The following is a 56,113-nucleotide window of genomic DNA, read 5'->3' as shown; positions in this document are numbered from 1 at the left end:
ACGGCGACGAACTCGCATTCGAACGGCCCGAATTTCTCCACCTGGCCTTCTTCGACGGTCAGCGTGTAGGGCCTGATCCGGTGCTCCTGCAGCTTTGCCTCAATGAGGGCAAGCGTCAGCTGCGAACCGACCAGCGGGATGTCGTTCCGCAGGCGCAGCAGGTACGGCACGGCGCCGATGTGGTCCTCGTGGCCATGGGTGAGGATCACGGCCACAACGTCGTCCAGCCGGTCCTCGATGTAGGAGAAGTCCGGCAGGATCAGGTCAACGCCGGGCTGGGTTTCCTCGGGAAAGAGGACGCCGCAGTCCACGATCAGCAGTTTGCCGCCGATTTCGAACACGGCCATGTTCCGGCCGATCTCCCCCAGCCCGCCAAGCGGGACGATCCGCAGGGTGCCCTGGGGCAGGCGCGGAGGGGTGACGAGGCCGGTAAGGGCAGTTTGGGTCATAGTGCACTTCTTTCCAGGCGGAAGGGTGCCGGTCTTAGCCTCAGGAGAAGACCAGCCCCGCTTCCGCCAAATCCCCGCGGATGGTTTCGATCTCGGTTTCGTCCGGCTCCACGAGGGGCAAGCGGACAATCGAGTTGGGCAGGACTCCCTGCCATTTAAGAATCTGTTTGGCCGCCACGGCCCCCTGGACGCGGGTCATGGTGGCGCGGACCACGGGCTGCAGCTCGAAGTTGATCTTGCGGGCGGTCCCAAGGTCATTGGCGTTGACGGCGTCGATGAGCTCGCGGAAGCGGCGGGTGGCGACGTGGGTGGTGACCCCGACCAGTCCGACGGCGCCCAGCGCCATCCAGGGAAGGGTCAGCCCGTCATCGCCCGAGTAGAACAGGAGGTCAGTTTCGGCCATGACGCGGGTGGCTGCGGTGAGGTCCGCCTTGGCGTCCTTCACGGCGACGATGTTGGGGTGCTGGGCCAGCCGGATCATGGTGTCGGGCTCGATCGGAATGGAGGACCGGCCGGGGATGTCGTAGAGCATGACGGGGACGTCCACGGCGGAGGCGATGGCCTCGAAGTGCGCGCGGACGCCGGCCTGGCTGGGCTTGTTGTAGTAAGGGGTCACCAGGAGGAGGCCGTCGACGCCGAGGGCGGCTGCCTGCTGGGAAAGGTGCACCGAGTGCGCGGTGTCGTTGGTGCCGGTGCCGGCGATGATGGCCGCGCGGCCGCCCACGGCGTCCTTGACGGCGCGGAACATGCCGAGGTTCTCTTCGTCCGTCAGCGTGGAGGTTTCGCCGGTGGTGCCGGTGACCACCAGGCCGTCGCAGCCGTCGTCGACCAGTTTGCTGGCCAGCGCTGCCGCCTGGTCGTAATCCACTGCGCCGTCCTTGGTGAACGGCGTGACCATGGCGGTCAGGAGGGTACCGAGGGCAGGGATGTGCGCGGAAGAGTCAGCCATGGAAAAAACGTTACCCTGTCCCCGGCTGGTTAGGACAATGCCACGGACGTGACGAGCGTCAAATACCCTGCCGCCCCGGCCGCGGCGCGTCCGCCCCGGCATGGCAATAGCGGCCGACGGCGGACTGGCGCAGGCCCTCTGCCCATGATGCGAGACGCTGCGCCGCCCGCACATAGTGGAACAACTCCGTGGGCGTCAGCGCATCCAGGTCCGTTTCGGCAAGCCGGCGGGCCAGTTCCGCCCCTTCGGGCTGGGCGCTGAGGCTGATGCCCTCCCGCTGCCACGCCACATCCTCGGCCGGCCTGCCCGAAACCAGCTGGCGGAACAGGTAATCCACCACTCCCGGACTCATCGCCCTCAGGGGCCCGCCACCGGAGCGCTTATCCAGGGCCGGCCCGGTGGCGGGGTTGATAGTGCCCGACCGGCCGGCGGACTGCGGATTGTCCGCCGGGAGGTCACCTGGACGCGCCGCCGCCCGCCCGGACCCGTGCTGCTGGCGCCGCTGCCCCCGGGGTGCGGGGCTTCCTGCTGGTCTCATCTCCATAACTGCAATGTTATTCGAACATATATTCGAACACAAGGATGTGCAGAGACCCCTGGGATGGCGCGTGGCTGGCCGGACGGGCCGGCCGTCCCGAAGCCTGCGCCGGGCCGGCCCTGCTGTGACAAGCTGCGCCGGGGGTGCATGTGAGACGATCTGGTCATGACGTCCCGCTCTCCGGCCACCCGGTCCCGCAAGGCCCCTGGAAGCCGGCAACCGGGGCGCCTGCGGGGCATCGACGCCGCGCGGGGCGTGGCCCTGCTGGGCATGATGGCCACGCACCTGCTGCCCACCTTCGAATCAAATGCAGACCTCACGCCGACCTGGATTGGCCTCACCTTCTCCGGCCGGGCCGCCGCCCTCTTCGCGGTGCTGGCCGGCGTGGGGCTCGCCCTCTCCACCGGGAAGGACACGCCGCTCGGGGGCGCCCAACTCTCCGCCGCCCGGCGCGGCGTGGCACTGCGCGCCCTGGTGGTTGCCGCCGTCGGGCTTACCCTGGGCGGCCTGGAAGTGAACGTGGCCATCATCCTGGTCCACTACGCCGTGCTGTTCCTGTGCATCCTCCCTTTCCTGGGGCTCGGGGTGAAGCCGCTGTGTGCGTGGGCCGCCGGATGGATCCTTGCGTCGCCGGTGCTCGCGTACCTCCTGCGGCCTTGGCTGCTGGCCCCCGAGCCGCCGCTGAAACTGGGCCACAACCCCGGCTGGGACGACCTGGGTACGCCGTCGCGGCTGCTCGCGGATGTCTTCTTCACGGGCTACTACCCCGTGTTCCAGTGGCTGTCCTACCTGCTGGTGGGACTCGTGATAGGCCGCCTGGCCCTCGGCAAGGCCGTCATCCCGGTGCTGCTGCTGGCCATCGGAACCGTGGTGGCCGTGGCAGCCAAGGCCCTGGGTACGGCGGCCATGGAAGACTGGGGTGGCCGTGCGGCGCTGGAGCAGGTCCTTAACGCTCCGGGGTACCCGCTGGACAGCGTCCTGCAGGTGAACCTGACCGGCATCCAGCAGGAGGGTTCCTGGTGGTGGCTGGCGTCAGCGGCACCGCACTCGGGAACCCCGCTCGACCTGCTGCATACCTCGGCGGTGGCTGCTGCCGTGATCGGCGCCTGCCTGCTCCGGGAGCGCCTGGCCGAGTGGGTGGACCTGGACCTGCTGCTACCGTTGCGCGGGGCCGGCGCCATGACGCTGACCCTGTACACCGTGCACGTCTGGGTTGTCTCCGGCTTTTACCTGAAGCCCCTTCCCGCCGGCTGGACGGAGGACGGGATGTTCTTTGCCCAGGCGGCCACCGCCGTCACGATCGGCATCGTTTTCGCCCGGCTGCGGTGGCGCGGGCCGCTGGAGTGGGTGGGCCATACGGCGTCCCTGGTGGGCCGGGGAGGCTTCAAGGCCCTCTCCTGACATTCCCTCCGGGCAGTGCGCGGGCGGAATGAAAAGGACCCGCGCCCCCACTGGGGGCACGGGTCCAGGTCAGGCACCGGCTGCTATTGCGGCGTCAGCGTGAAGGTGGCCGCCTTGTCGCCGTAGTCATCATTCAGGACAACCTGGACCGGACCCTTCTTCACGTCGAACGCGATAACGCCCTCGCGGAGATCGCCGGCACCAACTTCATCGGTGGGCAGGGCGCCCATGCCGTCATCAAGGTAGACCAGTTCGCCCTCTTTGCCGTCAGCGTCGAAGACCGTGAAGTTCGAGGGGCTGGAGAAGCTGCTCCCCGTCAGCGTCTCCCAGGAGACCTTGACGGCCAGGAATCCGCCATTCTTGGGCTGAAGGTACGTCATGCCCGGAATTTCCGTGGTGTAGATGGAGTCGAGGACGCCGACATTGACGGTGTTGCCTTCCGAGACGGTGGCCACAAAGGAGTTCGCGCCGGCAGCGGATCCGCTTGGCGGGGCTGCTCCGTTGGACGGCGCCGGAGCAGCCTGTGAGGCCGACGGAACGCCAGGGGCTGCCGGGTTCTTCCGCTGCTCAAGGGCGGCGCCGGCCAGGGCAAGGGACATGAGGGTGAGCAGGATTGCGGTGATGATGCTCACCAGCCAGAGGACGCCGGTGATGATCCAGGCCTTCTTCTTGTTCTCCGGGTAGCCCTCCAGCGGGCGGCCTTCCTTGTCCCGGGTGTTCCCCGTCAGGGTCATGATCAGGTCAACGAGAGCCCAGACACCCAAGCCTCCGGCGGTCAAGAGCTTGGCGACAGCCGAACCGGTCTTGCCCAGGTAGAAGCGGTCCGCGCCGAATGTTCCCAGCAGGAGGGACAGGATCCACGTGGTGATGAACGACTTTCCGGGGCCGCCGGAGGGGAAATAGTTGCCGTGGGGCCCGGGCTGGTATTCCGCCTGCGGACCCGCAGGGTACTGCCCCTGGAAATCGGGCTGTCCACCGTACGTGGAGGGTGCCGGTGGGATGGGTGGGGCGGCCGGGCCATTGTGGGGTGGCTGGGGAAAATTCGGGTGGCTCATTGCTGGTCCTTCTGGTCAGAAGTGGGGTGCGGTGTGGGTGCGGGCAAGCGAGGGCACGGCTGGGCCGGGAGTAACCGGGCGTGCGTCAGGAAGCCTCCGGCCCGCTGCGGAGAAGCGAAGTGGTGGGGTTGCGGTGCCGGCCGCCGGCGGCCGGGGCCCCGCCTCGGGTCCTGAAGAGCCCGGACCGCGGCACAGGCATGGCCAGCCTCATGCTTTCCCCCAAAGCTAAAAAGTGTTTACTAAATAAACCTACCGTGGGCGGCAGCGGACCGCGATGGGCAGAAATGCCCATCGCGGTGGCGCGCGGCCTGCGGCGACGCCCGGTGCCGGGCGGCCGCCGGCCGGTATCAGGAGGCGGCGGTGAAGAGCTTCACGGCGTCACGCATGGACGCCCGGGCACGCTTGCGGTCCCCGGCCGCATCGTAGGCGCAGCTGAGGCGGAACCAGGAACGCCAGTCGTTGGGGGCGGCTTCGGCTTCGGCCCGGTACTTTTCGAACTCCGCATCGGCTGCGGCGCGGACGATCCGGCCGCCGGGCGTGCGTGGGAGTTCATCGACGGGCAGGCCGCCTTCGGCTTCCAGGACTTTGGCCATCTGCTCGGTGCGGGCACCGAAAATGAGCTCGCGGATCAGGGCCCAGGCCCCCACCACGGGCAGCACCAGGTAGGCGGCACCGATGGCCTTGGCTGTCAGGTTGCTGTCCGTCAGGAGCAGGAGCGAACGCTGAAACGAGACCACCAGGTAGAAGACCAGCAGCAGCGTGACCGCGCCCACCCAGATCTTGGTGCGGTTCTTCCGGAAGCCGGCAAGGAGACCGTTCATGGCCTAGAGTCCCAAGTCCAGGTATCCGTCCAGGCCCACCGTCAGTCCCGGGTGCGCCGCAACGTTGCGGACGCCCAGGAGCACGCCGGGCATGAAGGAGGCGCGGTCGAAGGAATCATGGCGAAGGGTCAGCTGCTCCCCCGGACCGCCCAGGAGCACCTCCTGGTGCGCCACCAGGCCGCGGAGCCGGACGCTGTGGACGCGGACGCCGTCCACCTCGCAGCCACGGGCCCCCGCGCGCTCGCTGGTGGTGGCATCCGGGCTGGGCGGAACCTGCGCCGCCGTGCGCTCGGCGGCGATCAGCTGGGCCGTGCGGACAGCTGTGCCGGAAGGGGCGTCCACCTTGTCCGGGTGGTGCAGTTCGATGATCTCCACCGATTCAAAGTACTTGGACGCCTTCGCCGCAAAGGCGGAGGCCAGGACCGAGCCCAAGGCGAAGTTGGGGGCAATGAGGACGCCCGTGTCCGGGTGTTCCGCCAGCAGGGACCCCAGGGCAGACAGGCGTCCTGCGTCCCAGCCTGTGGTGCCCACCACCGCGTGCATGCCGTGCTCGACGGCGAAGCGTACGTTGGCTTCGGTGCTTTCGGGAACCGTCAGGTCCACCACATACCGGGCGCCCGAGGCGGCCAGCTGCTCCAGCGAGTCACCCCGTCCCAGGGCTGCAACGAGCTTCATGTCGGGCGCGGCGTCGACGGCTTTGACGGCCTCGGCGCCCATGCGTCCGTTGGCGCCAAGGACGGCCACCAGCTTGGGAACGGAGTGTTGTTCGGTCATGCCGTTAACCCTACCGGCGGGACGCTCGCGCGCAGGAACCGGGCAGCGTGCGTTACCTCGCAGTCCCGGAGGCGCTCCGGCCAGTGCCGCATCAGCTGCCGGCGCCAACCCATTCCACGGTGCCGTCAGTGAAGAACTGTTCCTTCCAGATCGGTACCTGTTCCTTGATGCGGTCCACCAGTTCGGAGCAGACGGCGAACGCCTGGCCGCGGTGCGCGGCGGACACTGCACATACCAGGGCCGGATCCCCGATCTCCAGCATCCCGATCCGGTGCGCCGCCCAGATCCGGACGGGCTGTCCGGAGCCGGCACCTGCGTCGGCGTCCTGTTCGGCAACCAGGCGCGCGACGACGTCGGCCATCACCTGGTGCGCCGTGGGGTGCGCACTGTAGCTGAGGCGCTCAACGGCCTTGCCGCCGTCGTGGTTGCGCACCACGCCGCTGAAGCTGACCACGGCGCCGGCCGTATCGCTTTCCACCGCGGCAATCGCCTGGTCCACGGAGATGGGCTCGGCGCTCAGGACCGCGCTGACTACTTCGAATGCTTCAGTGCCCATGGCCGCCCTCCAGTTGGTCGCACAGATGCCCGATGACCGGGTCCAGGACGTTCAGGCCGTCCATGACGCCCTTCGGCGAGCCGGGCAGGTTCACGATGAAGGTGCGTCCCGCGGCGCCGGCATACCCCCGGCTCAGGGCGGCAAGGGGGGTTTTGGCGGCGCCGGCGCGACGGATCGCCTCCATGATTCCGGGGATTTCCCGGTCCAGCAGCGGCAGGGTGACCTCGGGTGTCCGGTCATCCGGGCTGAGGCCGGTGCCGCCGCTGGTGATGACGATGGCGGGATGCTGGGTGAGGAGCGCCCGGATGGCGGCGCCCGCGGGATCGCCGTCGGGGACCACCATGGCGGGAAACACGTCAAAGCCGTGTTCGGTGAGCCAGTCGGTGATCACGGGCCCGGTTTCGTCGTCGTAGATGCCGGCGGCTGCCCGGGTGGAGGCAATGACGACGCCGGCTTTGCGGCCCTGGACGTCGCCGTGCCGGTGCGGTTCGGGAACCCGAAGGGTGTTGGGGGTGGTCACAGGGCCCAGTCTCCGCTCTTGCCGCCGCTCTTGGCCAGCACCTTGATGTCCGTGAGGACGGCATGCTTGTCCACGGCCTTGATCATGTCGTAGACGCTCAGCGCGGCTACTGATGCCGCTGTCAGGGCCTCCATCTCCACCCCGGTAACGCCCCGTGTCTTGACGGTGGAGCTGATGGCGACGGCATCGTCACCAAGGTCGAAGTCGACCGTCACCTTGGACAGCGGCAGGGGGTGGCACAGCGGAATCAGGTCCGGGGTCTTCTTGGCCGCCATGATGCCGGCGACGCGCGCAACGGCCAGGGCATCCCCCTTGGGGAGCCCGCCGGTGCCCAGGAGCCGCATGACCTCCGGGGTGGTCCGGACCGTGGCGGTGGCGGTCGCTTCGCGGGTTGTTTCTGCCTTGGCGGAGACATCCACCATCTGGGCGCTGCCGTCCTGGCGCAGGTGCGTCAGCGCGGGGGTCTGTTCTGCGTTCACAGCATCCATACTTCCACCTCGTCGCCGGCGGCGAGTTCCGTTACGCCAACCGGGACGTGGAGCAGGACATTCGACCCGGCGAGCGCGTGCATCAGGTGCGAACCCTCGCCGCCTTCCAATTGCACGGTCCCGTCGGGCTGCAGGCTTCCGCGCCGGACCTGGTGCTTGTGGCCGGGGGACGTCAAGGCCTGGGCCAGGCGGGCGCGCAGCGGCAGCCGGGGCGCCGGTGACCCGAGCAGTTCCGACAGGGCCGGGCGGAGGAACATCTCGAAGGACACCAGGCAGCTGACCGGGTTGCCGGGAAAACCCAGGAAGGGGACGCCGTCGAACAGTCCTATTCCCTGGGGACCGCCCGGCTGCATGGCCACGTGCAGGAACTCGGCGGGCTGGTCCGCCATGGCCTGGCGCACCACCTCATAGGCGCCCTTGCTGACCCCGCCCGTGGTGACGATCAGGTCCACGCCGCGGCCCTCGGTCCGCAGCAGTGCCTGGAGTTCGGCGGGGTTGTCGGTGGAGATGCCCGTGCGGCGGACGGTGAGTCCCGCCTGCTTCATGGCTGCTTCCAGGAGGGTTCCGTTGGAGTCGTAGATCTTGCCCTCGGGCAATGGGCGGCCCGGTTCGACTACCTCGTCCCCAGTGGTGACCAGCAGGACGGAGGTTGCCCGGTATACCTCCACCTCGGCCATACCAAGGGCGGCGAGCAGCCCCAACTGGGCAGGGCCCAGGCAGGTCCCGGCGGCCAGGGCACGCTCCCCCGCAGCGATGTCGCTGCCGGCGGCGCGGACGTAGGTTCCGGGGGCGGTGGCAGGCAGCGTCACCGGGCCGCCTCCGCCCGCCGCGGGGAAGTGGTCAGGCACCGCCTTTTCAATAGGTACGACGGCGTCAGCCCCCGCCGGGATCATGGCACCGGTCATGATGGGCGCCGCGGTCCCGGGCCGCAGGGGCTGCGGGCTTGACCCGGCGGGAACGGGAGGCATGATGCCCAGGTCAGCGCCGCCGTCGGGAATGTCGGTCGAGCGGACGGCGTACCCATCCATCTGGGAGTTCGCGAAAGGGGGAAGGCTGATGGGCGCCAGTAAGCCGTGCACCAGTGACCGGCCGAGCGCGCCGGACAGGGGAAGGACTTCAGCGCGGGACTCTGCCGCCAGCGGGGCCAGGAGGGCCGTGACCGCGGCCAGATGCCCAGCAATGGAGCGGGCGTGGTGGGCCGGGCCGGCTGTGCCGTGGGGGTGGCTGGTCATGGGTACGCCTTTGGTCGCGGCCGTCAGGATTTCACGTCCACTCTAACGGTGTGGAATCCCGTGGCTCCGTCCGGCGCGGGCGGCCGTGAGGTTTCGTCCTGGGGCCTGCCGTCCAGGTCCGTGGCGCGGACCTGCACCTCGTATTGCCCGGGGGCCAGGTTGACGGCCAGCTTCCATTGGTACCAGGTGTCAGTGGAGATGCCCGGGGCCAGGTCGGCTTCCTGCCATTCCCCCCGGTTGATCCGCAGTTCCACCTTTTGGATGCCGGTGTGCTGGGCCCAGGCAACGCCCGCGAGGAGTACGGTTCCTGCGCTGACCGGCTGCCCGCCGCGGGGTACGTCAATGCGCGAGGACGTCTTGATGGGACCGCGTGCGGACCAGCCCCGCGGGGTCCAGTACCCGGCATCGTCGGCAAACCTCGTGACTTTCAGTTCCGTCAGCCACTTGGTGGCCGACACATAGCCGTAGAGGCCGGGGACCACCAGGCGCACCGGGAATCCGTGCTCCAAAGGCAGCGGTTCACCGTTCATGCCCACGGCAAGGAGCGCGTCCCTGCCGTCGTCGGTGAGGGCCTCCAAGGGCGTCCCGGCGGTCCAGCCGTCGGCACTGCGGGAGAGGACCATGTCCGCCTCCTGGTGCGGAACAGCCAGGGCCAGCAGTTCGCGTACCGGCCAGCCGAGCCAGTGGGCGTTGCCGATCAGGTCCCCGCCCACCTCATTGGAAACACAGCAAATGGTGATGTGGCGTTCCACCAGCGGCTTCCCCAGGAGGTCGGCGAAGGACAGCTGGACTTCCCGGGCCACCAGCCCGGTGACTTTCAGGACCCAGCCGTCCGGGTTGACCATGGGAACCGCCAGGGCAGTGTCGATCCGGTAGAAACCAGGGTTTGGGGTGACCAGCGGCGGCATCCCGGGTACGCCCGGCTCTGCGGCCGCCGGAATGGGCGGTGCCGCTGACGCAGGAGCCGGCAGGGAGATCCGGGCCCTGGCCTCGGTGGCGGCGATGGCGGCTCCGCGCCAGAATCCCGCCAGCACTCCCCCTGCGGCGGAGGCTGCCGAGGTGGCGGCCAGAGCCTGGAGGAAGCTGCGGCGGGAACCGGCGGGGGTTCCTCCAGTTCCCGCGTCCCCCGGTTCGGAGGCTTCCCACGACTGCAGCCGCCGGACCAGGAAACGCAACAGCCCGGCGGCGGCCGCCGCGGCCAGGACCGGAAGCACGGGGGCCCAGGGGGCCGCCTGGGGCCGTGTGAGGACCGCAGCCAGTCCCACCAACCCGAAGATCCCCATCACGGCGGCACCGGCAAACCGGCGGTGGCGCTCAAGGACCCCTGCCAAGGCCGCCAGCGCGGCAATGGCCAGCCCCATGCCCGCCAGCAGCGCAGCCTTGTCAGAGGTGCCAAAAAGGGATATGGCCCAGTCCTTGACGCCGGGCGGGACGGCATCGATGACGGCACCGCCCACTGCGGTCAGCGGCGAAAGGGATGGGCTGGCGAACCCCGCCAGCAGTTCCCCGGCCGCGACGCCGCCTGCGGCCGCCGCGATCCCGGCAGCCGCAGCCCACCGTGCCCCGGTGCGCGGGACCGCCTGGTGGACTTCCTGGCGCCGGACTACCCGGTGTTGGACGGGACTTGCCGCACGCTCCCCGGGGCCGGCGCCGTCGTCGTCCGCCCCGTTCTTTTTCGGGGAACTCTTCACAACTTCCAGCATAGGTTCGCCGGCGCTCCCCGGCGCAGGTTCCGTCCGTTGACTCCACGGCGGTCACGGATGTGATGCACGGCGCAACGTGGCGTAGCCTGAAATCATGAGTGTCCAGCTAGGAATGCCGCAGCCGCGGGAGGAGACAGCCCCGGCGCTGCCGGGCGTTCCCGCGCGCCGCCCCGCTGACGCGCCGGCCGGGCTGGCGGACCGGTACGGCCGCCGCGCCACGGACATGCGGCTGTCCCTGACGGACAAGTGCAATCTCCGCTGCACCTACTGCATGCCCGCGGAAGGCCTGGAATGGCTCGCCAAGCAGGCAGTGATGACCGCGGAGGAAATCGTGCGGATCGTGAAGGTCGGCGTGGAGCAGCTGGGGGTCCGGGAGTTGCGGCTGACCGGCGGCGAGCCGCTGGTCAGGCATGACCTTGTGGACATCATCGCGGCCCTGCGGGCCAACCACCCGGACCTGCCGATCTCCATGACCACCAACGGGGTGGGCCTGGCCAAAAAGGCTGCCGCGCTCAAGGATGCAGGGCTGACCCGCATCAACGTGTCGCTGGACTCGCTGCATGAGGAGACGTTCACCAAACTGACCCGGCGCCCGTTCCTTGACCAGGTCCTGGCCGGGGTGGATGCCGCCTGGGCCGCCGGCCTGGGCCCGGTCAAACTCAATGCGGTCCTAATGCGGGGCATCAACGACGCCGAGTCGCCGCAGCTGCTGGCCTGGGCGCTGGAGCGCGGGTACGAGCTGCGGTTCATCGAACAGATGCCGCTCGACGCCGATCACGGCTGGACCCGCCGCAACATGATCACCGCCGCCGAGATTCGCACCCTGCTGTCCCGGGACTACGTCCTCACCCCCGATTCCCGGGCGCGTGACGGCGCTCCCGCGGAGCGGTTTGAGGTACGACGCCGGCAGGAAGGTCCGGCGGACGGCGCCGGCGGCGCTGGGGGTGCCGTCCTGGGAACGGTGGGAATCATCGCCTCCGTCACCGAACCGTTCTGCGCTGACTGCCGGCGGACCAGGATCACTGCCGAGGGCAAAATCATGAGCTGCCTGTTTTCCCGGGAGGAGTTCGACCTGTTGGGCCCGCTGCGCGCCGGTGCCGGCGACGACGAGCTCGCCCAGCGGTGGCAGGACGCCATGTGGATCAAACCAAAGGCCCACGGCATGGACCACGTGGGACTTGACGCTCCGGACTTCGTCCAGCCGGACCGCAGCATGAGCGCCATCGGGGGCTGAGACGGATGCTTGTACGTTATTTTGCTGCCGCGCGCGCTGCTGCCGGCTCCGAAGAAGAGAAATTCCAGCTGCCTGAGGGCGCGACGGTGGCGGACCTGTTGGCAGCCGTGACCGCCGTCGAGCGTTCTACGCCTCCGGCGGGGACGCCGCCGCTCCCCCGCATTCTTTCCCGGAGCAGCTTCCTGCTCAACGAGGTGGCCGTGCGGGACCAGGCAACCATCCTGGGCCCCGACGACGTCGTGGACGTGCTGCCGCCCTTTGCCGGGGGCTAGGCGCTTAGGGCCGCTGGAGCCATGCCGGTTTTGACTGTCGGGGTTTCGCGGTAGGGCTTGATTGTCAGGCCCCCGCTGGATGATGTGGGTATGGGAATCAGCGGTGGCTTTGGGGCGGTGTTGGAGGGCGTTCATACCTCTGTTGCTGCCCTCGATGCTCTTGCTCTTACAGACCGGAACCTCGAACATTCAGCGCTGACTGCTGCGGCTGGAGATATTAACGTGCTGCAGCACCGGTACGAGCTGTGCCTGGAAGGCTTGGAGCTGATGGCCAGGCTGGAAGCGCAGCTCGCCGCGATAAAGTCCCGGCAGGCTGTGCGGGCCGTTGAACTGCAGGAGGCGATGACGCCGCCGGATGCTTCGGTCCGGGACCGCTCTTACGCGCAGATGTCGGCGGTGGAGGAGATCGCCGGGGTCCTGACCGTCAGCTCTGCCGCAGCTGGGGTGTTCGTGGAGCAGTCGCGGCGGATTTGTTCCCTGCCTCTGGTGTTCGAAACCCTGTCCGCCGGACAAATGTCGTGGCAGCACGCCCGGGTTGTCGCGGACGAAACCGAGAGTCTCGATGGGGCTGGTGCTGTTGCGTTGGTTGCGCATTTCTTCGACCCCGACGCACCCCAGCCTGCCCGTGGCGCCGCCGCCGGTGACCTTGTTCCGTCCCGGTTCCGGGGAAAGGTCCGTGGTTGGCGGGAACGCCACCACCCGGAATCGATCGAGAAACGCCATGTAAAGGGGGTGGCTGATCGGCGGATGGAATACACCCCCGACAAGGACGGCATGGCCTGGGTCTCGCTCTACCTCCCAGGGGACACCGCCTGCGCCATCTGGAACCGGACCACCGCGACCGCTCGCGGACTCCAAGGCCCCGACGAACCCCGCACCTTCACCCAACTCCGCCCCGACATCGCAGCATCCCTGCTCCTCGGCACTGGGAACACCACACAGACCGGGGCATTCACGGAGGTCGGGAAGGTGCCCACCCTGCGGGCCGACGTTCTGGTTACCGTTCCGGTGCTCGCCCTCCTCGGCCAGACCGATGAACCCGCCATGCTGGATGGTTTCGGCCCGATCCCGGCGTCGATGGCCCGTAAACTTGTCGCCGACGGGGCGGAATCGTTCTACCGGGTCCTCATCGACCCACGGGACGGGGTACCCCTGGAAATCGGAAGGAAAAGCTACCGGCTCACCGAAACCATCAAACGCTGGATCAGAATGCGGGATGCCAAATGCACCTTCCCCGGCTGCACCAACCGCACCCCGGACAACGACACCGACCACCTACATGCGTGGGAACACGGCGGCACCACAGGAACCAGTAACTTGGCCCAACTCTGCCCCAAACACCATCGACTCAAACACCACAGCCGGTGGAGACCAGACCCGGCCAACAAGAATGAACCACCAGGCTGGACGTCACCAACAGGCAGGCATTACAACCCAGAACATCAGGATGCAGAACCAACCCACTGGCCACTCGCCGCGGGACTCTTGAACGCGTTTCCTTATGTGGATAGTGCATTACTGGACACAGACCCGCAGGAAAAAGTTTCTTGAGCCAGAACCTATCCCCTTTGACGACCCCCTATGGGATGAGTTCTACTCGCGCCCTTTCGTGCTGCCGCCGGACCCATTGAAGGACTGCTGGAAAACGATGCAGCCGTGGCCCTAGTGGACCTCGAGCGCTCCGCCTTCACGGCGTGGGCCCTCGACACCCCGGCGAGCAGTTCAAGCCGATCGAAGTACCTCAGTCCCGGTGGAAGACCGAACGCATGAACGGCCTGTAAGCCGGGCTGCGCCCGTCCGCGGCGGCGTCCGCATGTGCCGGCCTCCCGCCGTCGTCCTTTGCGGGTGACCGCAGCTCGGTGACGTGGGTGAGCACGCCCTCATCAAGCAGGAGGGAGTGGCGTGTCCAGCCTGTGTCGCTGCGGCGTTCGACGCGGAGGACGCCGTTGCGCCAGGTGCAGCGCTCAGCGGTTCCGGGCGGCACGCCGGCACTGTCCACGTAGTACCAGAGCACGTCATGATGCACGGGGTCCACGGTGAAGATGCCGTGGCCTTCGAAATGGCCGCCGTCAGGTTCGGCGTGGCGGTAGCTCTGCACCACGCCCAGGCCCCCGGCCACCTCGCTGTAGGTCACTTCTGCCTCGACACTGCGCTCTGGCCCCCAGGGCCCTGCGGCGATGTGGGTCCGGCCCCGCCAGTGACCCAGCAGGCCGGACAAAGCCGGATGCCCATGCTCCATAGCTGAACCGCCCATCGCCGTCCCTGCCGAAAAGAATCCCCTGCTAATCAGGATGGACTGATACCGGTGGCGCCGCCAGCTTCCCTGTCCCGTGGGGGTCGGGGAATTCCCGTCCGCTACAGCCCGAACGTTTCGGTTTCCTCGAACGGGCCAACCACCGTCACCGTCCGCGGGGCGGCTGCGAGTTCGGCGGCCAGTTCCTGGACCTGCTCTGCGGTGACCGCCTTGATGAGGCGCAGGGTTTCGTCGATGTCCTGGTATTCGCCTGACACCAGTTCGGCCCTGCCCAGCCGGGACATCCGGGAGCCTGTGTCTTCCAGGGCCAGGACGATGCCGCCGCCGAGCTGCCCCACTGCCTTGCGGAGCTCATCGTCGGAGATGCCGTGCTCGGCGAGCTTGTCCAGCTCCACGGCCAGGAGGTCCAGCACCTGCCGCACCTTGGACGGCGTGCAGCCGGCGTACATGCCGAAGTAGCCCGCGTCCGCGTAGGACGAGGCAAAGGAGTAGGTGGAGTACACCAGGCCGCGCTTTTCGCGGACCTCCTGGAACAGCCGGGAGGACATGCCGCCGCCGAGGACCGCATTCAGGACGCTCATGACATAGCGGCGCTCGTCGGTGGCCACGATGGTGGGGCATCCCATGATGATGTTCGCCTGCTCCACCGCCCGCTTGACCACGTGCAGGCCTGCGGTTCCGGTGATCAGGGCGCGCTCGGTGGAGCGCCGCTGCACCGGTGCCGCGTCCGGCTCCAGCGACCACCCGGCGGTCTGGAGGGCATCCACCACGAGTCCGCAGACGATGTCGTGGTCCAGCCCGCCCGCCGCGGTGATGACCAGTTCTTCAGGCTTGTAGTACCTGCGGTAGTGCTCCCATACGGAGTCCCGGGCGACGGCCTTGATGGCTGCCGGGGTGCCGCCGATGGGGCGGCCCAGCGGGTGGCTGCCCAGGACCGCGGCGACAAAGTGCTCGTGGGCGACGTCGGTGGGGTCATCGCTGTCCATGGCGATTTCCTCGAGGATGACGTCGCGTTCCTGCTCCATCTCTTCGGGGTCCAGCACGGCGCCGGTGATCATGTCCGCAATGACGTCGATGGCCATGGGCAGGTCCGAATCGAGGACCCTGGCGAAGTAGCAGGTGCTTTCCTTGGCGGTGGCCGCGTTCGATTCGCCGCCCACCTCGTCAAAGGCTGAGGCGATCTCCAGGGCCGTGCGGCGCCTGGTGCCCTTGAACAGCAGGTGCTCAAGGAAGTGGGTGGAACCGTGCTGGCCGGGGGCCTCGTCACGGGAGCCCACACCCACCCAGAACCCGATCGTGGCTGACCGCTGGCCCGGCATCGCTTCGGTCAGTACCCGCACTCCCCCTGGCAGCACGGAACGCCGGACCTCGGACCCGCCGTCGGAGCCGTGGACCAGGGTATCGCCGGCGTGGTTCTGCTCAAGCGGCAGGGGTACAACAGTCATTGATGCCTTTCGGGACGGGCAGCCGGATCTGGCTGCCATCGTAACAGCGGCGGGACCGGTGGATCATCCACCGGTCCCGCCGCTTCATGCTTGTGCCGGGAAGCCCGGGCTGTTAGACGTCGGCGCCTTCGGCAGGCTCCGTGGCGTGGGCGCGCTCGGAATCGGCCGGGGCCTCTTCCTCGGCAACCACCGGGGCGAGCGAGAGCTTTCCGCGGTCATCGATCTTGGTGATTTCCACCTGGATCTTCTGGCCGACGGAGACCACGTCTTCGACGTTGTCCACGCGCTTGCCGTTGGCCAGCTTGCGGAGCTCGGAGATGTGCAGGAGGCCGTCCTTGCCTGGGGTCAGCGACACGAAGGCACCGAAGGTGGTGGTCTTGACGACCGTACCCAGGTAGCGCTCGCCGATTTCCGGGACCTGCGGGTTCGCGATGGCGTTGATGGCGGAGCGTGCTGCGTCGGCAGACGGACCGTTCGTGGCGCCAATGTAGACGGTGCCGTCGTCCTCGATGGAGATGTCGGCGCCGGTGTCTTCCTGGATCTGGTTGATCATCTTGCCCTTGGGGCCGATGACCTCGCCGATCTTGTCCACGGGGATCTTCACGGCGATGACGCGCGGGGCGAACTCGGAGAGCTCGTCCGGGGTGTCGATGGCCGAGTTGATGACGTCGAGGATGTGCAGGCGGGCTTCGCGGGCCTGCTTCAGGGCGGCAGCCAGGACCGAGGCGGGGATGCCGTCGAGCTTGGTGTCCAGCTGGATGGCCGTGACGAACTCGGAGGTACCGGCAACCTTGAAGTCCATGTCACCGAAGGCGTCTTCGGCGCCGAGGATGTCGGTCAGCGCGGCGTAACGGGTCTGGCCGTCAACCTGGTCGGAGACCAGGCCCATGGCGATGCCGGCGACGGCGGCCTTCAGGGGCACACCGGCGTTCAGCAGGGACAGGGTGGAGGCGCAGACCGAACCCATCGACGTCGACCCGTTGGATCCGAGGGCTTCAGACACCTGGCGGATGGCGTAGGGGAATTCCTCGCGGGACGGCAGGACGGGCACGAGTGCACGTTCGGCCAGAGCGCCGTGGCCGATTTCGCGGCGCTTGGGCGAGCCCACGCGGCCGGTTTCACCGGTGGAGTACGGCGGGAAGTTGTAGTTGTGCATGTAGCGCTTGCGCGTCACCGGCGACAGCGAGTCGATCTGCTGTTCCATCTTGAGCATGTTCAGCGTGGTGACACCCATGATCTGGGTCTCGCCGCGTTCGAAGATGGCGGAGCCGTGGACGCGGGGCAGGACCTCGACCTCGGCGGTGAGCTGGCGGATGTCCGTCAGGCCACGGCCGTCGATGCGGACCTGGTCCTTGAGGATGCGCTGGCGCACAACGTGCTTGGTGACCGAGCGGAATGCTGCGGACAGTTCCTTCTCGCGGCCTTCGAACTGGCTGGCGAGGTTGGCGAGGACCTCGTCCTTGAGTGCGTCGGAGGCGTTGTCGCGTTCCTGCTTGTCGGCGATCTGGAAGACGGCGGCCAGCTTGTCGGCGGCAGCGGATTCGACGGCGGCGTATGCGTCGTCCTCGTAGTCCAGGAAGACCGGGAACTCGACCGTGGGCTTGGCGGCGCGGGCGGCCAGGTCGGCCTGGGCGTCGCACAGGGCCTTGATGAACGGCTTGGCAGCTTCGAGGCCCTCGGCCACGACCTCTTCGGTGGGGGCGGTGGCGCCCTGTTCCTTGATGAGGTTCCAGGAGTTGTCCGTGGCTTCGGCTTCGACCATCATGATGGCGACGTCGTCACCGGCAACGCGGCCGGCAACCACCATGTTGAACACGGAGTTTTCCAGCTGGGAGTGCTTGGGGAAAGCAACCCACTGGGAGCCGTTTTCGTCGTTGACCAGGGCAACGCGGACGCCGCCGATGGGGCCGGAGAACGGCAGGCCGGAGAGCTGGGTGGACATGGAGGAGGCGTTGATGGCCACCACGTCGTAGAGCTCGTCGGGGTTGATGGCCAGGACCGTCACCACGATCTGGACCTCGTTGCGCAGGCCCTTGATGAAGGCGGGGCGCAGCGGGCGGTCCATGAGGCGGCAGGCCAGGATGGCTTCGGTGGAGGGGCGGCCTTCGCGGCGGAAGAACGAGCCCGGGATGCGGCCGGCCGCGTACATGCGCTCTTCGACGTCGACCGTCAGCGGGAAGAAGTCGAAGCCTTCGCGCGGGTGCTTGCCGGCGGTGGTGGCGGACAGCAGCGCGGTGTCGTCGTCGATGTACACCATGGCTGCGCCGGCGGCCTGCTTGGCGAGGCGGCCGGTTTCGAAGCGGATTACACGCTTGCCGAAGCGGCCATTGTCAATGACTGCCTCTGAGAACTGGATTTCGGGACCCTCCAAGAGAGTCACCTCCGTTTCTGGTTCACGGAAGTCCAGCCGCATCAACCCAGCCCAGCATCTGTCTACTGGCCCTGCACCCGGTCATCGATCGAGACCCACGGGCCGCAGGCTTCAGTCAACGAAGCCGTTCCCGGGGATCACTACCGAGGACCGCGAATGCGTGATGCGGTTGATCCTCCTGTTTAGTTTTTCATTTGGAGAAGGCGGCCCGTTCCGGAAGGAAAGGGCCGCCCCAAAGCCAGACTAGCGGCGCAGGCCGAGGCGCTCGATGAGCGAACGGTAGCGGGCGATGTCAGTCTTCTTGAGGTAGCTCAGCATGCGCTTGCGGCGACCAACCATGGCCAGCAGACCGCGCTGGGTGTGGTAGTCGTGCTTGTGCTCCTTCATGTGCTCAGTCAGATCCTTGATCCGCTGGGTCAGGACGGCAACCTGGACCTCCGGTGAACCGGTGTCGCCTTCGGCGGTTGCGTATTCCTTGATGATGGACTGCTTTACAGCGGCGTCAAGTGCCACAATAACTCCTTGGGGATGTGCCGTGAGGGCCCAGGTCAGTAACTCACTGCCGGGTCTGCCGCGTTCGTCCCGCTCCGGTGAACCGGAGGGGGCTGACAACAACAGGAACCAGCCGCCACGGACTGCAGCCGGATCCATCGTCCAGTTTACCGGCCCGGGCCTAACCTTGTCGAAACACGCCCGGCAGGATCGCCGCGGCGCTCAGCCGTGCAGCCTGTCCCGGATTGCCGCCATGCCGTGCAGCACTTCGGCGAAGCTGGTGCTCAGCGGTGACAGCCCCACCCGGATGCCGTGTGGCGAGCGGAAATCCGGGATGACGTCGCCGTCCCACAGGGCCTCGACGGTGGCCTTGGTGAAGTCGGCGTGGTCCACCGTGATGTGCCCGCCCCGCTCCCCCGAATTCCGTGGCGTGGCCAGTTCGGCGCCCAGGGGTGCCAGCCACGTGTCGAAGACCTCGATGGCGAAGGCGGTGAGGTCTTCGGACTTCGAACGGATGGCGGCCATGCCGGCTTCCTCGATGAGGTCCAGGGTTCCCTGCATGGCGATCATGCCGAAAATGGCGGGAGTGCCGCTGAGGAATCCCCGGATCCCCCGGGCCGGTTCATAGCCGGCGGCCATTTCGAAGGCGTCTTTGCGTCCCATCCAGCCCCATATGGGCTGGTTCAGCGACGGCAGGTGCCGGGCGTTGACGTAGGCGAAGGCAGGCGATCCCGGGCCCCCGTTGAGGTACTTGTAGGTGCAGCCCGCCGCGAAGTCGACGTCCGCGCCGTCCAGGTCGATCTCCACCGACCCCGCGGAATGGCACAGGTCCCACACGACCAGGGCGCCGGTGTCGTGCACTGCCGCGGTGATGCCCGGCAGGTCGGCGAGGTGGCCTGAACGGTAGGCGATTTGGCTGAGGAGGACGACGGCGGTGCGCGGCCCGGTGGCCTGGCGCACCTGCTCAAGGGTCACCCCGGCGGCCGGGTCCGGTTCGATCCAGCGGAGGGTCAGGCCTTCCTCGAGGGCGATGCCCTCCACCAGGTAGCGGTCGGTGGGAAAGTTCCCGGTATCCAGCACCAGTTCATTGCGGTCCGGGTCCTGCACGGCGGCGAGGGCAGCCCGGATCAGCTTGTACAGCACGACGGTGGTGGAGTCGGCGATGATGGTCTGCCCCGGCGCCGCACCCAGAACGGCGCGGCCCAGCTGGTCGCCGATGGCCTGCGGCAGCGCGAGCCACTTTTCGTCCCAGCCCCGAATGAGGCGTCCTCCCCACTCATCCCGAACGAAGGCGGCAACGTCATCGGCGGTGCGCTTCAGCGGCCTGCCGAGCGAGTTTCCGTCCAGGTAGGACAGGGGCGTGTCCGTGCCGATGAAGTGGTTCCGGTAGTGCGCCAGGGCGTCCTTCCTGTCCAGCTCTTCGGCGCGCTGCCGGAGCGTCTCTGCTGCCCGGACGGCAGTGTCTTCCTGGTGGATGCTCATTGTCCGATCTCCGTCCTGACGGCGAATAGTTCCGGGAAGAAAGTCAGTTCAAGGGCCTTCTGCAGGAAGGTCACGCCGCTGGATCCGCCGGTGCCGGTCTTCATGCCGATGGTGCGCTGGACCGTGCGCAGATGCCGGAAGCGCCAGAGTTGGAAGTTGTCCTCCAGGTCCACCAGCTCCTCGCAGGCCTCGTAGGCCGCCCAGTTGCCTGCCGCGTTCTCGTAGATGTGCTTGAAAAGCGGTACCAGCTCCGGCACGAACTCGTGGGCCAGGGTCACATCCCGGTCCAGGACTGCCCGCGGGACATCGAACCCCTGCCGGGAGAGGTACGCCAGGAACTCGTCGTAGATGCTGGGGGCGGCAAGCAGTTCCGCCAGCATGGCGTGCGCCTCCGGATCGGACTCGAAGACCGGGAGCATCTTGCGGTTCTTGTTTCCCAGGACGAACTCGACGGCGCGGTACTGGGCGGACTGGAAACCGGAGGAATTACCAAGGAACCCTCGGAACTGGGAGTACTCGGTAGGCGTCAGGGTGGCCAGGACGGACCACTGCTCCGTGAGGGTCTTTTGGATGTGCTTGACCCGGGCGATGCCCTTGAGCGCGGAGCCAAGGTCGTCCTCCCGGAGCCAGGCGGCCGCGCTCCGGAGTTCGTGCAGGACCAGTTTCAACCACAGTTCGGTGGTTTGGTGCTGGATGATGAACAGCAGCTCATCGTGGTGCTCGGGCTGGCTGACGGGCTGCTGCGCGCTGAGCAGGGTGGGAAGCTGCAGGTAGGAGGCGTAGCTCATCCTGGAGCTGAAGTCGCGGACGATCCCCTCATCCAGCGTGCGGGTGTTCTTCTCGACGGACACGTCCTGCCTTTCGATTGCTGCCACCGGGCAGTATTGTCAGTGGCAGCCCAGGAGCTGGTGGGCCTGGGCCACGTCCAGGCGCATCTGTTCCACCAGGGCCTCAGGGCCACGGTAGGCCACCATGCCCCGGAGCCGCTCGACGAATTCGACGATCACTGTCTGGCCGTACAGATCGAAGTCTTCAACGGCCTCCTTGGGCCGGTCAATCACGTGGGCCTCGACCTGGCGGCTGACGCCGTCGAAGGTGGGGTTGGAGCCTACGGAGATGGCAGCCGGCCAGCGCTTGCCGGCCTGGTCCACCAGCCAGCCGGCGTAGATGCCGTCGGCGGGAATCAAGCCCGTGGCGTTGGAGGCGAGGTTGGCCGTGGGGAAGCCGAGCGCCCTGCCGCGGGCGGCGCCGTGCACCACCTCGCCGCGCATTCGGTGCGCCCGGCCCAGGACGGACGCGGCGGTGGTGACGTCGCCGGCCTGCAGGGCTTCGCGCACCCAGGTGGAGGAACAGCGGCGGTCCGTGCCGTCGTCGTCATGCAGCGGGTACCCCTCGGCACCGAATTCGCTGATCACCTGGACCTCGAAGCCGAATTTTTCTCCCAGCGCCTTCATGGTGTCCAGGTCACCGGAGTTGCCGCGGCCGAACCTGGCGTCGTGGCCGATGACCACGTGGCTGGCGTGCAGGCAGTCAACCAAGTACTGCTCCACGAACTCTTCGGCCGTGAGGCTGGCAAGGTCCAGCGAGTACTTGACCACCAGGATGGCGTCCAGGCCCAGCTCACCCAGCGCGTCCAGCTTGTCATCGAGACCCATGATCAGTTCCGGCGCCGCCTCGGGGCGGTGGATTACAGCCGGGTGGGGGTCGAACGTCACGGCCACTGCCTTGGCATGGGACAGGCGGGCCGAGCGGATCAGCTGGGACAGCACCTGCTGGTGGCCGCGGTGAACGCCGTCGAAGTTGCCGAAAGTGACAACGGATGGGCCGAAGTCCGCCGGGACATAGGACGGATCGTTCCAGATGTAAACCATCACCCTCGCCTTAAGCTGCCTGAAAGCATCAACGTTCCCGGACCCTTCCGGCCGCGGAACTCTTCAAGGTTACCCGGATTCACTGCGCAGCTCTGGCGCGCGATGGCCGGCGCCGGTACAGCCACACCAGCCCGAGGATGGGCAGCAGCAGTGGGATGAAGCCGTAGCCGCGTCCGAAAAGCGACCAGACGGTTTCATGCGGGAACTGCACGGAGTCGAGGATGCTCAAGGTGCCCACCACCAGGACGCCGGCCAGTTCAACCAGCACCGCCGCAACCGAGACCTTGAACCACGTGGTTCCGGCCTTGGCCAGGGACACCGTGGCCAAGATGTACACCAGGGCGGCAAAGGCGGAGAGCAGGTAGGCCAGGGGTGCCTCGGAGAACTTGGTGAGGATCTGGTAGCCGGCGCGGGCGGTGGCCGAGATGGCGAACACCCCGTACACCGCGATCAGGAGGCGTCCCGGCCCCGTGTTGCGGGTGTTGCGGGCGGCTTCTCCGGTGGCCGGCTGGGCCTGCTGGTCTTTCATTCCTGCTGCTTCTTCCACTTCAGTACCAGATTTGGTTCATTCGGGCCGCCATCACCAGCGCAGTGACACCGACCGCGGCCAGGACAAAATTGCTCCACCGCGTCCGCTCAAGGATCGACCAGTAAATGGCAGCGGGTGGCAGGAGCATGGCGGTGGCCATGTAGCCCCAGAACTCCCATGCTTCCCCGGCCATGTGTTCGCCGGCGATGACCCGTACGATCGATCCCACCAGGTAGACCACCAGGGCCAATTCCACGGCCACGACGGACAGGATGGTGATGTCGTTGGGTGCCTTCTTCAGGATCCCGGCGCCCAGGCACAGCAGAGTGGACACCAGGCCGACCACCAGGATGATCCAAAAATATGCGTCCATTCGCTATGCCTCCCCAGGCGCGGTGGCGGCTGAACCCGTGCCGGGCGCGAAGACCAGGACCGGTTTGGCGTAACTGCCCGCGTCGGCGAGAAGGGCCACCAGGCTGCCGTCCGGAGCGAACGCCGCGGCCGGGTGCTCCACCGTGGCGGCACCGGACGTACCGGCCGCGATCCGCCGGCCGAACGAGATTTCGGCGGTTTCTTCGGCGGTGAGTTCCCGGTTGGGCATCAGCGCCCTGGCGGCGAGGGACATGTCCAGGACGTTGAGTTCCCCGGCGAGCTGTTCGAGGGTACGTGCCTGGTCCAGGGAGTAGGGACCCACTTGGGTCCGGCGGAGCGCCGTGAGGTGGCCTCCCACGCCAAGGCCGTCTCCGAGGTCCCGGGCAAGGGCGCGGATATACGTCCCGGAAGAGCATTCGACCGTCACATCCAGGTCCACCACCCCTGCTGCTTCGTCCCGCCGGATGCCGTGGACATCGAAGCGGTGGATGGTGACGGGGCGCGCGGCGAGCTTGACGGCCTCGCCGGACCGGACGCGGGCGTAGGCGCGTTCGCCGTTGACTTTGATCGCGCTGACGCTGCTGGGCACCTGCTGGATGTCGCCCGTGAGCGCCGCGACGCCGTCGTCGATCTGTTGGTCGGTGATGCCGGCCGCGCTGGTGGTGGCCGTGACCTCCCCCTCCGCGTCATCCGTCACCGTGGACTGTCCCAGCCGGATGGTGGCGGTGTAGGTCTTGGAGGTGCCCACGATGTAGGTCAGCAGCCGGGTGGCCTTGTTGATGCCGAGCACCAGGACGCCGGTGGCCATGGGATCGAGGGTCCCCGCGTGCCCCACTTTCCGGGTCCCTGCGAGGCGCCGCATCCGGCCAACCACATCATGGCTGGTCCATCCCTGCGGCTTGTCCACTATCACCAGTCCAGAAAGCACGCCTCCCAGTATATGGGCGCAGATTGGGGCGCATGTGCAGGGAACCGGCAGGGAGCGGACGACGGCGGTGCACCGCCAGGGCGGCCACGTCACCGGGCGGGGCGGAGGCAGGGCAGGGGACGGCTAGGATGGCTGGCATGCCTGAGCTAGCCGCCCATGTCCGCGACGTGCCCGTCAACCAGATCCGTGAGATCACGGAGGCCGCGTGGCGCACTCCGGGAGCCGTGGTGCTCAGCATCGGGGAGCCCGGCTTCCCCCTCCCCCGCCACGTCCTGGACGCGGGCATCGCCTGCCTGGACCGGGACGAGACCAACTACACGCCCAACGCCGGTATCCCGGCCCTGCGCGAAGCGTTCGCCGCCAAGTTCCGGGAGGAGCAGGGCGTGGAGGTCGGCGCGGAGCGGGTGTACGTGGTCTCCGGCGCGCAGCAGGGCCTGCACTTCGCTATGAGCCTGCTGCTCTCCCCCGGCGACGAGATCCTGATCCCGAACCCGGGCTATCCCACCTTCGCCATGACCAGCCGGCTACTGAACGCCGTTCCGGTGGGCTATCCCCTGCACCCCGACCACGGCTTCCAGCCCCGGGTCGCCGACGTCGAAGCCCTCATCACCAGCCGCACCCGGGTCCTGGTGCTCAACTCCCCGTCCAACCCGCTGGGCGCCGTGCTCAGTGAAGACCTGGTCCGTGAACTCGTGGAGCTTGCCCGCCGGCATGACATCTGGGTCATCTCGGACGAATGCTACGAGGCATTTACCTACGATGTACCCCACGTCAGCCCGGCACGATTCGACGGCGTCACGGCGGAGGAGGCGCGCGTGTTCACCTCCTTGACACTGTCCAAGACCTACGGCCTGACGGGCCTGCGGATCGGCGCGCTGGTTTGCCCGCCGGGGCTTGAACAGAAGATGGACAACGTCATGGAATCGATCGTGTCCTGCGTGGCGTCCGCCCCGCAGTACGCCGCGCTCGCCGCCCTCACCGGGCCGCAGGACTATGTGCGGCACGCGCACCAGCACTACCGGGAAAACCGGGATGCGGCGTCCGCGGTGCTGGCCGCGAAGGGGATCCGTTACCTGCCGGCCCAGGGGGCGTTCTATCTGTGGGCGGACATGTCCCACGTGACCGGCGGGGACGTGCGGAGCTGGGTCCGGCGGTTCCTGGCCGACTCCGGGGTGGCGCTGGCACCCGGAACTGCCTTTGGGTCGATCGGCGAGGGGTGGGTGCGGATCGCGCTGTGCGGCCGGAAGCAGGACCTGCTGGAAGGACTGTCCCGCCTTCCTGACGACCACAGGTAAAGGGGGTATCAGCGGCGGGTGCCGGCCAGCGCTGTGTCCAGCCAGGTGCGGAGGGCCCCGGCCGGCGCGGCACCGGCCTGCCGGGCTGCGACCTTGCCGTCCACAATCACCATCAGGGTGGGGATGGCCTGCACGTCGAACCGCCGTGACAGGTTGGGCGACGTGTCCACGTCAACCTTCACCAGCTTGATCTTGCCGGGACGTTCACGGGCCAGCTTGTCCAGGACGGGGCTGACCATCCGGCAGGGGCCGCACCAGGCCGCCCAGAAATCGACCAGCACCGGAACTGACGACTGCTCCGCCACGGCAGCGAAGTCAGCGTCGCCTGCGGACACGATCCACGGCAGGTCCGCCTTGCAGTTCCCGCAGCGTGGGTGGCCTGCAGCCTGTGCCGGCACCCGGTTGGTCTTCCCGCACTGGGGGCAGCTGAGGAGCGTGGTTTCCATGCCTAGTATTCCTTCCTGCTGTCAAAGTCCCGCCATGCATGGAAGGGCAGGTCCGACGTCGGGACCTCGCCCCTGGTGACCGGCATCAGTTCCGGCGCGGCGCCGCTGAAGTAATCGTAGAAGAGCGCGTCATCGAACCCTGCTGCCGCGGCCCCGTTCCGGTCCGCGGCGAAGTAGACGTGGCCGATCCTGGCCCACAAAGCGGAGGCCAGGCACATGGGGCACGGCTCGCAGCTGGCATAGAGGACGGAGCCGCTGAGGTCGAAGTCGGCCGTTGCCGCCGCTGCTGCCCGGATGGCCACCACCTCCGCGTGGGCGGTGGGGTCGTTGTCCCGCGTCACCCTGTTGACTCCAGTGTGGACACGCCCATCCGGCGTCACCACCACGGCACCGAAAGGGCCGCCGCCCTGGCCTACATTCTGCACGGCAAGGTCCACGGCCTGCCCGAGATAGCGGCCCGACTCGGCGTGGCTGGATGGGCTGGTACCGGGGTCCGCGGAGGTCATAGCACGATCCTAGCCACCGGGACCCCGTTGGGGGATGAATTGGGGGCCAAGAAGGGGAGCCACCCCTCAGGTCTACTGGCTGGTAGCGGCCTACGCTGGCGCCCGGGGGAAGTATTTTGCCTCTGCCGAGGCTTCCATATCCAGCCCGCAAGGGCCTCGCACCCGGAGTACCCCATGAAACGAAAACTCACTTTTATAGCCTGCGTGGCCGCCGCAACGGTGGTGCAGGCCGCGCCGGCGTTCGCCTCAAGTCCCCACCAGGACTATGAGGTCATGGCCACGGGCCTGTTCTCACCCCTGCACCTGGCGGTAGGCGACGGCGAATCCGTACAGGTAAGCCAGGACTTTTCCGGAATCCTCACGCACGTCGAGAACGATGGAGAACGCCACGACGTCTACACCGCCAAGCAAGGGTGGGAAGTTGCCGGGGCCGAAATCCGCGGCGACAAGACCTATTTCCTGGAAAGTATTGGAGCGGGCCAGGGTGACCCGGCCGCACTGCATGGCTACCTGAAGTCAATAGACGCCGACGGCCACGTGGACACGATCGCCAACTTCGCGGACTACGAGCGGAAGGCTAATCCCGATGCCAAGCAGCATTACGGCCTCGATCCGGATGCCAGCCAGCAGTGCCTCACAGAAGCCGGCGCCCTCCCGGACGCGCCCCCGCCGCAGTACACGGGCACCCTGGACTCTCATCCCTACGCCCTGGCTCTCTGGAAGGACACGGCCTACGTCGCTGATGCGGGCGCGAACGCCATCCTCAAGGTCGATCTGGACTCCGGGAGGATTTCCACCGTGGCCGTCCTTCCGCCCCGTCCCTTGACCCTGACCACGGAGATTGCTGCCACCCTGGGAGCCCCGGACTGCGCCGGCTTCCCGTACGCCTTTGAGCCCGTGCCCACCGACGTCGAAATCGGTCCGGACGGCTGGCTGTACGTGACGTCGCTGCCGGGCGGACCTGAGGACCCGTCGCTCGGTGCACGGGGGGCCGTCTTCAAGATCAACCCGTGGAGCGGCGACGCCGATGTCTGGGCGGACCACATCATGAGCCCCACCGGCCTCGCTGTGAGCGACAAGGGTGACGTCTACGTTGCTTCCCTTTTCGGCGGCGAAATCCTCAAGTTCAACCGCCAAGGCCACGAATCACAGTTCCTGGCCGTCAACCAGCCCGCCGATGTTGAGTTCAGGGACGGGGACGTCTTCGCCACTGTCGATGCGCTGGTCGGCGTTCCAGGCCCGGAGGGGCCCAGCGGTCCCATGCCCGAACCTGGAGGCCGCCTGATCGAGGTGGACGCCCACTAGATCCGGACACGAAAACGGCAGGACCGCACGCGGTCCTGCCGTTTCCATGCTGCGTGGCTGTTGCCGGGTCCTACTTGTTGCTGTCCTCATCAATATCGCCGTCATCGCTGAGGTCGGTGTCTTCCTCGTCGAAGTCGTCTTCGTCGATATCCACCTCACCGGAAGCATCGGACTTGTAGGGGTCGGCGTCACCGGCGTGCTGTGCGTTGGCGGCAAGCGCGGCAACCTCCGCGTCCCGCTTGCGGGCTTCCCGCAAGAGCTCCTCAAGGTTGGAGGCGTTAACCGGAATCTGGTCGGCAACGAATTCGAGCGTGGGGGTGAGCCGCACGGTGATGTTCCGGCCAACCTCCTGCCGAAGCACCCCCTTGGCCTTCTCAAGGCCCTTGGCGGCATCAGCCTGGACGGCCTGGTCACCGAAGACGGTGTAGTAAACGGTGGCGTGCTGCAGATCATTGGTCACGCGGGCATCGGTGACAGTAATGCCCTCAAGCCGGGGATCCTTGACCTTCCGGCCCAGAGCTTCAGCAACAACAACCTTAATCCGCTGCGCCAACTTGGCAGCACGTGCCGGATCAGCCATGTTCAACTCCTATAAGAAAAAAAAATTAGGGACGTACGACGGCGGCAACAGGGGCTGCGATCGGACGTTTTAGATATCTGCCACGCACCAGGGGCCGGGACGCCACGCACTATGGCGAGTGTACGACGGACCTGCGTTGGGTTTTTCCGGCGGCCTGGGAGTGGCATCGGGCCTGCCGAAGCTGGGTGGCCGACGTCGTCAGACGTTGGCCACCCAGCGAAGGGGCGGGGCCGCCGGAAAAATCCAACGGCCCCGCACCTGGCACTGCTGACAGCCCGAAGGCCGGCCAGACTAGACGCGCGGCTTCTCGCGCATCTCGAAGGTCTCGATGATGTCGCCTTCGGTGATGTCGTTGTACGAGCCAAGACCGATACCACATTCGAAGTCCGTGCGGACCTCGGTGGCGTCGTCCTTGAAGCGCTTGAGCGACTCAACGGTGAGGTTGTCACCGATGATCTTGCCGTCGCGGGTGACGCGTGCCTTGGCGTTGCGGCGGATGATGCCCGAGCGGACGATCGAGCCGGCGATGTTTCCGAACTTGGAGGAGCGGAAGACTTCGCGGACCTCGGCGGTGCCGAGCTGGACCTCTTCGTATTCGGGCTTGAGCATGCCCTTGAGCGCTGCTTCGATGTCATCGATTGCTGCGTAGATGACGGAGTAGAAGCGCATGTCCACGCCTTCGCGGTCTGCCAGTTCGGCAACCCGCTCGGCGGGCTTGACGTTGAAGCCGATGATGACGGCGGAGTCGACCGTTGCCAGGTTGACGTCGTTCTGCGTAATGGCACCCACACCGCGGTGGATGACGCGCAGCTGCACGCCTTCGCCGACGTCGATCTTGAGCAGCGCGTCTTCGAGGGCTTCCACGGCACCGGACACGTCACCCTTGAGGATGAGGTTGAGGGTGTCGATCTTGCCTTCGGCGACGGCCTGGTCGAAGTCTTCCAGGCTGATGCGCTTGCGGCGCTTGGCCAGGGCGGCGTTGCGGTCGGCTGCTTCACGCTTCTCGGCGATCTGGCGGGCGGTGCGCTCGTCAGCAGTCACGAAGAAGGTGTCGCCTGCGCGCGGCACGTTGGACAGACCCAGCACCTGGACGGGGCGGGACGGGCCGGCCTCGGTCAGGGCGCTGCCGTCGTCGTCGAACATCGCACGGACGCGGCCGTGGGCCGTGCCTGCCACGATGGTGTCGCCGACGCGCAGGGTACCGGACTGCACCAGGACGGTGGCAACGGCACCGCGGCCCTTGTCCAGGTTGGCTTCGATCGCGATACCGCGGGCGTCCTTGTTCGGGTTGGCGCGCATGTCAAGGGCAGCGTCTGCGGTGAGCAGGACGGCCTCCAGCAGCTCGTCGATGTTGAGGTTCTGGCGGGCAGAGACCTCCACGAACATGGTGTCGCCACCGTACTCCTCGGGAACCAGGCCGTACTCGGTCAGCTGGCCGCGGACCTTGTCCGGGTTGGCGCCTTCCTTGTCGATCTTGTTCACTGCCACGACGATCGGCACGTTGGCCGCCTGGGCGTGGTTGAGGGCCTCAACGGTCTGCGGCATAACGCCGTCGTCCGCTGCTACCACCAGGATGGCGATGTCGGTGACCTTCGCACCACGGGCACGCATGGCGGTGAACGCCTCGTGGCCCGGGGTATCGATGAAGGTGATCTTGCGATCGTTGCCTTCGTGGTTGTGGGTGACCTGGTAGGCACCGATGTGCTGGGTGATGCCGCCGTGTTCGCCCGCCATGACGTCGGACTTGCGGATGGCATCGAGCAGCCGGGTCTTACCGTGGTCGACGTGGCCCATAACGGTGACTACTGGAGGACGTGCTTCCAGTTCCTCGTCGCCTTCGGCTTCGAGTTCGGCGTCAAAGTCGATGTCGAAGCTGGAGAGCAGCTCGCGCTCTTCGTCTTCCGGCGAAACGACCTGGAGCTTGTAGCCCAGTTCCTCGCCGAGCAGGGCGAAGGTGTCTTCGTCCAGCGACTGGGTCGCGGTGGCCATTTCACCAAGGTGGAACAGCACGGTGACCAGTGCGGCGGGGTTTGCCTCGATCTTGTCGGCAAAGTCCGTGATGGACGAGCCACGGCGAAGCCGGATGACGGTGTTGCCGTCGCCGCGGGGTACGCTCACGCCACCCAGCGACGGGGCACTCATCTGCTCAAGTTCCTGGCGCTTGGCGCGCTTGGACTTGCGCTGCTTGCCACGGCCTGCGCCGCCCTTGCCGAAGGCACCCTGGGTGCCGCCGCGGCCGCGGCCGCCCTTGCCGAAGCCACCGCCGGCGGGAGCACCGCCGCCGCCACCGGGACCACCGGTACCGGGAGCGCCACCGGGGCGTCCGGGACCGCGGCCGCCGCCGGGACGGCCTGCACCTGCGGGTGCGGGACGCTCAGTGCGGTTGGGCATCATGCCGGGCGTGGGACGGGGACCGCCGGGGCGCGGTGCACCCGGACGGGGTCCGCCTGCGCCTGCGGCGGGGCGGGGACCACCGGCACCGGCTGCGGGACGCGGCCCACCGGGACGCGGTCCGCCGGCACCGGCTGCGGGACGGGGACCACCGGGACGGTCGCCGTCGCGGCCGCCGCCCGGACGGGGCATGCCCTGGGACGTGGCGAACGGGTTGTTGCCGGGCCGCGGAGCGCGGTCACCGTCTCCGCCGCGGCCACGGGGCATGCCCTGTGAGGTGGCGAAGGGGTTGTTGCCCGGGCGGGGGCCGCCGGGCCGGGGACCGGAACCACCGGGCGTTGAACCACCCGGACGGGCGGAGGGAGCAGGGGTCTCGGCCTTGGGAGCCGGACGTGCGCCGGGCTTGGCGCCGGTGGACGGAGCGGCCGCGGACGGTGCTGCGGGAGCGGCCGGGGCTGCGGGAGCCGGGGCTGCCGGTGCAGCTGCCTTGGCTGCCGGCTGGGCGGGAGCTGCCGGAGCCGGCGCCTCTGCCCTGGGGGCCGGTGCCTTGGGTGCGGCCGGGCCGGGAGCCGGTGCTGAAGGACGGTTACCTGCTGCGGGGGCGGGTGCCTTGGGGGCAGCTGCGGGCGCGGCGGCCGGCGCGGCCGACTTTGCGGCAGCGTCGGGGAAGGCGTTGCGCAGTTTCCGCACAACGGGGGCCTCGATGGTTGACGAGGCGGAGCGAACGAATTCGCCCAGTTCCTGCAGTTTGGTTACTGCATCTTTGGAAGTTATACCGAGCTCTTTGGCGAGCTCATGTACGCGGACCTTGGCCACATTTCTCCTGTCTCGGTCCGCACCGAGCCAGGCACGAACCGTCTACTTCTTACTGCGGACCCCAGCCGCTGTTGATGCGAAGGGGCCCATTGCAGAGCGCAACAAAGTTGTCATCGTTACGCACTCATCGCTGGGAACTCATCGGGTTTCCATCAGATTTCTGACCCGCTTTCAGGTTGGACGGTTGGTGTTGCAGCCACCGGGGCGGCGTCAACGTTCGGGCCTGACGTGATCCGGTGTTCGACGGCGGCGGTCCCGGTCGCGCCCTGGAGGGCACGTCCGAAGGCTCGCCGCTTGATCGCCAGAGCCAGGCACGATGTGCTGGGGTGCAGCCATGCACCCCGGCCAGCCATCCGGCGTCGTTCATCCACCAGGACAGCGGTTGACCCGCTGCCTTCGGCGACGAGCCGGAGCAACTGCGACCGCGGGCCCTTCTTCCGGCATCCGATGCAGGTACGTTGGGGCTGATTCCCGGTGGAAAGCACTTCTGCCACGGTCATCGTCCTGACGTTCTTTCTGCTGGCCGCAGGTTGTCCGCCTCCGCAGTCACGGAAACGAGCACGCCCAAGGCACACGGCTGCCGGCCGTTAGGCGCGGTCTTATCTATTCTAGACCCTTCGGGCCGTTCTGCCCGAAACCGGGTGGCCGCTGCGTTGCATCAGCCACCCGGCCCGGAGGTCATTTATCGCGGTTGCCCGCTGCGTCGGAGACGATGTCGATGCGCCACCCGGTCAACTTGGCCGCCAGGCGGGCGTTCTGGCCCTCCTTGCCGATGGCCAGGGACAGCTGGTAGTCCGGGACCACAACGCGGGCGGAGCGCGTGGCCTCGTCCGTGATGGTGACCGAATTCACGCGCGACGGCGACAGGGCGCTGGCAATGAACGTTGCCGGGTTGTCGCTGAAGTCGACGATGTCGATCTTCTCGTCGTTCAGTTCGGTCATGACGGCTCGGACGCGGGAGCCCATTTCACCGATGCAGGCACCCTTGGCGTTGATCCCCGGGGTGTTGGCCTTGACCGCGATCTTGGTACGGTGCCCGGCTTCGCGGGCCAGCGCCACGATTTCCACCGAATGGTCGGCGATTTCGGGTACTTCGAGTTCGAAGAGCTTCCGGACCAGGCCCGGGTGCGAGCGGGACAGCGTGACGGACGGGCCCTTGGTGCCGCGGTGCACATCGATGACCAGGGCGCGGAGCCGGTTCCCGTGGATGTACTTTTCACCGGGAACCTGCTCGGGCGGCGGCAGGAGCGCCTCCAGCGATCCAAGGTTGACCTGGATCATGTGGGGGTTGTTTCCCTGCTGGATGGTGCCGGATACCAGTTCGCCTTCGCGGCCCTTGAACTCGCCCAGGACGTTGTCGTCCTCAACGTCGCGGAGCCGCTGCAGGATGATCTGGCGCGCGGTGCTGGCTGCGATGCGGCCGAACCCTTCGGGGGTGTGCTCGAATTCGCCGATGGGTGCGCCGTCGTCGTCAATTTCGACAGCCCAGATGGTGACGTGGCCGCTCTTGCGGTCCAGTTCGGCGCGCGCTTTTTCGAAGGCGCCGGGCGACTTGTGATAAGCCACCAGGAGCGCCTGCTCGATGGTGGGGATCAGGAGGTCCAGCGGAATTTCACGCTCACGCTCCAAAAGTCTCAGTGCGCTCATGTCAATATCCATCAGGCCTCCTCGGAAGGTCCATTGTGTTCAGGTTCCAGACCATCCTCCGGGAGGTGGCTGAATTCGATCTCGACTTTTCCGTTGCGGATCCTGTCGAAAGGAAGCGTTACTGGTTCACCCTGGCGGGGCTTCATGCCCTTCTTCACGGGCACCTCGGGAATAAGCGTCACTCCCCCGCCGTCCACGGCCTGGATGCGGCCGGTGACGTTTTCGCCCTGGATGACGTTGACCTTGACCATCCGGCCGCGGGCGCGGTGCCAGTGCCGGGGTTCGGTCAGGGGACGGCCGACGCCGGGCGAGGACACTTCGAGGTCGTAGGGGCGGCCGTCGTCGTTGGGGTCGTTGTCCAGGACATCGGAGAGCACCCTGGAGATATCCGCAATGACGTCAAGGCTGACTCCGCCGGTCTCTTCCTGCGGCAGGTCCACCACCACGTGGACCACGCGGTGGGAGCCGGGGATGATGGCTACATCCTCGAGGTAGAGGCGGTTGGCTTGGACGGCGGGTTCCAGGAGGGCCCGGAGCCTGGCGGCTTCGGGATTGTGGGCCGGTGCGGATCCGCTTCCCGTACCGGCATGGTCTGGTGAAGCTGTGGCTTCTGCATTGCTCACGATGCCGGCCGCCCTCCCTATAGATGATGTGGTGTTTACTAGCGTAGCTATTTTACCGGCCCAGTGGTGCACCCGGGTGCCCCCTCAGCGTGACACCATGGTCTGTTGTGAAAGACCGCCGCCAGGACCCCAAGCACCGCATGCGCCCGTTCCAATATGCCGTCCTTGCCCTCGCCGCCCTGGTTGTCCTGAGCCTCGGGTTCGCCCTGATTCCCGCGGAAAAACCCGCACCTGCCGAGCCGCCGTTTTCGGAGCGGGCCCGCGCAGCGGCCCTCAATTCGGCCCTGGAGATGCGCACCGCCGGACTCGGGCTCGCTGCCGCCGGCGCTGCTGATTCCCCCGCTGTGGGCTCCGTTGTGACCTTGCTGACCATCCAAGCCAGGGCCCTGATGGCCCCCGCGTCCGGGTCACCGTCCGCGCCGACGGAGGCTTCCATACCACCGGCAGCGGCGTCTCCGTCCGCCGACGCCGGTCCGCAAAACACCGCGGAGCTGGTCCGGGCCCTGGCCGGCAGCGGCTCAACCCGCCTGAAGGACGCGGAGACGGCCGACGGCGGCATGGCCCGGCTTCTCGCGGGCACCGGCACCGCGCAGCTCCTCGCCGCCGCCCAGCTGGCTTCCGCGGCGGGGGTTCCCATGCCGCAGGAGACTGCCGGGCCTGGCGCCGACGTGCAGGCAACGCCACAGGCAGCGTCCTCGTGCCCCTCTCCATCCGCGCCGGCTGCCACTGTTCCATCCCCCGCCGCCTTGGCCGCGGCCGTGTCCGCCGAACAGCAGGCCGTCTACGGCTACCAGGCAGCGCTCCCCCGCCTCGCCCCCGCAGACGCCGGCCCGGCGTCGGACTTCCTGGCTGCGCACAAGGAACTGGCTGCGGCGGCGGTGGAACGCCTGCGGCTGGCCTGCGGTCCGGACGTACCGCAACAGCCTGGATACGTCCTTGATCCCGCTTTCCTGGCCGCCCCGGCAGCGGCCCTGGGCAAGCTTGAGGCGGCCACGTTGGCGGCCTATGGCGATCTGGTGGCGGCAGCGCAGGGCCAGGACCGGATGTGGGCCTTGGCAGCCCTTCAGCCAGCCGCAGCCCGCACCCTTCGGTGGGGTGCGGATCCGGGCCCCGTCCCTGGCCTCACCCTGGACGAACGCCAATTGCCGGCCCTTCCCGCCGGTGCCGGCCGCCCCGCTGGAGCCACGCCGGCGGCGTCGCCCGTGGCATCCTGAACCCGTCCGGAACGGCGCATCTTTCCGGCCCTTGGCCCGGGCCCGCAAGGACGGCCTGTTGGAGGGTGGCATTGGGCGGGCCGGGATGGTTTGCTGAAGGGGTGAACGCGGACGAACCGGCCGAAATTCCGGAACCCACGGCAGCCGCCCGGCGCCTGGACCGGCACCTCGAGGCGGAACCGCACGGTGATGACACTGCCCACCGGCTCAACTGGCTGCGCGCCGGCGTCCTCGGCGCCAACGACGGCATCGTCTCGGTTGCCGCCATCGTGGTGGGCGTGGCCGGGGCCACCCCCGAAGTGGCCCCCATCCTCACCGCGGGCGTGGCCGGCGTGGTGGGCGGCGCGGTGTCCATGGCACTGGGCGAGTACGTTTCCGTCAGCAGCCAAAGCGACAGCCAGCGGGCGTTGATCGAGAAGGAACGGCGTGAGCTGGCCGAGGATCCGGAAGCGGAACTTGCGGAGCTGGCCGCCATCTACCAGGAGAAGGGCCTCACCGCCGAAACCGCGGCCAAGGTTGCCAAAGAGCTCACGGCCCACGACGTGCTGGCGGCGCATCTGTCCGCCGAACTCAACATCGACGAAGCCGACATCGTCAGCCCCTGGCATGCCGCCTTCGCCTCGGCCATCGCGTTCACCGTCGGGGCCATCCTGCCCATGCTGGCCATCCTGCTGCCGCCGCCGGACATCCGGGTACCCCTCACGTTCATCTCGGTCCTGGTCGCCCTGGCGTTGACGGGCGCCCTCGGCGCCTGGATCGGCGGCGGGTCGAAGACCCGGGCAGCGGTCCGGGTGGTGGTGGGCGGTGCCCTGGCGCTGGCGGCGACGTTCGTGATCGGCAACCTGCTGGGCGCCTCCGGTGTTGTCTGATCCCGCAGTGCCCCGCCCTGCGGCGCCTGCGGTCCCCGTTCCGCCCGGGCTCGCTGCCCGCTATGCGCGCAGCAGCGCCGGCCGGGACTGGCTGGGCAGCCTTCCGGGGCTGCTGGCCGACCGCCTGGAGCAGTGGCACCTGGAGGTGGACGCGGAGCCCGGCAGCTTCCCGTGGAGCGGCCACGGCGGCCTCGTGGTGCCGGTGCGGCGGGACGACGGATCCCCCGCGGCCCTCAAAATCGCGTTTCCCCATGACGAGGCCCAGGTGGAGCGGCATGCGCTGGCACTCTGGGGCGGCCGCGGTGCCGTCCTCCTGCTGGCCTCGGACGGCGCGTCGTGCGCCATGCTGCTGGAACGCCTTGAGGCCGGCCGGTCGCTTGCCGCCCTGCCGATGGATGAAGCCGTGCCGGTGTGGGGCGGACTGGTGCAGGAATTGGGGCTTGTTCCGGACCACCGCCGGGAATGGCAGGAATTCAGCCACATAGCCGCCCGGGCCGAGCAATGGAGCGACGACCTGCCCGCTGACTGGGACCAGCTGGGCCGCCCTTTTCCCAGGTGGCTGCTGGAGGCGGCCCTGGAGGTGTGCCAGACACGCGGCGCGGTTGGGCGTAGGTCCGCGCACGATGTCCTGGTCCACACGGACCTGCATTTCCTGAACATCCTGGCGCGGCCCGGGACGGCGGTGGCAACTCCGGCCGGCTACGCGGCGATCGACCCCCAGCCCATGATCGGCGAGCCCGGGTTCGCGGTCGCTCCGCTGTTGTGGAACCGCCTCAAAGACCTCCCTGCCGCCCGGCCAGGTCCTGCGCTGGTGGAGCGCTGCCGTGACTTCAGCGCCGCCGCCGGCCTGGACCCGGACGCAGCCCGGGAGTGGGCCATCGCCAGGGAAGTTGACAACGCGCTGTGGTACGCCCGGAACGGTCACCGTGGCGACCTGGCCCGCTCGCTCTGGGTGGCGAGCACCCTCGCCGGGAGCACCCTGGGGGACCTTCCGCATCCACATTCCCTTCCGGACCCCGGTCAGGGCGGATAAGGTCCGGCACCACGGGTGCCTCGCCGGCGGGGCGCGGTTCAGGACTTTACAGCGGGTCCTTCACGGCGGCCAGAGCTAACCGGACGGCGTCCACTGCCGTGGCCACGTCCTCCCCCGCCGTGTGCCAGTTGCTCACCGACACCCTGAGGATGTCACGGTCCCGCCAGCGCGAGCCGGACATCCACACCTTTCCCTCCTCGATGATGCGGGCGGTGACCGCGCGGGTGGTGGCATCGTCGCCGAACGCCAGGCACACCTGGGTGTAGCCGACGTCGTTGAGGACCTCCACCCCGTCCAGGGCCGCCAGCCCCTCCGAGATGGCCCTGGCCGCCGCGGCCAGGCCGGCCACCTGGGCCGCCACACCGCCCCGGCCCAGGCTTTTCAGGGCTGCCCATACCGGTACTCCCCGTGCGCGGCGGGAAAGCTCCGGCACCTTCTCGAAAGGATCCCCGGGGCCTTCGGCATCGTGCACCAAATAGCTCGCGTGCAGTCCCATGGCGACCCGCAGGGCCGACGGGTCCCGGACGATGGCGATGCCGCAGTCGTAGGGGACGTTCAGGGTCTTGTGGGCATCAGTACCCCAGGAGTCCGCCTCCTCAAATCCCTGGGTGAGGTGCCGCAGTTCCGGCGCCGCGGCCGCCCACAGGCCGAAGGCGCCGTCAATGTGGACCCAAGCGCCATGTTTGCGCGCCACGGCGATGGCTTCGCGAAAGGGATCGAAGGCGCCCGAATGCAGGTTGCCGGCCTGGAGGCACACCAGCGCCGGACCGCTCCCGGAGGCAAGGGCGGCATCCAGCGCGGCCGGCACCAGGCGGCCCTGCCCGTCAGCATCGACCTGCGTGGGCTGCCCAAGACCCAGGTACCGCAGTGCGACGTCCACGGTGTCATGCCGCTCCCGGCCCACGAAACAGCGGATCCGGGGGGCGCCTGACAGCCCGTCGCGGTCAAGGTCCCAGCCCGCGCCGGCCAGCAGCCGCCAACGGGCAGCGGCCATCCCGGTGAAGTTGGCCATAGTGGCGCCGGTGACGAAGCCGACGTCGGCCGTCGACGGCAGGCCCAGCAGTTCCAGAAGCCAGTGCCCGGCGCTGTCCTCGATGGCGGCGGTGGCGGGGGTGGCGTAGCGCAGGCACGCGTTCTGGTCCCAGGCGCTGACCAGCCAGTCCGAGGCAAGGGCCGCTGGCAGGGTGCCGCCGATGACCCAGCCGAAGAACCGGCCGGAGGGCATTGCCATCAGCCCGGGTTCGGCGTGCGTGGCCAGGAAGTCGACCACTTCCGCGGCCGGCATGCCCGCTTCGGGCAACGGACCACCGAACACCCCGCCAAGGTCTGACGCGTGCAGCCGCGGTCCCACGGGACGGTGCCGGAGGCTGGCCAGCCAGGCCTGCGAATGCCCTGCTGCGGCCGCCAGGGCCGCGGCATACTCGTCGTCGCCGTGTGCCATAACTGCATGCTACGCCGGGCCGGCGTGTGCCACGAGGACGAGTTTCCGGCCGGGATCAGGCGAAGTTTTCCTGCCAGACGTCGTAGCCGAGTTTGACGATCAATGCCGCGACAACCACCAGGAAGACCACCCGCACAAACTTGCTGCCCTGCTGCACCGCGGTCCTGGCTCCCAGGTACCCGCCGGCCATGTTCGCCGCGCCAAGCAGCAGGCCGATCCCCCACAGGATGGATCCGTGAGGGGCAAAGAACAACAGTGCCCCGGCGTTGGTGGCCATGTTGACGATTTTTGCCTTGGCACTCGCCTCCAGGAAGGCATACCCCATGGCAGACACCAGGGCGATGACCAGGAAGGATCCCGTCCCGGGCCCGATCAGTCCGTCGTAGAAGCCGATCACGGCACCGATGAGGCAGGCGACGACATAGTGGCGGTGGCCTTCGTGCCGGAGCGCCGTCAGCTCACCGACATTTGGTTTCAGGGCGGTGAAAAGCGCGACGGCGACCAGGGCCACCACGATGATGGGCTTGAAGACTCCGGCCGGCAGGGTGGCCGCCAGGCTGGCTCCGCCGAAGCTGCCCGCCAGGGCAATGACGGCCATGGGGACGGCCGTCCGGAGGTCCGGCCGCACCCTGCGGTAGTACGTGGCGGCGCTGGTTGCGGTTCCGAAGATGGAGCCCATCTTGTTGGTGGCAAGCGCATGGACGGGCGCGATGCCGGGAACCAGGAGCAGCGCGGGGAGCTGGATGAGTCCTCCGCCGCCTACTACGGCGTCAACCCAGCCGGCTGCGAATCCAGCCACCACGATCAGGATGATCGTGGTGAGCTGGATCGACTCGAAGCCGGAGATCACTGGTTGCGGACGGCGTTGACCACGTAGTCGACGGCCTTGTCCACCTCGATGTTCTCGGCCTGACCGCTGCGGCGGTCCTTGATCTCCACCACGCCGTCCACCAGGCCGCGGCCCACTGCCAGGATGGTGGGGACGCCCACCAGTTCCGCGTCGCCGAACTTTACGCCTGGCGAGACCTTCGGGCGGTCGTCGTAGATGACAGAAAGGCCTGCTGCTTCGAGGTCTGCCGAGAGCTTCTCCGCTGCCTGGAAGATGTCTTCACCCCTGCCCACGGCCACCACGTGCACGTCGGCAGGAGCCACGGTGCGGGGCCAGACCAGTCCACGGTCGTCGTGGTTGGCTTCAGCCAGGGCAGCCACGGCACGGGTGACACCGACGCCGTAGGAACCCATGGTGACCACAACCTGCTTGCCGTTCTGGTCCAGCACCTTCAGGTCCAGCGCTTCGGCGTACTTGCGGCCCAGCTGGAAGATGTGGCCCATTTCGATGCCGCGGGCGGTTTCGAGGGGGCCGGAGCCGTCCGGAGAGGGATCGCCGGCGCGCACTTCGGTGCACTCGATGACGCCGTCCCAGGTGAAGTCGCGGCCTGCCACGAGGCCGAAGACGTGCTTGCCGGCCTGGTTGGCGCCGGTGATCCAGGCGGTTCCGGTGACCACGCGCGGGTCCACCAGGTAGAGGAGCTTCGTGGCGCTTTCGGAACCGAGGAGTGCCTGGTCAAGGGTCAGGCCCGGGCCAAGGTAGCCCTTGACGATCAGCGGCTGCTTCTTCAGGTCCTCCTCGCCGGCCTGTTCGAGTCCAATCTCGCCCGCGATGGGCAGGAAGGCACCGATGTTCGCTTCGACGCGTTTGAGGTCCACCGCGCGGTCGCCCGGGACGCCGATGACCACCATTTGCCGCTCACCGGTGGGCAGTGTGACGGCGAGGACCACGTTCTTGAGCGTGTCAGCGGCAGTCCAGGCGCCGCCGTCGGCCTCTGCCCGCGGGGCGATCTGGTTGGACGCGGCAACCAGGGTCTCGATGGTGGGGGTGTCCGGGGTGTCCAGGACTTCCGCGGCCGGGGCGTTGGTGAAGTCGATCGGGTCGGGAACCACCGTGGTCACAGCCTCCACGTTGGCCGCGTAGCCGCCCGCGGAGCGGACGAAAGTGTCCTCGCCGATCTCGGTGGGGAACAGGAATTCCTCGCTTCTGGAGCCACCCATCGCGCCGGCGGTGGCGGCCACCGGCACAACGTCGAGCCCCAGGCGTTCGAAGATCTTCAGGTAGGCGGCGCGGTGCGCTGCGTAGCTGGCGTCCAGGCCGGCGTCGTCCACGTCGAAGGAGTAGGAATCCTTCATGATGAACTCGCGGCCGCGGAGGAGTCCCGCGCGGGGGCGCGCCTCGTCGCGGTACTTGTTCTGGATCTGGTAGAGGCTCAGCGGCAGGTCCTTGTAGGACGAGTACAGGTCCTTGACCAGGAGGGTGAACATTTCTTCGTGGGTGGGGGCCAGCAGGTAGTCTGCGCCTTTGCGGTCCTGCAGCCGGAACAGGCCTTCGCCGTACTCGGTCCAGCGGTTGGTTGCCTCATAAGGTTCCCGGGGCAGGAGGGCCGGGAAGTGGACTTCCTGGGCGCCGATAGCGGCCATTTCCTGGCGGATGATTTCCTCGACCTTGCGCAGGACGCTGAGCCCCAGCGGCAGCCAGGTGTAGATGCCGGGAGCGGCGCGGCGGATGTAGCCGGCGCGGACAAGGAGTTTGTGGCTGGCAACCTCGGCATCGACGGGGTCTTCGCGCAGCGTGCGCAGGAAAAGCTGGGACAGTCTTAGGACCACGGGTGGTATCCGTTTCTGGGGAAGTGCTGGGTCAGCAGGGCCGGACAATTCGTCTGGGTACTAATCTACCGGCAGTCAACGAACGGTACGGACTGGCGGGCCTGCTCCCTCCGTGGGCCACGCCGGGAAACAGTAGGGCCACGCCCGGGAATGCAAAGCCCCTGGCCCCCCAATAGGGCTGGTCATCGCATCCGGGCGTGGCCCGACGCCGTTATCGCCTGAGTACTGGTGAGGACTGGTGAGACCGCCCACCCCACTTCCAGCGCAGCTAGATCGAACTTATGTGATCGCGCACACGTTTGACAAGTGTTTTTATTTTTCGGAATCCGCTTGCCTGCAGTTGGCGCACACTTCTTCTTCAGCCACCGGTGGTTACTTGACCAGCGCGCCCGCCGATTCGAGGAGCGCCCCCGCCCGCTGCACGGCGTCGGCCTCGCTCGCGCCGCCGGAAGCCACCGAGGTGAGCACTACACCCTGCTGGACAACCTGCGCCGTGACCGTTGACTGCTTCTGGCCATTCGGCAACGCGGTGTCGGTGCGGTAGGCAATGGTGCCGGGCCGGCTGCCGACTCCCTCCAGCGCCGTGACGGTGACGGCCACCTCCATGCCTGAGGCCGTCATGGTCATGGAGGAGCACTTTGCCAGCTGGTCCTGCTGGCCCTTGAGCCTGGTGAGGAAGCTTTGGTCCAGGCCGGACACCAGGGAGAGCGCAGTGACGGCGCCCGTGGCAGCGTCGGTGCTCATGCCCACGGCCATGGCGGCGCCGTCGACGGACGGGACGGTGCTCGCGGCGGCGAGGTCCTTGCACTCGGCCGGCTTGACGTCGATGGAGGCAAGCAGCGCCTTCGTTTGTTCCAGCGTGGTGGCGATGTCCGCGCTGGGCAGGACGGACAGCCTCCGGTCGGCGGCGTCCCTCACCTGCCCGACGATGGCCGCGAGTTCTCCGGCCGTGTACGCCTTGGCTGTCGGCGTGGGTGTTGGGGTTGGCGTGGCGGTGGTGGCAACAGCGGTGGCGGTGCCGGCAGGCGCCGCAGGCGTGGACCCGGCCGATTTCGGTTCGGATGTTCCACCACAGGCGGACACTACCGTGGCAAGTAGGACAGAAACCGCGAAAGTTCCCAGCACCGACGTCTTCAATTTTCCCCCAATATTCTGCTTGCTCCCGGCGGTCGCCGGCTAGAAGAGAACTGTAGCGAAGGTGCCCACCTGGCGGAAGCCTACGCGTTCATAGGTGGACCGCGCCCTGGTGTTGAATCCGTTAACATAGAGGCTGGTCACGGGGGCCAATTGCTGGGCCCTTTCCACGACCGCGGACATGTAGCCGGCGCTCAGCCCCTGGCCGCGGAAGACCGGGTTCATCCACACGCCCTGGACTTGGGTGACGTGGTCCGTGACCGCCCCAAGCTCTGCCTTGAAAACCACGTCCCCTTTGTCGTTGAGGTGGACCATGGAGTGCCCCTGCCTGATCAGGCCCTCCACGCGGCGGCTGTAGAACTCCCTGCCGCCCAGGTAGGGCGAATAGCCCACCTCTTCCTCGAACATGGCGGCGCACGCCGGCAGGATGCGGTCGAAGTCGGCGAGGTTTCCCAAGGCCAGTCCGGGGTTGGGCTGTACCAATGCCGGCCCTTCAATAACCATCAGGGGCTGGTCGGCACGGACCTCGTGGGCCCGGTGGCCCAGCTCCGCGAGCTGGGCATGGAGTGCGAGCACCGCGTCGGCGGGCCCAAAAGCGGACGCATACCGGCGCCCGGAACTGTTGGCGGCCTCCGCCACCAACGGAGCCAGCTGGGGATCGAGCTGGACCGGAACCAGGTTGGCTCCGGCCCAGCAGGCGCCGGTGAGGACGCCGTCGTCGAAAACCCCAATGACCCCGGCCCCACCGCTGGTGGGCGCCGCGGTCTCCGTGGCGCGCAGGTGCGCCAGGATGAACACGTTGGTAACCGGATCCCGCTGGGCCAGCAATGTCAGCGCGGGGGTGTCCTGGCCGTCAAGGGTACGGACAGAAAGCCCCGCGGGGTCTGCCGCGTCCCTACGAGACGCTAACCACGGGGCTACCTTTGACAGCATCTTCGCCATCGGCCTCCCCCATCTCTTCCGCGATACGCATAGCCTCTTCGATCAGTGTCTCAACAATTGCGCTCTCGGGAACAGTCTTGATGACCTCGCCCTTAACGAAGATCTGCCCCTTGCCGTTGCCTGAGGCGACGCCGAGGTCAGCCTCGCGTGCCTCTCCGGGTCCGTTCACGACGCAGCCCATGACCGCCACGCGCAACGGGATCTCCATTCCCTCCAGCCCGGCGGTGACCTGCTCGGCCAGGGTGTACACGTCCACCTGGGCGCGGCCGCAGGACGGGCAGGACACGATTTCAAGCTTGCGGGGCCGCAGGTTCAGCGACTGGAGGATCTGGTTGCCTACCTTGATTTCCTCCACCGGCGGCGCGGAGAGGGACACCCGGATGGTGTCGCCGATGCCACGGGAGAGAAGTGCCCCGAACGCGGTGGCGGACTTGATGGTGCCCTGGAAGGCAGGCCCGGCTTCGGTGACGCCCAGGTGCAGGGGCCAGTCGCCCTTTTCGGCGAGCATTTCGTAGGCGGCCACCATCACCACGGGGTCGTTGTGCTTCACGGAGATCTTGAAGTCGTGGAAGCCGTGCTCCTCGAAGAGCGAGGCCTCCCAGACCGCCGATTCAACCAGGGCCTCCGGAGTGGCCTTGCCGTACTTCTTGAGGATTCCCGGCTCCAGGGAACCTGCGTTGACCCCGATGCGGATGGAGGTGCCGTGGTCCTTGGCCGCGGCGGCGATCTCCTTGACCTGGTCATCGAACTTGCGGATGTTTCCGGGGTTCACCCGCACTGCCGCGCATCCGGCCTCGATGGCCGCGAAGACGTACTTCGGCTGGAAGTGGATGTCGGCGATGACAGGGATCTGGGATTTCCGGGCGATGATGGGCAGCGCCTCGGCATCGTCGGCGGACGGGCAGGCCACGCGCACAATGTCGCAGCCGGACGCCGTGAGTTCGGCGATTTGCTGCAGGGTGGCGTTGATGTCCGTGGTGGGCGTGGTGGTCATGGACTGCACGCTGATGGGGAAATCAGATCCGACGCCTACCGAGCCGACTTTGATTTGGCGCGTCTTGCGGCGGGGGGCAAGGACGGGCGGCGGTGCTGACGGCATTCCCAGGCTGACCGAGGTCACGTGGACTCCTTGAGTTGAAAGGGTAGAAAAGCGGCTACGCGGCGATCCCGGCCAGCATGCCGGTTACCGGTGACCATTCGGTGATGCGGGTTCCGGCAATAACACCGGCTTCGGCGAAAGGATCCTGCTTGAGGATCGAGTTGAGGGCGGCTTCGTCTGATGCCTTGAAGATCAGCAGGGCACCCGCGCCGTCGCCGTAGGGTCCGCTGGCCACGATGACGCTGTCCTGCGCCAGTCCGCCTGTCCATTCCCGGTGCGCGGGGCGGACCTCGTTGCGGGTTTCGGTGGAATTGGCGGCATAAACGTACTCAACGGCAAAAACTGTCATACCGCTACCCTATCGCCATGGCAGGCCTGGTACCGTCCCAATCCCCAATACCGGAGGACGTGCCGGAGCGGCGCATACGCCTGCTCCGGGGCTGCGGTCAGTGCAGGAAGAGGACTTTGACCGCGGCAGCGGTGCCGGCCGCCCAGAGCATGGAAGTGAGGGTCCCAATAATGAAACGCTCAGCAGCGACCGGCGTCTCCTTCAGTTCGGCAAACCTGCCCAGGCCCTTGATGGCAACGATGTAGGCGATGGCCACGGGCTGGCCGGTAAGGATGGCCAGGCACACCCCCAGCCGCTCCAGGACGCCGATGATGGCCCCGCCGCGCAGGATGCGTTGGCTGGGTGCGGCGGGACCGGCTGCGGGGGCGTTCGACGGCGTACGGCCGGGAGGGGTGGTCAGCTCGTTGTCCACAGCCTGGCCGCCGCCTCCGCTTCCGGCGTCCGGGATAAGGTCCGAGGTGGCGTCAGCCGAGGGGTCCTCCTCCGCCGTTCGGGCTTCCTCCGCGGCCTTGGCGGCATCAGCCTTGTCATCGATGGTCCGGGCGAGCCTGAAGACCAGCGCAGTCACCGGCCAGCCGGCGAAACCCGCCACCACCAAGGCCACTGCCACCCACAGTGCGGTCACCTGTCTCCTTCAGTCCGGTCCACCGGCTCCTGGCCGGCCGGGGCGTCCTTCCGGCCCGGCGCGTCCTGCGGGGACTGGCCGACTTGGGAGTCGGCAAACCCCAGGAGCATGGACGCGGCAGGCCTGGCTGCCCATTCTTCCTGCCACCCGGAGCGGATCACGGTTCGGCTCACCGATTGCTCCGAGATTCCGAGTTCACTCGCCACGTGCTTCTGGCTTCCGTGCCGGCCCTGCCCCTGGCCGGGGGTGCCCACTCGGCGCAGGGCGTCCACTACCCGCCACTGGGCTTCCGTGCGGTCCTGGACGAGCCTGCCGAGCAGCCTGAGCACCGCTTCCGCATTGGCGCATGCCTGCACCCCTTCCCCGGCGGCGCCCCTGGCCGCTTCCCCAGCCATCATGCCGGGCATCACCGACAGCGGCACCTGGGATCCGGCTGCTTTGGCGAGCTCTACCGCCCGGCGGGCGGCAACAAAGGCCGTTCCGGTGCCTTCGCGGGGGCTGGCATGGGGTGCCAGGACAACAGTTCCGACGCCGATTCCGACGTACCAGTGTCCGCCGCGGAGCGCGTGCAGGGCTATCTCCACCACGGCGGCCGCATCCCGGACGACGCCTTGGACCTCATCCCCCACGGAGCGGTCGAAGATGGGCTTGTCCGGTCCCGGCAGTCCAAGGCGTTCCAGCTGGTCGAGCAAGGCCGGCACGCGGTCCTGGTCTCCGGTGCTTCCCCGCTGGTCGATGGTCATGACGAACATGCCTCAACCATAGACGGTTGATACTAGACAATCAATCAAATTTGGCTGATTTCCCGCAGTCAACCGGGAAGAGGCGATCAGCCGAACAGGTTGACCGGCTTGACGATGTCGGCGTAGATCAACAAGGCACTCATGCCCATCAACAGGGCTGCGACCACGTAGGTGACGGGAAGCAGTTTGGCAATGTCGAACGCCCCCGGGTCCGGCCGTCCGCGCAGCTTTGCCACCCTCCGCCGGGCGCCCTCATACAGGGCGCCTGCAACGTGGCCGCCATCCAGCGGCAGGAGCGGGACGAGGTTGAACACGGCGAGTGCGAAGTTCAAACCGGCCAGCAGGCCGACGAGGGTTGCCACCCGGGACTGCATCGGAACAGCCTCCATGGCTGCCACCTCGCCGGCCACCCGGCCGACACCCACCACGCTGATGGGGCCGTTGGGATCGCGCGGCTCTTCGCTGAACGCAGCCTTGGCCACTCCCACTACGCGGGCCGGCAGGTTGAGGACCACTCCGGCCACCTGGCGTATGTTCTCCCCCGCCATGGGCAGGACGGACGACGCCGGCTGCGGCACCAGGGCGGTCTGCGCACCGATGCCAAGGAATCCGACGTCCTGGTACTGGAGGTTGCCGGCGGCGTCGGTGGCCTGGCGGCCATCGCTTCCGATCACCGGCCGGGCCGACAGTACCGGCGTCACAGTGGTGGACACCGTTTGGCCGTCCCGCCGCACGGTGATGGCCACCTCCTTGCCGGCGGACGCACGGATCCACTCCGTCAACTGGTCCCACCGGGTGACGGGCTTCCCGTCGAAGGAGGTAATGGTGTCATTGGGCTTCAGGCCTGCCGCGGCGGCGGGGGTCAGCTGGCAGTCGGCGGAGTCGGGATCTACGGTTTGTCCCGCCGCCACCTGGCATTTGGACACGTCGGAAATGGTGGTGGTGGCCGTCGCAACACCAAAACCCATCAGCAGCACGGCGGTGAGCAGCACGCCCAGGATCATGTTCATGGCCGGGCCGCCCAGCATCACGATGACCTTCTTCCAGACGGGCAGCCGGTAGAAGACCCGGTTTTCGTCGCCCGGCCCCACTTCCTCGTGGGCCATGGATCGTGCCTCGGTGGCCAAAGTCTGGAACATGCCGGTGCTGGAGGGCCGGACTGAGCCGTCCTCCTTGTTGGGCGGGTACATGCCGATCATGGAGACGTAGCCGCCCAGCGGCACGGCCTTCACGCCGTATTCGGTCTCGCCCTTCCGGCGCGACCAGAGGGTCGGCCCGAACCCGATCATGTACTTCGTGACGCGGACCTTGAAGAGCTTTGCGGGGACCAGGTGCCCCACTTCATGGAGCGCGATGGACACGGCGATGCCAAGGGCGACGAAGACGACGCCGAGGATGAAAAGTAGGACAGGGGTCATGGAGGTGCTGCTGCTTCCTAGAGACTGCTGACTGCTAAACGTTCATGGGCGCGGGCGCGTGCCCAGCTCTCAGCATCCAGCACCGAATCCACCGTCAGCCCGGAGGAACCTGAGTGTTCGCTGAGCACGCTGTCCACGGTATCGACGATGTCGGTGAAGCGGATCCGGCCGGCATGGAACGCCGTGACCGCTTCCTCGTTGGCCGCATTGAAGACAGCCGGATAGGTGCTCCCCTGCTTGGCGGCGTCCTTGGCCAGCCCGACGGCGGGGAAGGCTTCGGTGTCCAGCGGTTCGAAAGTCCATGTGGCGGCCTGGGTCCAGTCGCAGGGGCTGGCTGCCTTGGGCACACGGGCGGGCCAGCCGAGCCCGAGCGCGATGGGCAGGCGCATGTCCGGCGGGGAAGCCTGGGCGATGGTGGAGCCGTCCACGAACTGGACCATGGAGTGGACCACGGACTGGGGGTGTACCACAACGTCGATCCGGTCCAGCGGAATATCGAACAACAGGTGGGCCTCGATGACTTCCAGGCCCTTGTTCACCAGCGTGGCGGAGTTGGTGGTGACCATGACTCCCATGTCCCAGGTGGGGTGGGCCAGGGCCTCCTGCGGGGTGACGGCGTGGAGTTCCGCCCGGCTTTTGCCCCGGAACGGTCCCCCCGATGCGGTGAGGATGAGCCTGTCCACCTCCTCGGCTGTGCCGGAGCGCAGGCACTGGGCGATGGCCGAGTGCTCTGAATCCACCGGGACAATCTGGCCTTCATGGGCCGCTGCCTTGACCAGGCTGCCACCCACGATCAGGGATTCCTTGTTGGCAAGGGCCAGCGTGGCTCCGGACTTGAGGGCCGCGAGCGTGGGGGCCAGTCCGATCGATCCGGTGATGCCGTTGAGCACCACATCCGCTTCCATCGCCGCGATGCGGGCGGAGGCGTCCGGGCCTGCCACGATCTCCGGCCGGTACCCCTGCCGGCCGGCCGCAGCAGCTGCCTCGCTGATCAGCGCCGCCAGACGGGCAGGATCCCCGCCGGCGATCCCCACCGCAGCGGCGCCGGTGTGGACCGCCTGCTGCGCCAGGAGCTCCAGGTTGCCGCCCCCGGCACTGAGGGCCACCACCTCGAACAGGTGGGGGGCGCCGTCGACGACGTCAATCGCCTGGGTGCCGATGGAACCGGTGGATCCGAGGAGGACGATTCTGCGTGGCTGCATCCATTAAGTATCCCGCACCCTCCACGGCCTCCGTGCCCCGGCCAGTGGGGGCACGGGAGTACCCACCCGGTCCTGACCTGCTGTTGGACCCTTGACCGGCCGGGGGCCGCGCGTAACGTGGAAGGCGTGGACTGGCTGTCGTGGTTTGATGCGCCGGAGTACCAATTCGCCCGGCAGGTGCTGCAACGGGGTGTCGCGGCGCTCTATTTCGTGGCGTTCCTGTCCACCTCGAACCAGTTTCCTGCCCTGCTCGGCGAGCAGGGGCTGCTGCCGGTGCCGAGGTTCCTGGCCGGGTTCAGCCGTCTGCGGCGCCCAACGCTGTTCCGTTGGCGGTACTCTGACGGGCTCCTGCGCGCTGTATGCGCCGCCGGCCTGGCGGTGTCGGCGCTGCTGGTGGCCGGGGTCCCTCAGCTGGGCCCGCCGTGGGTGCCGCTGCTTGCGTTCCTGGCCCTGTGGCTGCTGTATATGTCCATCGTGAACGTGGGGCAGACCTTTTACGGGTTCGGCTGGGAAATGCTGCTCCTGGAGGCGGGCTTTACCGTTGGCTTCCTGGGTTCCAACCAGACGGAGCCGCCCCGGACCATCCTGATCCTGATCGTGTGGCTGGTGTTCCGGCTGGAGTTCGGCGCAGGGATGATCAAGATCCGCGGCGGCAGGGAGTGGCGCGACCTGACCGCCCTTTACTACCACCACGAAACACAGCCCATGCCGGGGCCGCTGAGCCGGCAGGCGCATCTGCTGCCCAAGCCGCTGCACCGGATGGAGGTGGTGGGCAACCACATCGCCCAGCTGGTTGTGCCGTTCCTGCTGTTCGCACCCCAGCCGGTGGCAGGTGTCGCGGCGGGGGTGGTGGTGGTGACGCAGCTGTGGCTGGTGGCCAGCGGCAACTTCGCCTGGCTGAACTGGATGGCGATCGTGCTGGCGTTCGCTGCGGTCAGCGACCCCGTAGCCCATGCCGTGATGCCCGCCGTCCCCGCGGACTGGAGTGCCGCTGCGGGTGCCCGGCCGGCAACCCCGCTGTGGTGGCTGGCCCTTACCCTGGCGGCGTCGGTCCTGCTGCTGGTGCTGAGCTACTGGCCGCTGCGGAACCTCTTCTCCCGCCGGCAGCTGATGAACGCCAGCTTCAACCGGTGGCAGCTGGTCAATGCGTACGGGGCGTTCGGCACGGTGACCAAACAGCGCATCGAGATCGTGGTGGAGGGCACCCTGGATGAGGACCCCGGCGACGGTTCGGACTGGCGGGAGTACGGCTTCAAGGGCAAGCCGGGGGACGTCCGCCGGATCCCGCGGCAGTGGGCCCCCTATCACCTGCGGCTGGACTGGCTGATGTGGTTCCTGCCGCTGCGGACCGTGCACGAGGAATGGTTCTACGCCTTCCTGCGCAAGCTGCTGGCAGCTGACCGGCAGATGCTGCGGCTGCTGCGGAAGGACCCGTTCGACGGCGCCGCGCCACGCTGGGTGCGCGTGCGCAGCTTCCATTACCGTTTCGCCGGCCGGAGGGAGTTCCGGGAAACGGGGAACCGCTGGGTGCGGACGCTGCTGTCCGAGCCAATCCCGGCCACGGCCCTGCGGCGGCCGGAGGGCCGGCAGCGGTAGCTATGCCTCCACGGCGGAGCGGCGGACGATCTCCTGGGCGTGTTTGAGGATGGGTCCGTCGATCATTTTGCCCTGGTACTTGAAGACTCCGGAGCCCGCCGACGCTGCGGCGTCCAGCAGGGCAGTGGCTGCGGTCACCTCATCGGCCGAGGGCGCATAGGCTTTCCGCACCACGGATGCCTGGCTGGGATGGATGCAGGCCTTGGAGCTGAAGCCGGAGGCAACGGCGTCGGCCGCTTCGGCGGCCAGCCCGTCGAGGTCGGGGATGTTGGTGTACACGGCGTCCACTGCTTCCTTTCCGTGGGCACGCGCTGCCAGGAGCACGGACGAGCGGGCGTGCAGGGCCACGGCCCGGTAGCCGCCGTCGTCCTTCCGGCTGGACGTACCGCCCAGGGAAGCCAGCAGGTCTTCGGCCCCCCACATGAGGCCCACCACGTTGGGGGCCGCGGCGATGGCAGCGGCGTTGAGCACGCCCACGGCCGTTTCGCACAGCGCAATCACCTGGTAGCCCTCCAGCGCCTTGAGCTGGTCGGCCGACTCCGCCTTGGCCAGCATCACGGTGCGGTAGGGCGTGTGCGCCAGGCAGTGCAGGTCTTTTTCGAAGTCCTCGGTGCCGACGGGGTTCACCCTGACGATGGTGCAGCTGGGCTCAAGCTCGGGTTCCACGCCCGTGGTTCCCAGTTGGGCCAGGATGGCGCCGCGCGCCCGCTGCTTGTCCGCCGGAGCCACGGCGTCTTCGAGGTCCAGGATGACGGCATCCGCGCGGGCTGCGGCCTTTTGGTAGCGCTCGGGACGGTCGGCGGGGCAGAAGAGCAGGGCGGGGCCCATCACAAAGGTCATAAGGCTATTCTCCGACGTTTTGGCTGTTCTGCGCGTTTTGATGCGCCTCCCGGGTCCACATCAGGCAGCTGCGGGTGGCCCGTGCCACCACGGCGCCGTCCTGGTTCCGGCCGGTGTGCTCCATGGTCACGATGCCCTGGCCGGGGCGCGAGGCCGAGAGCCTCCTGCCGGTGATGGCCGTCTCCGTGTACAGCGTGTCCCCGTGGTACAGCGGGTGCGGGAAGGAAACGTCCGTCAGTCCGAGCTGGGCGATGATGGTCCCTTGGGTCAGCTGGGTGACGGACTGGCCCACCATGGTGGCCAGGGTGAACATGGAGTTCATCAGCCGCTGCCCAAAGGGCTGGCCGGCGCTCCAGGCGGCGTCAAGGTGCAGCGCCTGGGTGTTCATGGTCAGGGTGCTGAACAGGACGTTGTCGGTTTCCGTCACCGTCCTGCCCGGACGGTGTGCATAGACCAGCCCCTCCTCCAGCTCATCGAAGTACAGCCCGCGCTGTTCGATGACCTGCCGGCCGCCGGCCGCCGCGTGGTTGCCGTAAGTGGGGTTGCTGCCGGTCATACGGTGAGTTCCCGGTCTTCTTCGAACAGGTCCGCGCCGGTGGCGGCCACCACGTCCTCCACCGAGACGTTGGGGGCCAGTTCGCTCAGGACCAGCCGTGATCCGCTGCCCTCACGCACCACGTCGATGACGGCCAGGTCGGTGATGATCCGGTCGACGCAGCCCTTCCCGGTCAGCGGGAGGGAGCATTCCTTCACGATCTTGGGTTTGCCGTTGCGGTCGACGTGTTCCATCATCACGATCACGCGTTTGGCACCGAACACCAGGTCCATGGCGCCGCCCATCCCTTTGACCATCTTTCCCGGGATCATCCAGTTGGCCAGGTCCCCGTTGGCGGCAACTTCCATGGCGCCGAGCACGGCCACGTCAACGTGGCCGCCGCGGATCATGCCGAAGGACGTGGCTGAGTCGAAGAACGCCGCTCCCCTGTTGACGGTCACGGTCTCCTTGCCGGCATTGATCAGGTCGGGGTCGATCGCGTCCTCTGACGGGTAGGGGCCGACGCCCAGGATGCCGTTCTCGGAGTGCAGCACCACCTCCACCCCGTCCGGAATGTAGTTGGGGATCAGGGTGGGCATTCCGATCCCCAGGTTCACGTACTGGCCGTTGCGGAGTTCCTTGGCCACCCGGGCGGCCAGCTCGTTCCGCGTCCAGCCTTTCGTTTCGGCGCCCGCTGTCGAATCACCGGCACCGGAATGCTGTTGGGAACCCGCCCGCCGGTATTCCGGGCGGACGGCTTCGGGCCGCGGGGCGTCGGGGCTGTTGGGATCCATGGTCATGCTCCTGCCTGGTTGAGTGCCACCGTCCGCTTTTCGATCCGTTTTTCCCCGTCCCGGGCCAGGACCACCCGCTGGACGAAGATGCCGGGGGTGTGGATGTGTTCGGGGTCCAGTTCGCCGGGCTCCACGAGTTCCTCCACCTCGGCGATGGTGATGCGCCCTGCCATGGCACACAGCGGGTTGAAGTTCATGGCGGTGGCATGGAAGACCAGGTTGCCGTGCCGGTCGCCCTTCCACGCATGCACCAACCCGAAGTCCGGTGTGAGCGACTCCTCCAGGACATAGTCCACTCCCCCGAAGGAGCGCACTTCCTTCGCTGCTGAGGCGACCGCGATCCCTCCGTGGGCGTCGTACTTCTGCGGCAGGCCGCCGTCGGAAACCTGCGTGCCAACCCCCGCCTTGGTATAGAACGCCGGGATCCCCGCCCCGCCGGCCCGCAGTTTCTCGGCCAGCGTGCCCTGCGGGGTGAGCACCACCTCCAGCTCGCCGGCCAGGTACTGGCGGGCGAACTCCTTGTTCTCGCCGACGTAGGAGCTGATGGTGCGCCGGATGCGGCCATCGCGGAGCAGGATGCCGAGCCCCCAGTCATCCACGCCGCAGTTGTTGCTGACGGTTTCCAGGTCCGTGGTGCCTGCCCGGTGCAGCGCGTCGATCAGGGCCACGGGGATCCCGCAGAGCCCGAATCCGCCCACCGCCAGCGAGGCGCCATCGGGGATGTCCGCTACGGCTTCGTCAGCGCTGGCAACAACCTTGTCAATCATCATTGATCCTTTCAGGCCGGCATACGTCCCTGCGGCGAACGCAGGGGCTACAGCCCCAGTTCGCGGGCGATCAGCATCAGCTGGACCTCCGTGGTGCCCTCCCCCACTTCAAGGATCTTGGAGTCGCGGTAGTGGCGCGCCACGGTGAACTCGTTGATGAAGCCATAGCCGCCGAATACCTGGGTGGCATCCCGCGCATTGTCCATGGCCGCTTCGCCTGCGACCATCTTAGCGATGGCCGCCTGGGTCTTGAACGGCTTGCCGGCGAGCATCCGGGCGGCCGCGTCGTAGTAGGCCAGCCGTGCCGTGTGGGCCCGGGCCTCCATCCGGGCGATCTTGAAGGAGATGGCCTGGTATTTGCCGATTTCGTGGCCGAAGGCCCGTCGCTCGCGGGCGTACCTGACGGACTGGTCAACGCAGCCCTGCGCGGCACCGGTGGCCAGGGCGGCGATGGCAATCCGACCTTCGTCCAGGATGGACAGGAAGTTGGCGTAGCCGCGCCCCTCGGTCCCCAGCAGGTTTTCCTCCGGCACCCGGACGTCCTTCAGGGTGAGGGGGTGGGTGTCCGAGGCGTTCCAGCCCACCTTGTTGTAGGGCTTCTCCGCCTTGAAGCCGGGGGTGTCCGTGGGCACCAGGATGGTGGAGATGTCCTTCTTGATGCTGCCCTCCGGGCGTTCCTGCTGGCCGGTGACGGCGGTGACGGTGACCAGCCGGGTGATGTCGGTTCCGGAGTTGGTGATGAACTCCTTGTTGCCGTTGATCACCCACTGGCCGTCCTCGCGCCTGGCATGGGTCTTGGTGCCGCCGGCGTCTGAGCCGGCTTCCGGCTCGGTGAGTCCGAACCCGGCGAGCGCCTGGCCGGACGCCAGCATGGGCAGCCACTCCTCTTTCTGCGCGTCCGTGCCGAACCGGTACACCGGCATGGCGCCCAGGGACACCCCGGCCTCCAGGGTGATGGCCACGGACTGGTCCACCCGGCCGAGCTGTTCCAGTGCGAGCGCCAGGGCGAAGTAGTCCCCGCCCATTCCGCCGTATTCCTCCGGGAACGGCAGCCCGAACAGGCCCATCTCCGCCATCTGCTTCACCACTTCATAGGGGAAGCTGTGCTCTTCGTCGTGCTTGGCGGACACCGGGGCCACCACGTTGTCCGCGAAGTCGCGGACGGTGTCGCTGAGGTCCTGGTATTCCTCGGTGAGTTCAAAACCGGTCATGGTCAGGCTCCTTCGCCTTGTTCTGCAGCTTCGTCTGTAACGGTGTCCGCGTCGGTGTGTGCGGGTTCCGCATCCGTGGGGTGGATGGTGGCCAGGATTTGATCAGCCCTGACAAGGTCGCCGGTACGGGCGGTGAGATGGACGGTGCCGGCCAGGGGGGCTACCAGGTGGTGTTCCATCTTCATGGCCTCAACGGACACCAGGACCGCCCCCGCCTCCACCGCATCTCCGTCGCTGACGGGCACAGCCACCACTGTTCCGGTCATCGGCGAGCGCACTTCCGGATCGGCGGCGCCTTCTTGGCGCTGGACGGCTGCGAGGACCCGTTCCAGCCGTGCCTCGCGGTTGAGGAGCTCCAGCCGGCAGGACCAGCCGCCGCTGCCGAGGAAAAGCTGCGTGGGCTGTCCGGGGGGTGCGGCCACCCGGTACTCCCGGGCTGCCCCGCCGAGGGTAAGGACTGCGCTGCCGTCTTCCGCCAGGCGCAGCGACGCTGCCTGCCGCGGGCCGCGGTCGACCGCTACCGTTGCGGCCTGTCCCCCGCCGGGGCTGCCGCTGACCAGCACGGTGGCCACCCCGCCGTCGGGCGTTCCCAGACTGATCCGGCGGGGCGCCAGCGCCCCCAGCCGCCAGCCGCTCCGGCCGTGCCAGGGGCCGGACGCTGGTGCGGGGGTGTTCTGCGCCTCCATAGTGAGGCTGTACAGCGCGGCGGCCACCAGCTCGTGATCGCTGAGGCGCCTGAATTCCAGCGCCGGCATCTTCCGTTCGATCAGCCCGGTGTCCAGTCGCCCGGCCCGGACGTCGGCATCGCCCAGCAGGAGCCGCAGGTACTCGACGTTGGTCTCGATGCCCAGGGCCGTGTAGCCCGCCAGTGCCTTGTCCAGGGTTTCCAAGGCTTCCGCACGGTCTCCGCCCCAGGCGATGACTTTGGAAATCATGGGGTCGTAGTTGGCGGAGAGCTCCAGTCCTTCCACCAGCGAGGAATCCACCCGCACCCGGCCGTCCGCACCCGGGGACAATTCGTCCAACTGGAGCACCGTACCGGTGGAGGGAAGGAAGTTCTTCTCCGGCACCTCGGCGTAGACGCGTGCCTCCACAGCGTGGCCGGAAAGCCCGACATCGGCCTGCCGGATGGTGAGGGGCTCACCGGCGGCGATCCGTACCTGCCACTCCACCAGGTCGATGCCCGTCACCATTTCCGTGACGGGGTGCTCCACCTGCAGCCGGGTGTTCATCTCCATGAAGAAGAACTCGTCCGGCGCGTCGTCCGAGACCAGGAACTCCACGGTTCCGGCGCCGGTGTAGTCCACGCTGCGGGCGGCGTTGCAGGCTGCCTCGCCGATCCGGGCACGGACGTCCGCACCGTTGGGCAGGCCCTCCAGCAGGGGCGACGGGGCTTCCTCGATGACCTTCTGGTGCCGCCGCTGCAGCGAGCATTCGCGTTCCCCCAGGTGGATGACGTTGCCGTGGGCGTCCGCCAGTACCTGGACCTCGATATGCCGCGGGGTGGTCACCAGCCGCTCCAGGAACAGGGTGTCATCCCCGAATGCGGCGGCGGCGACCCGGCGGGCCGTGGCCAGGGCGGCGGGCAGGTCAGCCGCCTTCTCCACCACGTGCATGCCTTTGCCGCCGCCGCCGGCGGAGGGCTTGATGAGCAGCGGGTAGCCGACGGCGCCGGCCGCTTCCTCGAGCTCACTGTCCGTCATGCCCGGCCTGGCGATCCCGGGGACTACTGGCACGGAGTGGCCTGCCACGTGGTTCTTGGCGCGGATCTTGTCACCCATGACGTTCAACGCGTCCACGCCCGGACCGATGAAGGCAATGCCGGCCTCCGCGAGCGCACGGGCGAAGTCCGCGTTCTCGCTCAGGAAGCCGTAGCCGGGGTGGACCGCTTCCGCGCCGGACTGCCGGCAGGCTTCCAGGATGGCGTCGACGCTGAGGTAGCTTTCCGTTGCCGCCGCCGGGCCGATGCGCACGGACGTGTCGGCTTCACGGACGTGGCGGGCGCCGGCGTCGGCATCGCTGTAAACGGCCACCGAACGGATTCCCAGGGCGCGCAGTGTGCGGATGACGCGGCAGGCAATTTCCCCCCGGTTGGCCACCAGGACGGTGGTGAAGAGGGGTGCGCCGGGAGTCTCGGCGCTGCCGGCCCCGGCGGCCGCTGTGACTGTGGCGTACCGCTGCGTTGCGGTATTGGTCTGCATGGTCATTGCTGGCTCACATCCGGAAGAGGCCGAAGGAAGTCTCCGGCAAGGGGGTGCGGGAGACGACGTCGAGCGCCAGGCCCAGGACGGTGCGGGT

General features: G+C 67.8%; 56 protein-coding genes (2 of these 56 running past the window's edge). 10 read left to right on the top strand and 46 right to left on the bottom strand.

Features of this window, described 5'->3' with window-relative positions; all coding sequences use genetic code 11:
- The 3 genes in view from ACFVTD_RS07575 to ACFVTD_RS07565 are tightly spaced (at most 58 nt apart) and all read right to left on the bottom strand, a layout consistent with a single transcriptional unit that may run on beyond the window.
- A protein-coding gene (locus tag ACFVTD_RS07575) for a ribonuclease J (RefSeq protein WP_387560376.1) crosses the window boundary here: on the bottom strand, positions 1–449 show its 5' portion. 1,243 nt of this gene lie to the left of the window's left edge; 449 of the gene's 1,692 nt are visible here — the first part of the coding sequence; its start codon is at positions 447–449; its stop codon lies beyond the left edge, outside the window.
- 40 nt (positions 450–489) lie between these two features.
- Positions 490–1,398 (bottom strand): 4-hydroxy-tetrahydrodipicolinate synthase, encoded by a 909-nt coding sequence (gene dapA / locus ACFVTD_RS07570; protein WP_387560373.1) that lies wholly within the window; start codon positions 1,396–1,398, stop codon positions 490–492.
- A gap of 58 nt (positions 1,399–1,456) precedes the next feature.
- Positions 1,457–1,942: a hypothetical protein gene (locus tag ACFVTD_RS07565; protein WP_387560371.1), complete on the bottom strand. Its 486-nt coding sequence runs from the start codon at positions 1,940–1,942 to the stop codon at positions 1,457–1,459.
- 159 nt (positions 1,943–2,101) lie between these two features.
- Between ACFVTD_RS07565 and ACFVTD_RS07560 the strand changes: the two genes are divergently transcribed.
- Positions 2,102–3,337, top strand: a complete 1,236-nt coding sequence (locus ACFVTD_RS07560; RefSeq protein ID WP_387560368.1) for a heparan-alpha-glucosaminide N-acetyltransferase domain-containing protein — start codon at positions 2,102–2,104, stop codon at positions 3,335–3,337.
- 83 nt (positions 3,338–3,420) lie between these two features.
- Here the strand turns inward: ACFVTD_RS07560 and ACFVTD_RS07555 are convergent, their stop codons facing one another.
- The 8 genes from ACFVTD_RS07555 to ACFVTD_RS07520 all read right to left on the bottom strand — a co-directional run bounded on the left by ACFVTD_RS07555 (position 3,421) and on the right by ACFVTD_RS07520 (position 10,321).
- Entirely contained in the window at positions 3,421–4,392 is a 972-nt protein-coding gene (locus tag ACFVTD_RS07555) for a TM2 domain-containing protein (RefSeq protein WP_387560365.1), read from the bottom strand.
- A gap of 347 nt (positions 4,393–4,739) precedes the next feature.
- Positions 4,740–5,213 carry a hypothetical protein gene (locus ACFVTD_RS07550; RefSeq protein ID WP_387560362.1) on the bottom strand — a complete coding sequence of 158 codons (474 nt, stop codon included), beginning with the start codon at positions 5,211–5,213 and terminating at the stop codon, positions 4,740–4,742.
- Between the two features lie 3 nt (positions 5,214–5,216).
- Complete coding sequence (dapB, locus tag ACFVTD_RS07545) at positions 5,217–5,987, bottom strand: 4-hydroxy-tetrahydrodipicolinate reductase (RefSeq protein WP_387560359.1); 771 nt, start codon at positions 5,985–5,987, stop codon at positions 5,217–5,219.
- A gap of 91 nt (positions 5,988–6,078) precedes the next feature.
- Complete coding sequence (locus tag ACFVTD_RS07540) at positions 6,079–6,543, bottom strand: molybdenum cofactor biosynthesis protein MoaE (protein ID WP_387560356.1); 465 nt, start codon at positions 6,541–6,543, stop codon at positions 6,079–6,081.
- On the bottom strand, positions 6,533–7,063 hold the full coding sequence (locus ACFVTD_RS07535; protein WP_387560353.1) for a MogA/MoaB family molybdenum cofactor biosynthesis protein: 531 nt from the start codon (positions 7,061–7,063) through the stop codon (positions 6,533–6,535). Before ACFVTD_RS07535 ends, ACFVTD_RS07540 begins: the two co-directional genes overlap by 11 nt.
- Complete coding sequence (gene moaC, locus ACFVTD_RS07530) at positions 7,060–7,551, bottom strand: cyclic pyranopterin monophosphate synthase MoaC (protein ID WP_387560350.1); 492 nt, start codon at positions 7,549–7,551, stop codon at positions 7,060–7,062. The genes ACFVTD_RS07535 and moaC overlap by 4 nt, the downstream gene beginning before the upstream one ends.
- The gene (glp, locus tag ACFVTD_RS07525) at positions 7,539–8,783 is read right to left on the bottom strand and encodes a gephyrin-like molybdotransferase Glp (protein ID WP_387560347.1); all 1,245 of its coding nucleotides are present in this window, start codon (positions 8,781–8,783) and stop codon (positions 7,539–7,541) included. The genes moaC and glp overlap by 13 nt, the downstream gene beginning before the upstream one ends.
- A gap of 23 nt (positions 8,784–8,806) precedes the next feature.
- Positions 8,807–10,321, bottom strand: a complete 1,515-nt coding sequence (locus ACFVTD_RS07520; protein WP_387560539.1) for a molybdopterin-dependent oxidoreductase — start codon at positions 10,319–10,321, stop codon at positions 8,807–8,809.
- A 259-nt stretch (positions 10,322–10,580) separates the two neighbouring features.
- Between ACFVTD_RS07520 and moaA the strand changes: the two genes are divergently transcribed.
- The 3 genes from moaA to ACFVTD_RS07505 all read left to right on the top strand — a co-directional run bounded on the left by moaA (position 10,581) and on the right by ACFVTD_RS07505 (position 13,543).
- Entirely contained in the window at positions 10,581–11,720 is a 1,140-nt protein-coding gene (moaA, locus tag ACFVTD_RS07515) for a GTP 3',8-cyclase MoaA (protein ID WP_387560344.1), read from the top strand.
- A gap of 5 nt (positions 11,721–11,725) precedes the next feature.
- Positions 11,726–11,992 carry a MoaD/ThiS family protein gene (locus ACFVTD_RS07510; protein ID WP_387560341.1) on the top strand — a complete coding sequence of 89 codons (267 nt, stop codon included), beginning with the start codon at positions 11,726–11,728 and terminating at the stop codon, positions 11,990–11,992.
- Positions 11,993–12,082: 90 nt separating this feature from the next.
- Positions 12,083–13,543, top strand: coding sequence for a DUF222 domain-containing protein (locus ACFVTD_RS07505; RefSeq protein WP_387560338.1), 1,461 nt, complete (start codon positions 12,083–12,085; stop codon positions 13,541–13,543).
- 190 nt (positions 13,544–13,733) lie between these two features.
- On the opposite strand, the gene ACFVTD_RS07500 is transcribed toward ACFVTD_RS07505, so the two are convergent.
- From ACFVTD_RS07500 to truB, 10 genes are all read right to left on the bottom strand, one after another.
- Positions 13,734–14,246, bottom strand: coding sequence for a DUF1579 family protein (locus ACFVTD_RS07500; protein WP_387560335.1), 513 nt, complete (start codon positions 14,244–14,246; stop codon positions 13,734–13,736).
- A gap of 101 nt (positions 14,247–14,347) precedes the next feature.
- Positions 14,348–15,691, bottom strand: coding sequence for a M16 family metallopeptidase (locus tag ACFVTD_RS07495; RefSeq protein ID WP_387560332.1), 1,344 nt, complete (start codon positions 15,689–15,691; stop codon positions 14,348–14,350).
- A 112-nt stretch (positions 15,692–15,803) separates the two neighbouring features.
- Positions 15,804–18,062, bottom strand: a complete 2,259-nt coding sequence (locus ACFVTD_RS07490) for a polyribonucleotide nucleotidyltransferase (protein WP_387560537.1) — start codon at positions 18,060–18,062, stop codon at positions 15,804–15,806.
- A 243-nt stretch (positions 18,063–18,305) separates the two neighbouring features.
- Positions 18,306–18,575, bottom strand: coding sequence for a 30S ribosomal protein S15 (gene rpsO, locus ACFVTD_RS07485; RefSeq protein WP_043452786.1), 270 nt, complete (start codon positions 18,573–18,575; stop codon positions 18,306–18,308).
- 201 nt (positions 18,576–18,776) lie between these two features.
- Complete coding sequence (locus ACFVTD_RS07480) at positions 18,777–20,036, bottom strand: kynureninase (protein ID WP_387560328.1); 1,260 nt, start codon at positions 20,034–20,036, stop codon at positions 18,777–18,779.
- Positions 20,033–20,887, bottom strand: coding sequence for a tryptophan 2,3-dioxygenase (gene kynA, locus ACFVTD_RS07475; RefSeq protein WP_387560535.1), 855 nt, complete (start codon positions 20,885–20,887; stop codon positions 20,033–20,035). The genes ACFVTD_RS07480 and kynA overlap by 4 nt, the downstream gene beginning before the upstream one ends.
- A 36-nt stretch (positions 20,888–20,923) precedes the next feature.
- A complete protein-coding gene (locus tag ACFVTD_RS07470; RefSeq protein WP_387560325.1) occupies positions 20,924–21,907 on the bottom strand; it encodes a bifunctional riboflavin kinase/FAD synthetase in 984 nt (327 codons plus the stop codon).
- Positions 21,908–21,986: 79 nt separating this feature from the next.
- Positions 21,987–22,436, bottom strand: a complete 450-nt coding sequence (locus tag ACFVTD_RS07465; protein WP_387560322.1) for a hypothetical protein — start codon at positions 22,434–22,436, stop codon at positions 21,987–21,989.
- Positions 22,437–22,455: 19 nt separating this feature from the next.
- Positions 22,456–22,809: a hypothetical protein gene (locus ACFVTD_RS07460; protein WP_387560319.1), complete on the bottom strand. Its 354-nt coding sequence runs from the start codon at positions 22,807–22,809 to the stop codon at positions 22,456–22,458.
- A gap of 3 nt (positions 22,810–22,812) precedes the next feature.
- Complete coding sequence (gene truB / locus ACFVTD_RS07455) at positions 22,813–23,736, bottom strand: tRNA pseudouridine(55) synthase TruB (RefSeq protein WP_387560316.1); 924 nt, start codon at positions 23,734–23,736, stop codon at positions 22,813–22,815.
- A gap of 137 nt (positions 23,737–23,873) precedes the next feature.
- On the opposite strand from truB, the gene ACFVTD_RS07450 reads away from it, so the two are divergent.
- Positions 23,874–25,031 carry a pyridoxal phosphate-dependent aminotransferase gene (locus tag ACFVTD_RS07450; protein ID WP_387560314.1) on the top strand — a complete coding sequence of 386 codons (1,158 nt, stop codon included), beginning with the start codon at positions 23,874–23,876 and terminating at the stop codon, positions 25,029–25,031.
- Between the two features lie 8 nt (positions 25,032–25,039).
- Here ACFVTD_RS07450 and trxA read toward each other — a convergent pair whose 3' ends face one another.
- Positions 25,040–25,477 carry a thioredoxin gene (trxA, locus tag ACFVTD_RS07445; RefSeq protein ID WP_387560311.1) on the bottom strand — a complete coding sequence of 146 codons (438 nt, stop codon included), beginning with the start codon at positions 25,475–25,477 and terminating at the stop codon, positions 25,040–25,042.
- 2 nt (positions 25,478–25,479) lie between these two features.
- Positions 25,480–25,983 carry a nucleoside deaminase gene (locus tag ACFVTD_RS07440; protein WP_387560308.1) on the bottom strand — a complete coding sequence of 168 codons (504 nt, stop codon included), beginning with the start codon at positions 25,981–25,983 and terminating at the stop codon, positions 25,480–25,482.
- 174 nt (positions 25,984–26,157) lie between these two features.
- On the opposite strand from ACFVTD_RS07440, the gene ACFVTD_RS07435 reads away from it, so the two are divergent.
- A complete protein-coding gene (locus ACFVTD_RS07435; protein WP_387560305.1) occupies positions 26,158–27,288 on the top strand; it encodes a ScyD/ScyE family protein in 1,131 nt (376 codons plus the stop codon).
- A gap of 70 nt (positions 27,289–27,358) precedes the next feature.
- On the opposite strand, the gene rbfA is transcribed toward ACFVTD_RS07435, so the two are convergent.
- The 5 genes from rbfA to rimP form a co-directional block, all read right to left on the bottom strand.
- Entirely contained in the window at positions 27,359–27,868 is a 510-nt protein-coding gene (gene rbfA, locus ACFVTD_RS07430) for a 30S ribosome-binding factor RbfA (protein ID WP_387560302.1), read from the bottom strand.
- Positions 27,869–28,159: 291 nt separating this feature from the next.
- On the bottom strand, positions 28,160–31,075 hold the full coding sequence (gene infB / locus ACFVTD_RS07425; RefSeq protein WP_387560299.1) for a translation initiation factor IF-2: 2,916 nt from the start codon (positions 31,073–31,075) through the stop codon (positions 28,160–28,162).
- Positions 31,076–31,227: 152 nt separating this feature from the next.
- Entirely contained in the window at positions 31,228–31,575 is a 348-nt protein-coding gene (locus tag ACFVTD_RS07420) for a YlxR family protein (RefSeq protein WP_141181158.1), read from the bottom strand.
- A gap of 178 nt (positions 31,576–31,753) precedes the next feature.
- On the bottom strand, positions 31,754–32,734 hold the full coding sequence (gene nusA, locus ACFVTD_RS07415) for a transcription termination factor NusA (RefSeq protein ID WP_387560296.1): 981 nt from the start codon (positions 32,732–32,734) through the stop codon (positions 31,754–31,756).
- On the bottom strand, positions 32,734–33,345 hold the full coding sequence (gene rimP / locus ACFVTD_RS07410; RefSeq protein ID WP_387560293.1) for a ribosome maturation factor RimP: 612 nt from the start codon (positions 33,343–33,345) through the stop codon (positions 32,734–32,736). The genes nusA and rimP overlap by 1 nt, the downstream gene beginning before the upstream one ends.
- Before the next feature lie 107 nt (positions 33,346–33,452).
- Here rimP and ACFVTD_RS07405 point away from each other — a divergent pair, with 107 nt between their 5' ends.
- The 3 genes from ACFVTD_RS07405 to ACFVTD_RS07395 all read left to right on the top strand — a co-directional run bounded on the left by ACFVTD_RS07405 (position 33,453) and on the right by ACFVTD_RS07395 (position 36,461).
- Entirely contained in the window at positions 33,453–34,559 is a 1,107-nt protein-coding gene (locus ACFVTD_RS07405) for a DUF4439 domain-containing protein (protein WP_387560290.1), read from the top strand.
- Positions 34,560–34,714: 155 nt separating this feature from the next.
- Positions 34,715–35,428 carry a VIT family protein gene (locus tag ACFVTD_RS07400; protein WP_387560532.1) on the top strand — a complete coding sequence of 238 codons (714 nt, stop codon included), beginning with the start codon at positions 34,715–34,717 and terminating at the stop codon, positions 35,426–35,428.
- Complete coding sequence (locus ACFVTD_RS07395; protein ID WP_387560287.1) at positions 35,421–36,461, top strand: aminoglycoside phosphotransferase family protein; 1,041 nt, start codon at positions 35,421–35,423, stop codon at positions 36,459–36,461. The genes ACFVTD_RS07400 and ACFVTD_RS07395 overlap by 8 nt, the downstream gene beginning before the upstream one ends.
- Before the next feature lie 46 nt (positions 36,462–36,507).
- Here ACFVTD_RS07395 and ACFVTD_RS07390 read toward each other — a convergent pair whose 3' ends face one another.
- The 11 genes from ACFVTD_RS07390 to dxr form a co-directional block, all read right to left on the bottom strand.
- On the bottom strand, positions 36,508–37,902 hold the full coding sequence (locus tag ACFVTD_RS07390; protein ID WP_387560284.1) for a pyridoxal phosphate-dependent decarboxylase family protein: 1,395 nt from the start codon (positions 37,900–37,902) through the stop codon (positions 36,508–36,510).
- 55 nt (positions 37,903–37,957) lie between these two features.
- Positions 37,958–38,752, bottom strand: coding sequence for a sulfite exporter TauE/SafE family protein (locus tag ACFVTD_RS07385; protein WP_387560281.1), 795 nt, complete (start codon positions 38,750–38,752; stop codon positions 37,958–37,960).
- Positions 38,749–40,560: a proline--tRNA ligase gene (locus tag ACFVTD_RS07380; RefSeq protein WP_387560279.1), complete on the bottom strand. Its 1,812-nt coding sequence runs from the start codon at positions 40,558–40,560 to the stop codon at positions 38,749–38,751. The genes ACFVTD_RS07385 and ACFVTD_RS07380 overlap by 4 nt, the downstream gene beginning before the upstream one ends.
- Before the next feature lie 372 nt (positions 40,561–40,932).
- A complete protein-coding gene (locus ACFVTD_RS07375; RefSeq protein ID WP_387560276.1) occupies positions 40,933–41,697 on the bottom strand; it encodes a hypothetical protein in 765 nt (254 codons plus the stop codon).
- 39 nt (positions 41,698–41,736) lie between these two features.
- Positions 41,737–42,627 (bottom strand): GNAT family N-acetyltransferase, encoded by an 891-nt coding sequence (locus ACFVTD_RS07370; RefSeq protein ID WP_387560529.1) that lies wholly within the window; start codon positions 42,625–42,627, stop codon positions 41,737–41,739.
- Positions 42,590–43,756 carry a flavodoxin-dependent (E)-4-hydroxy-3-methylbut-2-enyl-diphosphate synthase gene (ispG, locus tag ACFVTD_RS07365; protein ID WP_141161002.1) on the bottom strand — a complete coding sequence of 389 codons (1,167 nt, stop codon included), beginning with the start codon at positions 43,754–43,756 and terminating at the stop codon, positions 42,590–42,592. Before ispG ends, ACFVTD_RS07370 begins: the two co-directional genes overlap by 38 nt.
- Before the next feature lie 34 nt (positions 43,757–43,790).
- Entirely contained in the window at positions 43,791–44,084 is a 294-nt protein-coding gene (locus ACFVTD_RS07360; RefSeq protein WP_387560272.1) for a YciI family protein, read from the bottom strand.
- A gap of 97 nt (positions 44,085–44,181) precedes the next feature.
- On the bottom strand, positions 44,182–44,709 hold the full coding sequence (locus ACFVTD_RS07355) for a hypothetical protein (RefSeq protein WP_387560269.1): 528 nt from the start codon (positions 44,707–44,709) through the stop codon (positions 44,182–44,184).
- Entirely contained in the window at positions 44,706–45,461 is a 756-nt protein-coding gene (locus ACFVTD_RS07350) for a MarR family transcriptional regulator (protein ID WP_387560266.1), read from the bottom strand. The genes ACFVTD_RS07355 and ACFVTD_RS07350 overlap by 4 nt, the downstream gene beginning before the upstream one ends.
- A gap of 77 nt (positions 45,462–45,538) precedes the next feature.
- Positions 45,539–46,870, bottom strand: coding sequence for a M50 family metallopeptidase (locus ACFVTD_RS07345; RefSeq protein ID WP_387560263.1), 1,332 nt, complete (start codon positions 46,868–46,870; stop codon positions 45,539–45,541).
- Between the two features lie 17 nt (positions 46,871–46,887).
- Entirely contained in the window at positions 46,888–48,072 is a 1,185-nt protein-coding gene (gene dxr, locus ACFVTD_RS07340) for a 1-deoxy-D-xylulose-5-phosphate reductoisomerase (RefSeq protein ID WP_387560260.1), read from the bottom strand.
- Positions 48,073–48,198: 126 nt separating this feature from the next.
- Between dxr and ACFVTD_RS07335 the strand changes: the two genes are divergently transcribed.
- Positions 48,199–49,668: a lipase maturation factor family protein gene (locus ACFVTD_RS07335; RefSeq protein WP_387560257.1), complete on the top strand. Its 1,470-nt coding sequence runs from the start codon at positions 48,199–48,201 to the stop codon at positions 49,666–49,668.
- Here the strand turns inward: ACFVTD_RS07335 and ACFVTD_RS07330 are convergent, their stop codons facing one another.
- The 7 genes in view from ACFVTD_RS07330 to ACFVTD_RS07300 are tightly spaced (at most 47 nt apart) and all read right to left on the bottom strand, a layout consistent with a single transcriptional unit that may run on beyond the window.
- Complete coding sequence (locus ACFVTD_RS07330; protein WP_387560254.1) at positions 49,669–50,508, bottom strand: HpcH/HpaI aldolase/citrate lyase family protein; 840 nt, start codon at positions 50,506–50,508, stop codon at positions 49,669–49,671. It abuts the gene before it with no gap.
- A 4-nt stretch (positions 50,509–50,512) separates the two neighbouring features.
- Positions 50,513–51,064: a MaoC family dehydratase gene (locus tag ACFVTD_RS07325; protein WP_387560251.1), complete on the bottom strand. Its 552-nt coding sequence runs from the start codon at positions 51,062–51,064 to the stop codon at positions 50,513–50,515.
- Entirely contained in the window at positions 51,061–51,843 is a 783-nt protein-coding gene (locus ACFVTD_RS07320) for a CoA transferase subunit B (protein ID WP_387560248.1), read from the bottom strand. Before ACFVTD_RS07320 ends, ACFVTD_RS07325 begins: the two co-directional genes overlap by 4 nt.
- Positions 51,840–52,604: a CoA transferase subunit A gene (locus ACFVTD_RS07315; RefSeq protein WP_387560526.1), complete on the bottom strand. Its 765-nt coding sequence runs from the start codon at positions 52,602–52,604 to the stop codon at positions 51,840–51,842. Before ACFVTD_RS07315 ends, ACFVTD_RS07320 begins: the two co-directional genes overlap by 4 nt.
- Positions 52,605–52,651: 47 nt before the next feature.
- Positions 52,652–53,815, bottom strand: a complete 1,164-nt coding sequence (locus ACFVTD_RS07310) for an acyl-CoA dehydrogenase family protein (RefSeq protein ID WP_387560246.1) — start codon at positions 53,813–53,815, stop codon at positions 52,652–52,654.
- 2 nt (positions 53,816–53,817) lie between these two features.
- On the bottom strand, positions 53,818–56,022 hold the full coding sequence (locus ACFVTD_RS07305; protein WP_387560243.1) for an acetyl/propionyl/methylcrotonyl-CoA carboxylase subunit alpha: 2,205 nt from the start codon (positions 56,020–56,022) through the stop codon (positions 53,818–53,820).
- A gap of 7 nt (positions 56,023–56,029) precedes the next feature.
- A protein-coding gene (locus tag ACFVTD_RS07300; protein ID WP_387560240.1) for a carboxyl transferase domain-containing protein crosses the window boundary here: on the bottom strand, positions 56,030–56,113 show its 3' portion. The gene runs 1,524 nt beyond the window's last position; 84 of the gene's 1,608 nt are visible here — the last part of the coding sequence; its start codon lies off the right edge, out of view; the stop codon is at positions 56,030–56,032.

The sequence above is a fragment of the Pseudarthrobacter sp. NPDC058119 genome (assembly GCF_042884655.1).
Lineage (GTDB): Bacteria > Actinomycetota > Actinomycetes > Actinomycetales > Micrococcaceae > Arthrobacter.
Note: the sequence above shows the minus strand (reverse complement) of the source record. Positions and strands in the feature narration are given on the sequence as shown.

Bases quoted from the DNA above. Each gene is read 5' to 3' on its own strand.
- ACFVTD_RS07550 (WP_387560362.1), bottom strand. From the start codon at position 5,213: ATGAACGGTCTCCTTGCCGGCTTCCGGAAGAACCGCACCAAGATCTGG.
- dxr (WP_387560260.1), bottom strand. From the start codon at position 48,072: ATGCAGCCACGCAGAATCGTCCTCCTCGGATCCACCGGTTCCATCGGC.
- ACFVTD_RS07320 (WP_387560248.1), bottom strand. From the start codon at position 51,843: ATGACCATGGATCCCAACAGCCCCGACGCCCCGCGGCCCGAAGCCGTC.
- ACFVTD_RS07470 (WP_387560325.1), bottom strand. From the start codon at position 21,907: ATGGTTTACATCTGGAACGATCCGTCCTATGTCCCGGCGGACTTCGGC.
- ACFVTD_RS07350 (WP_387560266.1), bottom strand. From the start codon at position 45,461: ATGTTCGTCATGACCATCGACCAGCGGGGAAGCACCGGAGACCAGGAC.
- rbfA (WP_387560302.1), bottom strand. From the start codon at position 27,868: ATGGCTGATCCGGCACGTGCTGCCAAGTTGGCGCAGCGGATTAAGGTT.
- dapA (WP_387560373.1), bottom strand. From the start codon at position 1,398: ATGGCTGACTCTTCCGCGCACATCCCTGCCCTCGGTACCCTCCTGACC.
- ACFVTD_RS07460 (WP_387560319.1), bottom strand. From the start codon at position 22,809: ATGGACGCATATTTTTGGATCATCCTGGTGGTCGGCCTGGTGTCCACT.
- ACFVTD_RS07555 (WP_387560365.1), bottom strand. From the start codon at position 4,392: ATGAGCCACCCGAATTTTCCCCAGCCACCCCACAATGGCCCGGCCGCC.
- ACFVTD_RS07370 (WP_387560529.1), bottom strand. From the start codon at position 42,627: ATGCTGTCAAAGGTAGCCCCGTGGTTAGCGTCTCGTAGGGACGCGGCA.
- ACFVTD_RS07310 (WP_387560246.1), bottom strand. From the start codon at position 53,815: ATGACCGGTTTTGAACTCACCGAGGAATACCAGGACCTCAGCGACACC.
- ACFVTD_RS07360 (WP_387560272.1), bottom strand. From the start codon at position 44,084: ATGACAGTTTTTGCCGTTGAGTACGTTTATGCCGCCAATTCCACCGAA.
- ACFVTD_RS07465 (WP_387560322.1), bottom strand. From the start codon at position 22,436: ATGAAAGACCAGCAGGCCCAGCCGGCCACCGGAGAAGCCGCCCGCAAC.
- moaA (WP_387560344.1), top strand. From the start codon at position 10,581: ATGAGTGTCCAGCTAGGAATGCCGCAGCCGCGGGAGGAGACAGCCCCG.
- ACFVTD_RS07440 (WP_387560308.1), bottom strand. From the start codon at position 25,983: ATGACCTCCGCGGACCCCGGTACCAGCCCATCCAGCCACGCCGAGTCG.
- dapB (WP_387560359.1), bottom strand. From the start codon at position 5,987: ATGACCGAACAACACTCCGTTCCCAAGCTGGTGGCCGTCCTTGGCGCC.
- ACFVTD_RS07315 (WP_387560526.1), bottom strand. From the start codon at position 52,604: ATGATTGACAAGGTTGTTGCCAGCGCTGACGAAGCCGTAGCGGACATC.
- ACFVTD_RS07390 (WP_387560284.1), bottom strand. From the start codon at position 37,902: ATGGCACACGGCGACGACGAGTATGCCGCGGCCCTGGCGGCCGCAGCA.
- ACFVTD_RS07565 (WP_387560371.1), bottom strand. From the start codon at position 1,942: ATGGAGATGAGACCAGCAGGAAGCCCCGCACCCCGGGGGCAGCGGCGC.
- ACFVTD_RS07305 (WP_387560243.1), bottom strand. From the start codon at position 56,022: ATGACCATGCAGACCAATACCGCAACGCAGCGGTACGCCACAGTCACA.
- ACFVTD_RS07505 (WP_387560338.1), top strand. From the start codon at position 12,083: ATGGGAATCAGCGGTGGCTTTGGGGCGGTGTTGGAGGGCGTTCATACC.
- trxA (WP_387560311.1), bottom strand. From the start codon at position 25,477: ATGGAAACCACGCTCCTCAGCTGCCCCCAGTGCGGGAAGACCAACCGG.
- nusA (WP_387560296.1), bottom strand. From the start codon at position 32,734: ATGGATATTGACATGAGCGCACTGAGACTTTTGGAGCGTGAGCGTGAA.
- moaC (WP_387560350.1), bottom strand. From the start codon at position 7,551: ATGGATGCTGTGAACGCAGAACAGACCCCCGCGCTGACGCACCTGCGC.
- ACFVTD_RS07345 (WP_387560263.1), bottom strand. From the start codon at position 46,870: ATGACCCCTGTCCTACTTTTCATCCTCGGCGTCGTCTTCGTCGCCCTT.
- ACFVTD_RS07540 (WP_387560356.1), bottom strand. From the start codon at position 6,543: ATGGGCACTGAAGCATTCGAAGTAGTCAGCGCGGTCCTGAGCGCCGAG.
- ACFVTD_RS07435 (WP_387560305.1), top strand. From the start codon at position 26,158: ATGAAACGAAAACTCACTTTTATAGCCTGCGTGGCCGCCGCAACGGTG.
- glp (WP_387560347.1), bottom strand. From the start codon at position 8,783: ATGACCAGCCACCCCCACGGCACAGCCGGCCCGGCCCACCACGCCCGC.
- ACFVTD_RS07500 (WP_387560335.1), bottom strand. From the start codon at position 14,246: ATGGGCGGTTCAGCTATGGAGCATGGGCATCCGGCTTTGTCCGGCCTG.
- ACFVTD_RS07495 (WP_387560332.1), bottom strand. From the start codon at position 15,691: ATGACTGTTGTACCCCTGCCGCTTGAGCAGAACCACGCCGGCGATACC.
- ACFVTD_RS07480 (WP_387560328.1), bottom strand. From the start codon at position 20,036: ATGAGCATCCACCAGGAAGACACTGCCGTCCGGGCAGCAGAGACGCTC.
- ACFVTD_RS07325 (WP_387560251.1), bottom strand. From the start codon at position 51,064: ATGACCGGCAGCAACCCCACTTACGGCAACCACGCGGCGGCCGGCGGC.
- ACFVTD_RS07330 (WP_387560254.1), bottom strand. From the start codon at position 50,508: ATGACCTTTGTGATGGGCCCCGCCCTGCTCTTCTGCCCCGCCGACCGT.
- ACFVTD_RS07510 (WP_387560341.1), top strand. From the start codon at position 11,726: ATGCTTGTACGTTATTTTGCTGCCGCGCGCGCTGCTGCCGGCTCCGAA.
- ACFVTD_RS07450 (WP_387560314.1), top strand. From the start codon at position 23,874: ATGCCTGAGCTAGCCGCCCATGTCCGCGACGTGCCCGTCAACCAGATC.
- ACFVTD_RS07560 (WP_387560368.1), top strand. From the start codon at position 2,102: ATGACGTCCCGCTCTCCGGCCACCCGGTCCCGCAAGGCCCCTGGAAGC.
- ACFVTD_RS07420 (WP_141181158.1), bottom strand. From the start codon at position 31,575: ATGACCGTGGCAGAAGTGCTTTCCACCGGGAATCAGCCCCAACGTACC.